This window comes from Pseudomonas duriflava, assembly GCF_007830155.1.
GTDB classification, from domain to species: Bacteria; Pseudomonadota; Gammaproteobacteria; order Pseudomonadales; family Pseudomonadaceae; genus Chryseomonas; species Chryseomonas duriflava.
The window spans coordinates 1-57671 of sequence record NZ_VLKY01000011.1 but is presented as its reverse complement, the minus strand read 5'-3'; the positions used below and the strand labels follow the sequence as shown (position 1 = coordinate 57671).

48 protein-coding genes and 4 pseudogenes (1 of these 52 running past the window's edge) are annotated in these 57671 nt (G+C 53.5%); 26 read left to right on the top strand and 26 right to left on the bottom strand.

The genetic code is table 11. The features are described 5' to 3' along the window. Positions 1-846, top strand: partial view of an extracellular catalytic domain type 1 short-chain-length polyhydroxyalkanoate depolymerase gene (locus IQ22_RS15935; protein ID WP_145143773.1) — the 3' portion only. 396 nt of this gene lie to the left of the window's left edge; 846 of the gene's 1242 nt are visible here — the last part of the coding sequence; its start codon lies beyond the left edge, outside the window; the stop codon is at positions 844-846. Between the two features lie 355 nt (positions 847-1201). Here IQ22_RS15935 and IQ22_RS15930 read toward each other — a convergent pair whose 3' ends face one another. Further along, positions 1202-2881 (bottom strand): Na+/H+ antiporter, encoded by a 1680-nt coding sequence (locus IQ22_RS15930; protein WP_145143771.1) that lies wholly within the window; start codon positions 2879-2881, stop codon positions 1202-1204. Positions 2882-3042: 161 nt separating this feature from the next. Between IQ22_RS15930 and IQ22_RS15925 the strand changes: the two genes are divergently transcribed. The 7 genes from IQ22_RS15925 (at position 3043) to IQ22_RS15900 (ending at position 9243) form a co-directional block, all read left to right on the top strand. Continuing rightward, complete coding sequence (locus tag IQ22_RS15925) at positions 3043-3273, top strand: hypothetical protein (RefSeq protein ID WP_145143769.1); 231 nt, start codon at positions 3043-3045, stop codon at positions 3271-3273. A 443-nt stretch (positions 3274-3716) separates the two neighbouring features. Beyond that, positions 3717-3980, top strand: coding sequence for a hypothetical protein (locus IQ22_RS15920; RefSeq protein WP_145143767.1), 264 nt, complete (start codon positions 3717-3719; stop codon positions 3978-3980). Between the two features lie 406 nt (positions 3981-4386). After that, positions 4387-5784, top strand: a complete 1398-nt coding sequence (hglS, locus tag IQ22_RS15915) for a 2-oxoadipate dioxygenase/decarboxylase HglS (RefSeq protein ID WP_145143765.1) — start codon at positions 4387-4389, stop codon at positions 5782-5784. A gap of 70 nt (positions 5785-5854) precedes the next feature. Then, positions 5855-6301 (top strand): methyl-accepting chemotaxis protein, encoded by a 447-nt coding sequence (locus tag IQ22_RS15910; protein ID WP_425298871.1) that lies wholly within the window; start codon positions 5855-5857, stop codon positions 6299-6301. 84 nt (positions 6302-6385) lie between these two features. Then, complete coding sequence (locus IQ22_RS24145; protein ID WP_208733652.1) at positions 6386-6523, top strand: hypothetical protein; 138 nt, start codon at positions 6386-6388, stop codon at positions 6521-6523. Between the two features lie 186 nt (positions 6524-6709). Then, positions 6710-7345, top strand: coding sequence for a 7-cyano-7-deazaguanine/7-aminomethyl-7-deazaguanine transporter (locus tag IQ22_RS15905; RefSeq protein WP_244309199.1), 636 nt, complete (start codon positions 6710-6712; stop codon positions 7343-7345). A gap of 275 nt (positions 7346-7620) precedes the next feature. Continuing rightward, on the top strand, positions 7621-9243 hold the full coding sequence (locus IQ22_RS15900; protein ID WP_145143763.1) for an OpgD/OpgG family glucan biosynthesis protein: 1623 nt from the start codon (positions 7621-7623) through the stop codon (positions 9241-9243). Positions 9244-9296: 53 nt separating this feature from the next. On the opposite strand, the gene IQ22_RS15895 is transcribed toward IQ22_RS15900, so the two are convergent. The 5 genes and pseudogenes from IQ22_RS15895 to exaC all read right to left on the bottom strand — a co-directional run bounded on the left by IQ22_RS15895 (position 9297) and on the right by exaC (position 17477). After that, a complete protein-coding gene (locus IQ22_RS15895; RefSeq protein ID WP_145143761.1) occupies positions 9297-13118 on the bottom strand; it encodes a PAS domain S-box protein in 3822 nt (1273 codons plus the stop codon). Between the two features lie 597 nt (positions 13119-13715). Further along, the gene (locus IQ22_RS24140; RefSeq protein WP_425298875.1) at positions 13716-14579 is read right to left on the bottom strand and encodes a methyl-accepting chemotaxis protein; all 864 of its coding nucleotides are present in this window, start codon (positions 14577-14579) and stop codon (positions 13716-13718) included. Beyond that, a pseudogene (locus tag IQ22_RS24135) lies at positions 14574-15356 on the bottom strand (MCP four helix bundle domain-containing protein); the annotation flags it as partial. The gene IQ22_RS24140 and the pseudogene IQ22_RS24135, both read right to left, overlap by 6 nt. A gap of 171 nt (positions 15357-15527) precedes the next feature. Further along, positions 15528-15628: pseudogene (locus IQ22_RS24130) on the bottom strand (zinc-dependent alcohol dehydrogenase); the annotation flags it as partial. A 328-nt stretch (positions 15629-15956) separates the two neighbouring features. Beyond that, entirely contained in the window at positions 15957-17477 is a 1521-nt protein-coding gene (exaC, locus tag IQ22_RS15885; protein ID WP_145143757.1) for an acetaldehyde dehydrogenase ExaC, read from the bottom strand. Between the two features lie 517 nt (positions 17478-17994). Between exaC and IQ22_RS15880 the strand changes: the two genes are divergently transcribed. Both IQ22_RS15880 and IQ22_RS15875 read left to right on the top strand, forming a co-directional pair. Continuing rightward, positions 17995-18519, top strand: a complete 525-nt coding sequence (locus IQ22_RS15880; protein ID WP_145143755.1) for an AAA-type ATPase lid domain-containing protein — start codon at positions 17995-17997, stop codon at positions 18517-18519. Between the two features lie 424 nt (positions 18520-18943). After that, entirely contained in the window at positions 18944-19138 is a 195-nt protein-coding gene (locus tag IQ22_RS15875) for a hypothetical protein (RefSeq protein ID WP_145143753.1), read from the top strand. Positions 19139-19989: 851 nt separating this feature from the next. Here IQ22_RS15875 and IQ22_RS15870 read toward each other — a convergent pair. Both IQ22_RS15870 and IQ22_RS15865 read right to left on the bottom strand, forming a co-directional pair. Beyond that, positions 19990-21609, bottom strand: a complete 1620-nt coding sequence (locus IQ22_RS15870; protein ID WP_145143751.1) for a hybrid sensor histidine kinase/response regulator — start codon at positions 21607-21609, stop codon at positions 19990-19992. Positions 21610-21639: 30 nt separating this feature from the next. After that, positions 21640-22284: an MEDS domain-containing protein gene (locus IQ22_RS15865; protein ID WP_145143749.1), complete on the bottom strand. Its 645-nt coding sequence runs from the start codon at positions 22282-22284 to the stop codon at positions 21640-21642. Between the two features lie 179 nt (positions 22285-22463). Here IQ22_RS15865 and IQ22_RS15860 point away from each other — a divergent pair, with 179 nt between their 5' ends. Continuing rightward, positions 22464-23426, top strand: coding sequence for a DMT family transporter (locus tag IQ22_RS15860; protein WP_145143747.1), 963 nt, complete (start codon positions 22464-22466; stop codon positions 23424-23426). Between the two features lie 260 nt (positions 23427-23686). Beyond that, complete coding sequence (locus tag IQ22_RS15855; RefSeq protein ID WP_158635443.1) at positions 23687-26239, top strand: bifunctional diguanylate cyclase/phosphodiesterase; 2553 nt, start codon at positions 23687-23689, stop codon at positions 26237-26239. A gap of 61 nt (positions 26240-26300) precedes the next feature. Here IQ22_RS15855 and IQ22_RS15850 read toward each other — a convergent pair whose 3' ends face one another. The 4 genes from IQ22_RS15850 to IQ22_RS15835 form a co-directional block, all read right to left on the bottom strand. Beyond that, positions 26301-29195 carry a response regulator gene (locus tag IQ22_RS15850; RefSeq protein WP_244309197.1) on the bottom strand — a complete coding sequence of 965 codons (2895 nt, stop codon included), beginning with the start codon at positions 29193-29195 and terminating at the stop codon, positions 26301-26303. Further along, complete coding sequence (locus IQ22_RS15845; protein ID WP_145143742.1) at positions 29168-30331, bottom strand: acyl-CoA dehydrogenase family protein; 1164 nt, start codon at positions 30329-30331, stop codon at positions 29168-29170. The genes IQ22_RS15850 and IQ22_RS15845 overlap by 28 nt, the downstream gene beginning before the upstream one ends. Before the next feature lie 123 nt (positions 30332-30454). Continuing rightward, the gene (locus tag IQ22_RS15840) at positions 30455-30829 is read right to left on the bottom strand and encodes a response regulator (protein WP_145143740.1); all 375 of its coding nucleotides are present in this window, start codon (positions 30827-30829) and stop codon (positions 30455-30457) included. Beyond that, the gene (locus IQ22_RS15835) at positions 30829-31860 is read right to left on the bottom strand and encodes a sensor histidine kinase (RefSeq protein WP_208733651.1); all 1032 of its coding nucleotides are present in this window, start codon (positions 31858-31860) and stop codon (positions 30829-30831) included. Before IQ22_RS15835 ends, IQ22_RS15840 begins: the two co-directional genes overlap by 1 nt. Before the next feature lie 514 nt (positions 31861-32374). On the opposite strand from IQ22_RS15835, the gene IQ22_RS23200 reads away from it, so the two are divergent. Further along, positions 32375-32548, top strand: coding sequence for a hypothetical protein (locus IQ22_RS23200; protein ID WP_158635442.1), 174 nt, complete (start codon positions 32375-32377; stop codon positions 32546-32548). A 132-nt stretch (positions 32549-32680) separates the two neighbouring features. Here the strand turns inward: IQ22_RS23200 and IQ22_RS24125 are convergent. The 5 genes and pseudogenes from IQ22_RS24125 to IQ22_RS15815 form a co-directional block, all read right to left on the bottom strand. Beyond that, positions 32681-33274: pseudogene (locus IQ22_RS24125) on the bottom strand (methyl-accepting chemotaxis protein); the annotation flags it as partial. Between the two features lie 264 nt (positions 33275-33538). Then, positions 33539-34612, bottom strand: a pseudogene (locus tag IQ22_RS24120) (methyl-accepting chemotaxis protein); the annotation flags it as partial. A gap of 353 nt (positions 34613-34965) precedes the next feature. Then, positions 34966-36420: an efflux transporter outer membrane subunit gene (locus IQ22_RS15825; protein WP_145143734.1), complete on the bottom strand. Its 1455-nt coding sequence runs from the start codon at positions 36418-36420 to the stop codon at positions 34966-34968. After that, entirely contained in the window at positions 36420-37451 is a 1032-nt protein-coding gene (locus IQ22_RS15820) for an HlyD family secretion protein (protein ID WP_145143732.1), read from the bottom strand. The genes IQ22_RS15825 and IQ22_RS15820 overlap by 1 nt, the downstream gene beginning before the upstream one ends. After that, positions 37448-38980 (bottom strand): MFS transporter, encoded by a 1533-nt coding sequence (locus IQ22_RS15815; RefSeq protein WP_145143730.1) that lies wholly within the window; start codon positions 38978-38980, stop codon positions 37448-37450. Before IQ22_RS15815 ends, IQ22_RS15820 begins: the two co-directional genes overlap by 4 nt. A 97-nt stretch (positions 38981-39077) precedes the next feature. Between IQ22_RS15815 and IQ22_RS15810 the strand changes: the two genes are divergently transcribed. After that, positions 39078-39836 (top strand): IclR family transcriptional regulator, encoded by a 759-nt coding sequence (locus tag IQ22_RS15810; protein WP_145143728.1) that lies wholly within the window; start codon positions 39078-39080, stop codon positions 39834-39836. 34 nt (positions 39837-39870) lie between these two features. On the opposite strand, the gene IQ22_RS15805 is transcribed toward IQ22_RS15810, so the two are convergent. The 5 genes from IQ22_RS15805 to IQ22_RS15785 all read right to left on the bottom strand — a co-directional run bounded on the left by IQ22_RS15805 (position 39871) and on the right by IQ22_RS15785 (position 43769). Next, positions 39871-40947, bottom strand: a complete 1077-nt coding sequence (locus IQ22_RS15805) for an alpha/beta fold hydrolase (protein WP_145143726.1) — start codon at positions 40945-40947, stop codon at positions 39871-39873. An 84-nt stretch (positions 40948-41031) separates the two neighbouring features. Then, entirely contained in the window at positions 41032-41346 is a 315-nt protein-coding gene (locus IQ22_RS15800) for a flagellar basal body-associated FliL family protein (RefSeq protein WP_145143724.1), read from the bottom strand. A gap of 87 nt (positions 41347-41433) precedes the next feature. Next, a complete protein-coding gene (locus tag IQ22_RS15795) occupies positions 41434-42243 on the bottom strand; it encodes a cytochrome c oxidase assembly protein (protein WP_208733650.1) in 810 nt (269 codons plus the stop codon). A 10-nt stretch (positions 42244-42253) separates the two neighbouring features. Next, a complete protein-coding gene (locus IQ22_RS15790; RefSeq protein ID WP_208733649.1) occupies positions 42254-42718 on the bottom strand; it encodes a DUF2243 domain-containing protein in 465 nt (154 codons plus the stop codon). A gap of 94 nt (positions 42719-42812) precedes the next feature. Further along, positions 42813-43769, bottom strand: a complete 957-nt coding sequence (locus IQ22_RS15785; protein ID WP_145143722.1) for a threonine dehydratase — start codon at positions 43767-43769, stop codon at positions 42813-42815. 84 nt (positions 43770-43853) lie between these two features. Between IQ22_RS15785 and IQ22_RS15780 the strand changes: the two genes are divergently transcribed. The 3 genes from IQ22_RS15780 (at position 43854) to IQ22_RS15770 (ending at position 47022) form a co-directional block, all read left to right on the top strand. Further along, positions 43854-45188 (top strand): aminotransferase-like domain-containing protein, encoded by a 1335-nt coding sequence (locus IQ22_RS15780; protein ID WP_145143720.1) that lies wholly within the window; start codon positions 43854-43856, stop codon positions 45186-45188. Positions 45189-45569: 381 nt separating this feature from the next. After that, positions 45570-46514, top strand: a complete 945-nt coding sequence (locus IQ22_RS15775) for an AEC family transporter (protein ID WP_145143718.1) — start codon at positions 45570-45572, stop codon at positions 46512-46514. A gap of 136 nt (positions 46515-46650) precedes the next feature. Further along, positions 46651-47022, top strand: coding sequence for an RcnB family protein (locus IQ22_RS15770; RefSeq protein WP_145143716.1), 372 nt, complete (start codon positions 46651-46653; stop codon positions 47020-47022). 116 nt (positions 47023-47138) lie between these two features. On the opposite strand, the gene IQ22_RS15765 is transcribed toward IQ22_RS15770, so the two are convergent. Together IQ22_RS15765 and IQ22_RS15760 are read right to left on the bottom strand one after the other, a co-directional pair. Beyond that, positions 47139-48110, bottom strand: coding sequence for a DNA replication terminus site-binding protein (locus IQ22_RS15765; protein ID WP_145143714.1), 972 nt, complete (start codon positions 48108-48110; stop codon positions 47139-47141). Positions 48111-48396: 286 nt separating this feature from the next. Further along, complete coding sequence (locus IQ22_RS15760) at positions 48397-48738, bottom strand: hypothetical protein (RefSeq protein ID WP_145143712.1); 342 nt, start codon at positions 48736-48738, stop codon at positions 48397-48399. A gap of 593 nt (positions 48739-49331) precedes the next feature. Here IQ22_RS15760 and IQ22_RS15755 point away from each other — a divergent pair. The 6 genes from IQ22_RS15755 to IQ22_RS15730 all read left to right on the top strand — a co-directional run bounded on the left by IQ22_RS15755 (position 49332) and on the right by IQ22_RS15730 (position 55272). Next, complete coding sequence (locus tag IQ22_RS15755; protein ID WP_145143710.1) at positions 49332-50231, top strand: AraC family transcriptional regulator; 900 nt, start codon at positions 49332-49334, stop codon at positions 50229-50231. A gap of 319 nt (positions 50232-50550) precedes the next feature. Next, complete coding sequence (locus tag IQ22_RS15750) at positions 50551-51372, top strand: NAD-dependent epimerase/dehydratase family protein (protein ID WP_145143708.1); 822 nt, start codon at positions 50551-50553, stop codon at positions 51370-51372. A 53-nt stretch (positions 51373-51425) separates the two neighbouring features. Continuing rightward, the gene (locus IQ22_RS15745) at positions 51426-52322 is read left to right on the top strand and encodes an SMP-30/gluconolactonase/LRE family protein (protein WP_145143706.1); all 897 of its coding nucleotides are present in this window, start codon (positions 51426-51428) and stop codon (positions 52320-52322) included. 64 nt (positions 52323-52386) lie between these two features. After that, positions 52387-53370, top strand: coding sequence for a TRAP transporter substrate-binding protein (locus IQ22_RS15740; RefSeq protein WP_145143704.1), 984 nt, complete (start codon positions 52387-52389; stop codon positions 53368-53370). Positions 53371-53458: 88 nt separating this feature from the next. Continuing rightward, positions 53459-53986, top strand: a complete 528-nt coding sequence (locus IQ22_RS15735) for a TRAP transporter small permease (RefSeq protein ID WP_145143702.1) — start codon at positions 53459-53461, stop codon at positions 53984-53986. Between the two features lie 2 nt (positions 53987-53988). Then, entirely contained in the window at positions 53989-55272 is a 1284-nt protein-coding gene (locus IQ22_RS15730) for a TRAP transporter large permease (protein WP_145143700.1), read from the top strand. Between the two features lie 434 nt (positions 55273-55706). On the opposite strand, the gene IQ22_RS15725 is transcribed toward IQ22_RS15730, so the two are convergent. Next, positions 55707-55937: a hypothetical protein gene (locus IQ22_RS15725; RefSeq protein ID WP_145143698.1), complete on the bottom strand. Its 231-nt coding sequence runs from the start codon at positions 55935-55937 to the stop codon at positions 55707-55709. A gap of 4 nt (positions 55938-55941) precedes the next feature. Here IQ22_RS15725 and IQ22_RS15720 point away from each other — a divergent pair, with 4 nt between their 5' ends. The 3 genes from IQ22_RS15720 to IQ22_RS23595 all read left to right on the top strand — a co-directional run bounded on the left by IQ22_RS15720 (position 55942) and on the right by IQ22_RS23595 (position 57163). Beyond that, a complete protein-coding gene (locus IQ22_RS15720) occupies positions 55942-56157 on the top strand; it encodes a hypothetical protein (RefSeq protein WP_145143696.1) in 216 nt (71 codons plus the stop codon). A gap of 229 nt (positions 56158-56386) precedes the next feature. Then, positions 56387-56671 (top strand): arginine deiminase-related protein, encoded by a 285-nt coding sequence (locus IQ22_RS23600; RefSeq protein ID WP_244309195.1) that lies wholly within the window; start codon positions 56387-56389, stop codon positions 56669-56671. Between the two features lie 81 nt (positions 56672-56752). Beyond that, positions 56753-57163 carry a hypothetical protein gene (locus IQ22_RS23595; protein ID WP_244309193.1) on the top strand — a complete coding sequence of 137 codons (411 nt, stop codon included), beginning with the start codon at positions 56753-56755 and terminating at the stop codon, positions 57161-57163. A 91-nt stretch (positions 57164-57254) separates the two neighbouring features. Here IQ22_RS23595 and IQ22_RS15710 read toward each other — a convergent pair. Then, on the bottom strand, positions 57255-57671 hold a 417-nt coding region (locus IQ22_RS15710), incomplete at its 5' end, for an IS630 family transposase (protein WP_145143694.1).

Here is a 57671-nt window from a genome sequence, read left to right as displayed (position 1 = left end):
AATCACGCCGGCACTCGGGAGTACAAGTTGTACATTCCTAGCACCTATATGGGAAAGCCATTACCCATGATTGTGATGTTGCACGGCTGTAAACAGAACCCAGATGATTTTGCCGCCGGTACACGCCTCAACGAACTGGCCGAGACGATGCCTTGTCTGGTGCTATACCCTGCTCAATCCAGCAATGCGAACGGCTCCCGGTGCTGGAACTGGTTCAACCCTTCTGACCAGCATTCGGGTCAGGGCGAACCGTCTTTGATTGCCGGAATGACCGAAAGCGTCGCTGCACAGTATTCGGTTGACATGCAACGCATCTATGTAGCCGGCCTGTCTGCGGGAGGCGCCATGGCAGCCATCATGGCCGTTACGTATCCGGACCTGTATTCAGCCGCGGCTATTCATTCCGGGCTTCCCTATGCGGCTGCTCGTGATCTGCCTTCAGCCTTTGCCGCCATGCAGCAAGGCGCAAAGTGTACCGATACCCACGTACCTTCCGAAGCGAGGCCTCTGCCGGTACCTGTTATCGTCTTTCATGGAGATCGGGACTCAACGGTCCATCCCAGCAACAGCGAACAGATTGTTCGTCAATTTTCGCCTGCAGGGTGCTCTATGAAAGGCAAGCTCCGGGCGAAAGTGGAACATGGCCAGACTCCAGATGGCCACGCCTTTACCCGAACGCTGTACCGACTTCCTGATAACGAGCGGGTACAAATGGAGCAATGGACCATACACGGCGCGACTCATGCTTGGTCCGGAGGTAGCACAAACGGCTCGTACACGGATCCGCGAGGCCCCAACGCGACAGCGGAAATGTTGCGCTTTTTTATGGCTCAAACAAACCACTAAAGCCTCGACGCTCAGGCCAAACACTCTTGGCAAGCTCGACAAAAACTTTAGTGCTGCCTTATCTTTCAGGAAACACAGATCTTTTAGGATGAAAGGTCTGTTCACTTTCCGGTCGTTTCCTCCATACGAGCCGAGTAAGACTGCTATCGACCCGCAGCCCGGAAGTACATTGTTCATACCAGCGTTCTGCAAGCATATTAGTTAGCAAACAGTTTGCTAAACGCTGCCAGCCTATTACCCAGCACTGGCTACAACAACCTAGCCACAAAACCGCGCAGTTTGCGTTTCTCGTGATAGTTAATGCCTACGCGGTGTGATCAAAGCCCCTCTTTTGAGGGGCTTCATCTTTCATAGGTTAGTGCGCCACATCGGCTATACGTGCATTGAGTGCTGCCTCAAGCAAATCCACTTCCCTAACGAGTTTTCTCAGGGTGCTGTCGTTAATGATGTGTTTGCTACGCATTTTATAGTACTCGCCGCGCTCGGCCTTGAGTGCCTCCAGGCGGGTCTCGCGTTCCAGTTCACGCCTTGCTGCCAGCACTGGCGTAGACAGCTCAGCATCGGTGAGTTCAAGCCGCTTGTGGTAGTAGTCCATCAGCTGCAAGGTAACATCGTTGAAAGCAATGATGATCTCCTCATCCCCTGCATGGTCGGCCAGCGTCTTGGCTTTCTCCTGGCGATACCTCTCGATCCGCCGGATTGCCGCTTCGGCGCCCTGAATACGCGCTTTGCGCTCCTCCTCGAATGCTTTCGAGTCCGGCGGTAATCGCAGGTTACGTAGCACCAGGGGTAATCCCACACTACCCGTTATCAACGTAAACAGGATGACCCCGGTGGCTAGAAAAATCAGCAGTTCGCGTGCCGGAAAGGGGGTCCCATCATTCATTAGTTCTGGCAGAGATAAGGCCGCAGCCAGCGTTACGGTTCCTCGGATGCCCGCCAGGGTGCCGGCCAGGATAACTTTCTTCGACACGGCCGGAGCGCTGGTACGGCGCCTAAGCAGACGTGGCATTCGAGTCGCCAACAGAATCCACATGAAACGCATGGTTAGAAGAGCTAAGGATATCAAGGCGACATAGCCCAACAGCCCCATGAACGCCCATCCGCCGCCGTTGCGTTCAGAAAGATGCAGCGCCCCATTGATGATCTGAGGTAACTGGAAGCCCAGTAGCAGAAATACCAAGGCATTAAGCGTGAACTCAAGCATGTCCCATACCGTGCGTGTCTGGATACGGCTACTGGTCTGATCCTGGCGCTTCAGATCCGTACGGTTAATCACCATACCGGCCGCAACGGCTGAAAGAATGCCCGACACATGGAAATGCTCGGCCACTAGATAAGCCGCGAACGGCAGCAAAATGATAAGCAGCACAATCTGGGTGGTCGACGCTTCCCCCAGATGACGCTCAATCAGACGTGTTCGAATGAAGTTGAACACTAGAGCCAAGGCCGCGCCTACCACCAAACCGCCAACGGCAATCACAAAGAAACTAAAGGTAGCGTCCATAAGCGAAAAAGCGCCCGTTAGGACAGCTGCGACGGCGAACTTTAACGCTACCAAGCCGGACGCATCGTTCATCAACGACTCGCCTTCCAGAATGTGCATTAGCCGGGGCGGCACGGGTAGTCGGCCAGAAATAGCCGATACAGCCACAGCATCGGTAGGTGACAGGATGGCCGTTAAGGCAAAACACACCGGCAGCGGGATTGAAGGAAACAACCCATGGATGAAATACCCAACGCCGACCACCGTCACAAGCACCAACCCGAGCGCCAGAGCCAGGATGGGGCCTCTCAGCATCATGAATTCGCGCTGCGGAAAGCGCCGGGCATCGGCGAACAGGAGCGGCGCAATGAACAGGAGCATAAAGAGCTCGGGCTCTAGCTCAACGTGTAGGCCACTAGCCGGCCAAGCCATCAAGGCACCGACCCCCACCTGCACCAGTGGTGTAGGTAGAGAAGGCAGAAAACGTGCAGCCACACCGGTAGCAGATGCCACCAGCAGCAATATCAGGACGAGGTAAACGGTATCCATGAAAAGCAGAAAGATCCTAGAAAAGATAAGGAACGCACAGCCTGGAGTTACAGGCTTGTCTTATTGAAAGGAAATTTTTAAAAAATGAAGGTCATATCCGTTGATCGAACGAGCGACATATGTGCTATTTACATATTAGTGTCCATACAAGGAGTGCTGTAATGGAATTCCAATGGCTGTTTCGCGAACTTCAGGTGGATCCCAATGATAATGACTGGGTCAAGGGTTGGGGCGTTTTCAGAAACAGCCCATGGCATTTTGTGGCCATGTTCAATTCAGAATCTGTCGCCGATTCGGAGGCGATCCGATTAGGCGGGGATTACATCGTATCGTGGGGTGCTCACAAGCTGGGCACTAATCAGTTCATCGTGACCGAGAAATTCGACTCCTGACCCACAGCTTACCCGCCTCCGATCGTTACACCGTACGTCGGAGGCAATTCCTTCCACGCCTGCCTGTGTCACTACGCCACGAGCTTGCCAAAAATTCCTCAAACCGCTCTACCTCTTGTCTTTCAAAACCTTGGAGAGATAGCACCTCTACTTTTGTCTAGAGGCTGCTACGGTCACAGCGGCGCCAGAGGGCCATAAAACCCGACGAACAACACTCTGGTTAACCTCTTGTTGATGGATAAAAAAAACCATTCGACGGTCACAGCACCGATGCCAGGAGGCTATCACTGCCAAGTTGCTTTTTTGCTTTCGTGTCGTACAGAGTGGCTCGAGTGCAAGGACTCATCTCAGGGATAGCTCACCATCATCTCGCAAAATGATGGGCGGTGGGTACGGCAGGAATTTCTGCCTAATGACAATAAAAGATCAAGTAAGGAATGCTGATGAGTATCACTTCTATAATTGCACTCGTCCTGCTCATCGTAGTAGGTATTCCCTCCTTCAAGATGCTCAAAGAAGTCCTAGAGAGAGCTCGTATGCTCGAAGAACAGCTGCTGGCTGTTAGTTCCAACTTAAACGGCGTTCAGCTTGAGCTCGAAGAGGTTAAGGAACAGTTGGCAGGTAGACATCAGGTGAACCGCATGCTGGACGAGCAAATGAGCAGCGAAGCGAATGATGGCGAAGCGTCCCATCGTCGAGCGGGCTAACCGCTTACCTGCTTATTGATTCCTTTTGACTGGCTCAAGCCCCTTATTGCGTTTAGCGAAATCAGGCTTGGGCTGACAGGGTCTAGCGTTTTGAATCATAAGTTCAGCCAGCCGACCCCAGAGCTAAACTGTGTTGGGCTCTGTCGAACATAGCGCCAGAAAGGCAACGCGTATGCCCTTTTGGCGCTACGCAGTGCTCTTTTGTATATGGACAGCGAAAAACCGCGCCCACCTTCCTCATTTCCTGTGGTGAACGCACCGCCTGCAAAGTCTGCAGGTTTTGTCAAAATTCCCTTAATGACTGACACCCTGAGTTTTTGTCATTTGTAAGCTCAACCGTCCCTCCGCAGAATGAACATTCAATGACAAGAAGACATCTGTCTTATCTGAAAGGAGACGGTTTGCGATGAGCCATCAGGCCTTTGTCGACTCTGACGAAATCCGTGCCCGCTTTTCTCGGGCCATGTCCGATATGTACAAGTCAGAAGTACCCCTTTATGGCACCTTATTAGAGCTGGTAGCCGAGGTGAACCGGAACGTAATGCACATGCAGCCTGACCTGACGGAGCGCCTGAGCCGGACGGGTGAAATTGAGCGGCTGGACATGGAGCGGCACGGGGCGATCCGGGTTGGCACACCGGAGGAGCTGGCTACTATCCGCCGTTTGTTCGCCGTGATGGGGATGCTACCGGTGGGATATTACGATCTTTCCGAAGCAGGCGTTCCAGTCCATTCAACAGCTTTCCGCGCTGTTCATGAGGCGTCCCTGCAAAGGGGTCCTTTCCGTGTCTTCACGTCCCTCCTCCGTCTCGAACTGATCGAGGATGTCGCGGTGCGTCAGAAAGCCGAGGCCATTCTGGCGAAGCGAACGATCTTCACACCACGAGCCCTAGCCCTGATCGAGCGCTTTGAAACGGTTGGGGGATTAACACCTGTCGAAGCGGATGAATTCATCCAGGAAGCCTTGGAAACCTTCCGCTGGCACAGCGAAGCCACTGTCAGTGCTGAGGTCTATCAACAACTGCACGACCAGCATCGGTTGATCGCTGATATCGTGGCGTTCAAGGGGCCACATATCAATCACTTAACGCCACGCACACTCGACATCGACGCAGTCCAGGCTGGCATGCCGCACTGGGGTATTACCCCCAAAGCGGTTATCGAGGGGCCTCCTCCGCGTAAATGTCCGGTACTGCTACGCCAGACCAGCTTCAAGGCATTGCAAGAAAGCATCGCCTTTATTGATGACCAGGGTGCCACAGTAACCGGTAGCCACACCGCACGTTTCGGTGAGATCGAGCAGCGCGGCGTGGCTCTCACACCCAAGGGTCGAGCGCTTTACGACACGCTTCTAAACGCGGCACGCGAACAACTAGGGGTCGCGCCTAATGAGGGGAATGCTGATTCTTATATGAAAAAGCTCAGCGCCTGCTTTGCAGATCTACCAGACGATTACGACGCCTTGCGCACTCAAGGCCTCGCCTATTTCCGCTATTTCGCTACCGAACAAGGTCTTGCTGCTCGAAAAGACGTCTCACGACCTCGCGAACTGGAAGCCTTAATCAAGGCGGGTCATATCCAATACGAACCCCTGGTATATGAAGACTTTCTTCCTGTCAGCGCGGCTGGCATTTTTCAGTCCAATTTGGGAGATACGGCGCAGGCTCACTACGCAGCCACATCTAGTCGTGAACAATTCCAGCAGGCTCTTGGCGCAACAGTGCTGGATGAGCTTGCGTTGTACGAGCAGACCCAGCAGCGCTCCCTGGCAGCGTGCGGTAAAACACTAGGCATTACCGTATAGAGCAACACTCCGTTTTTGCCGTTTTTCTGACTGGCCTGCTCAGGGCAGGCCAATCGTCGCCCGGTCGATTTTGTACCTTAATTGCTTTCAAGTTGACTCGGGCAAGCAATCGGTAGAAGGCGGCAAAGTCATTCAACAAACGCTGGAGAACATCAACCGGATTGCCAGCACCGTACAGAACTCAGCAGCTCAGATTTCCGAGCTGGGTCGCCATACGTCCCAAATCACTTCGATCGTGAATGTAATCAGCGAGATAGCCGAGCAGACCAACCTGTTGGCCTTGAACGCGGCCATCAAGGCGGCTCGAGCCGGCGATCAGGGCCGTGGTTTTGCCGTGGTAGCTGATGAAGTACGCCTGCTGGCACAGCGCACCGGCAAGTCCACTCAGGAAATCGCCAACGTGATCCAGAAGATCCAGACAAGCACGCAGGAGGCGGTCAGCAACATGAGTGTCGGCGTAGAGCAGGTCAATGAGGGGCTGGAACTGGCCAGCTCGGCCAATCAGGCCATTGAGTAGATTCGCCAGGGCTCGGATCGCATCATCCGTGTAGTCGATCAGATCTCTACCGCACTGCGTGAGCAGTCAGCCGCCAGCGATGACGTGGCCCGTACGGTCGAGCGCATCGCGCAGATGGCCGAAACAAACAGCCAGGCCATTAATGCTGCCTCGCGCAATGCCGGCGACATCAAACAGCTGGCGCAATCACTGGACAGTCAGGTTGCCCAGTTCCGCGTCTGAGTCTGACGCGGCAAAGCCCACCCGAAGCGGGGTAGGCTTTGCACGTACGCCTGCTTCGAAATAATGAAGATCCGATCAGATCGGCTGCGCCAGCCTGCCATTCAGTATTAGAATGCGCCCCGCTCGCGAAGAACGAGCCGTTGTAATGGGTTCCCTCACCCCATCCCTTACCAAAAAGGACTCTACATGCAAATGACGTCAAACGTCAGACGCTCGGCATTGGCCGGTCTGATCGGTTTCCACATCCTTATCATCATCGCCAGTAACTACCTGGTTCAATTGCCGCTGAGCCTATTCGGTTGGCATACCACTTGGGGGGCGTTCAGCTTCCCGTTCATTTTCCTGGCAACAGATCTAACTGTACGCCTGATGGGAAAGCAACCGGCACGCCAAGTTATCGCTCGGGTCATGATTCCTGCACTGGTGGTGTCTTATGTGTTTTCGGTGCTGTTTCAGGAAGGCGCTTTCCGGGGCATAGCTGCCTTGGCCGAACTTAATACATTTGTACTTCGTATCTCGTTTGCCAGCTTTCTGGCCTATGTGCTGGGGCAGCTGGTGGATATTCATGTTTTCGATCGGCTACGCCAGATGCGACAGTGGTGGGTTGCACCGGCAGCCTCGACTGTACTTGGTAATCTACTGGATACGTTTGCGTTCTTTTCGATTGCGTTCTGGCACAGCGATAACCCTTTCATGGCCGAACATTGGGTGGAAATCGCCAGTGTCGACTACGCCGTGAAGCTGGGTATCAGCCTGCTGCTGTTCCTGCCGCTTTACGGTGCACTGCTGAGTTTGATCGAGCGTGCACTGCTGCGTCGATAAAACCCATGGCGTTGTCTGCAACAGGCAGCGCCTCCCCATTATTAGGTTCTTCAAGGCCTATTGCCTGATAAGCAGCCTAGTTTGTGCGATACCTTACAGTTTCGGAAACATAATCGAACTGTTCCTGCACAGGCGTATCTTTTACCCTCAGCCGCTGCGCTGAAGGGCCGTGTACTGAACGCTATTTTGTCCGGCTCGCTCAGCCCGCTTCATGTGCCCGATGATTGCTGCGGCAACGTCGCGTACGGGTAGACATCATTGCCACAGGGTCACGCATGCAACGCAGAGATCTTTTGAAAGTATCACTGGCTTTCGCCGCCTATACCGGCCTTCCCGCTTCCACTCTCTTTGCCGCTCAAATGCCTCCAGGAAACGGCAAACAGGACGATGCAGAACCCTTCAGCTTTGATCGACTGAAAACGCAAGCTCGGCAAATGGCTGGTAGCGATTATGTAGACACGACGCAACAACTGCCTGCTACGCTCGCTTCGCTTACGCCGCAACAATTCAATGCTATCCAGTACGATGCAAAAGAATCACTGTGGCATGACCAGAAAGCTCAACTGGATGTGCAGTTCTTTCATGTCGGTATGGGTTTCAAACAGCCTGTGCGCATGTACCGGGTCGACCCCAAGAAAAAACTCGCCACGGAAATTCACTTCCGTCCCGAGATGTTCAAATACGAAGGAACAGGTGTTGATACGTCCCAGCTCCAGGGTGACCTCGGCTTTGCCGGTTTCAAGGTGTTCAAATCACCGGAGCTGACCAAGCATGACATCGTCTCGTTTCTGGGGGCGAGCTACTTCCGTGCGGTAGATGATACCAAGCAATACGGTCTCTCGGCCCGCGGGCTCGCCATCAATAACTACTCAGATACAGTGGAGGAGTTTCCCAACTTCACGAAGTTCTGGTTTGAGACGCCTGCCCCCAACAGCACCCGTTTCGTGGTGTATGCCCTGCTCGACTCACCCAGTGCAACGGGGGCCTATCGCTTCGATATCGACTGCCGTGCAAAACAAGTCATCATGGATATCGATGCCAACGTTTATGCCCGCAAGGAAATAAAACAGCTGGGTATTGCCCCGATGACAAGCATGTTTAGTTGTGGCACCCATGAGCGACGCATGTGCGATACGATCCACCCGCAAATCCATGACTCCGATCGACTCTCGATGTGGCGTGGTAATGGCGAATGGGTGTGCCGCCCGCTGAACAATCCGGCAACACTGCAATTTAACGCCTTTGCTGACAAGGACCCCAAGGGGTTCGGTCTGGTCCAGATGGACCATAATTTCGCTAGCTACCAGGACACGATCGACTGGTACAGCCGTCGCCCCAGCCTTTGGGTCGAACCGACCACGGCCTGGGGGGAAGGCTCAATCGATCTGCTGGAAATTCCCACTACCGGCGAAACCATGGATAACATCGTGGCTTGCTGGAACCCAAAACAGCCAATTACACCCGGCACGGCATTGAACTATGGCTACAAGCTCTACTGGAGCGCACTGCCTCCGGTTAGAACGCCCCTGGCGCAGGTACATGCTACCCGCTCCGGCATGGGTGGTTTTACCGAGGGCTGGGCACCCGGCGAGCATTATCCCAAAGTCTGGGCACGTCGCTTCGCCATCGACTTTGCCGGTGGCGGGCTCGATACCTTGCCCCAAGGTACCGGTATCGAGCCAGTCGTGACGGTTTCCAGCGGCGAACTAAAAGACTTCCACGTCCTCTGGATTCCAGACATCAAAGGCTATCGAGTCATCTTCGACTGGTATCCCACCAGCGAGAGCGTCGACCCGGTAGAAATGCGTCTATTTATTCGCACACAGGGGCGAATTTTGAGCGAAACCTGGCTGTATCAGTACTTTCCGCCTGCACCCGAGCGCCGTCGCTACCCTTGACCCTATGCATGACGGCAGTTCGGTCCTGAACTGCCGTCATGCTGGAAACATGGTCAGCAGGACTTCTTGCCGCGCTCGATCATAGTACGAACTCGAGTAGCCAAGACTTCAACGGGGAATGGCTTGGTAATCATTTCCATGCCCGGATCGAGAAAGCCACTAGCCAGCGTGGCATTTTCCGCATATCCCGTAATAAACAGTACTTTCAGCTCAGGGCGTTTCTCCCGAGCAAAGTCAGCGACCTGCCGACCATTCAGACCGGGTAGCCCTACATCCGTTACCAACAAGTCGATTGCCTGATCCGAAAGCAGCACTTCCAGCCCTTCGGGCCCGGTGGCCGCCTCTAGAGGACGATAGCCAAGATCTTTCAATACCTCGACAATTAGATCTCGAACGGCAGGTTCATCTTCGACCACCAGCACGGTTTCTCCCGTATCGGTGCGGTGCGCCTCCGTCAGAACGGCACCTTCTGCTTCTTCCTCGGCCTCACCCAGGAAGCGTGGCAAATACAGTTTGATCGTTGTGCCTTGACCTACTTCCGAATAAATCGTGGCGTGCCCTCTGGATTGACGGCTGAAGCCATACACCATTGAAAGCCCCATGCCGGTCCCCTGCCCCATCGGCTTGGTGGTAAAGAACGGATCGAAGGCTCGCTTGATTACGTCATGCGACATTCCTGCCCCAGTGTCGGTAACGGCGATGCAGATGTAATCCCCAGGCGTCACGCTACGGTTAAGCGTGGCATAGGCCTGATCGAGGCGGGTATTTCTGGTCTCGATGGTTAAACAGCCACCTTCTGGCATGGCGTCACGTGCGTTGATCGCCAGGTTCAAGATGGAGCTTTCCAACTGATGAGGGTCGCACAAGGTGACCCATACATTCGGGTCCGTCACAAATTCCATGCGGATCGACTCACCCAGCGTACGTCGCAGCAAGTCCTCCATCGAGACGATCAAACGATTGACATCGACCGACTTGGGATCAAGCGGTTGCCGACGTGCGAACGCCAGCAAGCGGTGCGTCAAGGCGGCTGCACGTTGGGCCGACGTCATGGCCACCTTGGCATAGCGCTCAAGCGTATCGGTACGTCCTTGGGTAATACGGGCCTGCATCATTTCCAGCGAGCCGATAATGCCGGTCAGCAAGTTATTGAAGTCATGTGCAATGCCACCTGTAAGCTGTCCTACCGCCTCCATTTTTTGGGCTTGCCGCAAGGCCTCTTCGGTTCGGCGAAGCGCCTCGGCCTGTTCTTTTTCAGCTGTAATATCTCGACCAACCGCATGCAAGAACTGATCGCTTGGTGCAGCCGCCCACGCAATCCAGCGATAGGAGCCATCTTTATGCCGATAGCGGTTCTCGAAACGCATCGACGGCATGCCCTGTGAGAGCCTCACGATTTCAGCTGATGTAATCTGCTTATCGTCTGGATGCACAAAGTTCATGCACGACTGTCCGATGATTTCGCTTTTGCTCCAGCCCAGCAGCATCGTCCAGGCAGGGTTTACAGCTGTGACTATGGTATCGAACCGGGCTACCAGCATGATATCGGTAGACAGTTTCCAGATCCGGTCTCTTTCCGCCGTCCGTTCAGCCACTTGCTGCTCAAGGGTCTCGTTTAGCGTCCGCAAGGCCTGGTCCGCTTCCAACCGCTTGAGCACTGCACCGGCCGAGCGTGCCAGGGCTTCAAGCGTGGCGATTTCCGAAGGCACCGGCGTATACTCGCGTGACCAGTAAGCACCAATAGCGGCAATACCTTCCTTTTCGCTAATCAATGGCACCATGACCAGACTGCGAACGGAGGTGGGGTAGTACAACTCACGATCAATCCTTGAGTCATTCAATATATCGGCAATGATTGCCGTTTGCCGATTGATCATGGCCCAGCCAGAAATACATGCCTCAAGAGGAAAGCGCTTGCCTTTCCACAACGGTTTCGACGCGATCTCAGTGGCATAAAAACACTCATCGTTTTCCCGCAATACGATCGAAACGCCATCGGCGCCCGAAATCTCTCGTGTCGCATTGCCGATTATGCTCATTAGCGCTTCGAGCGACTGAGCCGAAGGCAGCTTTTCAATCGCCTCGGAGAGTAGGCGCAAACGCATGTTATGCATCTGGACCTGCTCTTCGGCACGCTTGCGTTCAGCCAACTCATACTGGGCAGCCTGGAAAAGCCGGGCATTGTCGATAGCGATGGCTGCCTGGCCGGCGATACCTGTCAGTAATTGCTCATGTTCCTCAGTGAACACGCCAACACGTTCATGTCCGAACAGCAGTCCGCCTAGCACCTCACCTGATCGAGAGATAACTGGAATAGCCAGATAACTGCGCACCGGCAGATGCTCTTTAGGCATTCCGTGGTGCGTATCACTCTTTCCATACCGAGGGTCCTGAGTAATATCATCAGAACGTACTACCCCTTCGCCCTTGAAGGTAGGGCTAAATACCGCCGTGTTGCGCGGCATGGGAAACTTCGCAAAGGCTTCCTTGGGTACTCCCGAGAGCGCATAAAGCATATAGCTCTCGCCCTGCTCGTTGATGACGTTATAAAAAAACGCACCTAGCTGGGCACCAATCAGCGCCACGGCAGCATCCGTCGCCTCTTGCACCAATTTTTCCAGATCAAGTTCCGCCGCCAGACGCGCACCGATGCGGTTGATAATTTCGAGGCGACGGGTTTCCTGACGCAGTGCTTCCTGCGCAGCCTGGTAGCCGGAGAGGTCAGTATGCACTCCCACCCACTCTCGCACGCTGCCATCCCCATTCACTACCGGGAGCGCCTGGGTCGAAATCAAGTGCCATTGGCCGTCCTGTCCCAGGATACGGCACTCCTGTGTATACCGCTTTCGTTCGGCAACTGCCTCCATCCAGTTCTGCATGACCATGGGCAGGTCTTCCGGATGGAAAGCCTTGACCCAGCCGAATCCTTTGGCATCTTCAAAAGACTGCCCAGTCAAGGACGTCCAGCCAGGGCTATCCTCGACAACCTCCCCACGAGCATTGGCTGTCCATAAAATGCCCTGTACTGCCTGGATTGCCATTCTGAAGCGCTGTTCACTGGCCCTTAAGGCCTCGGACGTTTGATACAGCTCGGTAATGTCTCGGGAAATGGCCAGCAGCCAGCCTGGCTTGCCATCCGGACCCTGGATAGACGTTACCTGAACATCCCACCACCGAGCTTCACCGGTAAAGGTAGGCGCAAAACCGGTGAAACGCCCTATACCACCGGCCTGGGCCGTCTTGATAGCACTCAGCACCTCGGCATGATCCTGGCCGCTCCAGAAATCCGGCCAGTTGCAATTGAGAACCCGGTTGAAATCCACTATTCCCATCAGACGCTGGCCAGCTTCGCTCATGTACCTCAACCGTGCGCTCGGGTCGAGGATCTTGATGCATTCATTGCTGCTCTCGATAACCCGAAGCAGGAAGCCAGCATTGTCCCGCTCAGAAATCCATTTTTCCTCGCTCCGATCCTGCAAGATCATAATCAAGCCGGTAGCTTCTCCAGTCGAGCCGTTGAGCGGTATGAGCTCACCTCGCCCCCAAAACGTCTCGCCGCCCTTACGCAGATACCATTGGGCATGCTGTGTACGGCCTTGCTCCAGGGCTATTTGACGTTGAGTCGCCGGGCAACCTTGCGCCAGATCTTCAGAACTGAACAAGACCTCTACCGGCCCGCCCATGATCTCAGCTGCCGACCATCCCAGGATCCTTTGTGCACCCTCACTCCAGCAGGTAATACGGCCTTCTAGATCCGTACAGATCACCGCGTAATCAGTCGCTTGCGCCAGTAATGCAGAAAGCAGGGCTGTTTCCTCGGCGCGGTTGATCAGCCGCTCAGGTGAGGAAGGTAGGAAATCAGAGGAATGTTCCATGCAAAAACTTTTTACACTCAGAAAGGGATCAGTTTTTTATGAGCCTCAGGCACTGCTTCTTGCCTGGCTAGGCATCGCCATTTCAGCCTGCTTATGCGAGAGCAGACAGCATTAATAGAGATATCGGTAGCCATGAAGAGAACCTGAACTCCTGCGGTACGGCTGAAACGGACGAAAACTATGACGTTGGAGCCTGTCTGAATGTAGAGAGGATTATCAGAGTTACTGCTTGATAGCAGACCTGTTGCCGTTTTGCCAGACTGCTGCCGTATAAAGTCTTTAGAGCTGTAACGCTTGGCAACCGTAACGGCATCTCTGGCAGAGTATTAATCTGTCAGAACGATAACCGCAACGTTTGTACGTCACGTATATGGAAACTTTATGCGCGCTAGTTAACGTGAGGCAGAACGGATAGGCAGCCTACGGCAAGGCCAACTTGGACTGGCAAGATACGGAAAATTCGAACATGGCGTTACGCCAGAAGGGAATGTGCTGGCAATGGCATTCCCGTGGCGTCAGTCAGCCGAGCCCACAGCCACAGATTGGGGCTCAGCTCTTTTAACCTAAGAAAGTAACTAGTCGCTGACAAGACAACCGTTATAGCCTGAATCGGGCAACCGTCTGGTTCAGGGAAACCGCCAAGCGAGACAGATCCTGACTGGCGGCGTTTGTTTGATTCGCTCCGGCTGAAGTCTGCGTGGACAGATCCTGAATATTAACCAAGTTCCGATCAACTTCACGAGCTACCTGAGCCTGCTGTTCTGCGGCGCTGGCGATAACTAAGTTACGCTCGTTGATCCCCGTCACGGCAACTGTAATACGCTCTAGCGCTTGATCCGCGGCTTGGGCCAACTGTTGGGTATTTTCCGCCAGCGACCGGCTATTACCCATCGTCCGTACTGCCTGATCGGTCGTATTCTGGACAGTGCCGATCATAGTTTCGATTTCACCTGTCGACGTCTGCGTACGGTGAGCCAGAGCACGAACTTCATCGGCAACGACAGCGAAGCCACGCCCCTGCTCTCCCGCCCGGGCCGCCTCGATCGCCGCATTAAGGGCCAGCAGATTGGTTTGCTCGGCAATGCCCCGGATAACATCCACGACCTGACCAATATTGCGCACCTGTTCGGACAAAGCCTGCACAGTCTCGGAAGAGGTGTTCAACTCTTGAGCCATAGTATCGATGGCATTAACCGCTTTACCTACTTGCAGACGCCCCGTTTGTGCCTCCTTGCTGGTTACGTGCGAAGCCTCAGAGGTAGAAGCGGCATTACGTGAAATTTCCTCAACAGCCGATGTCATTTCTGTAACTGCCGTTGCCGCCTGCTGAATTTCACCGTTCTGCTGCGTCAGGCTGCGAGAGCCTTCGTCAGTTACCGCATTAAGCTCTTCTGCAGCAGACGCTAACTGATCGGAAGCGCTGGCAATCTCCTGGATAGTCTTTTTAAGGTTGTCTTGCATTCCGCTCAAGGCTTGTAACAATTGCCCTGTCTCGTCACGCCCATGACTATCGATTCGAACACTTAAATCGCCCTGGGCGATACGCTGGGTACTAACGACCGCACGAGCGATCGGACGGGTAATCGAAAGGGTAATAAGCACACCCAACACAATCGCCATAACAAAGGCGATGAACATGCCGCTGTAAAGCATCAAACTAACGGAGCGTTTAAGTGCTTTGGCCTGCTGAGCCCCTTCATCTGCCTGTTGCTTGTTGGATTCTACAATAGCGTCTTGGTGTGTCATGAGTCGACGATAGTAATCGTTGACATCCCCCTTGACGAGGCTACGTGCCGTATCGAAATCCCCCTGATCTAACGCCATCAGTACACGCTCGATATGCGATTGAAAAACAGGCCAATCCTTTTCCATCCTGTCGCCCGCGGCGCGCTCATCATCCCGTGACGGTGTTGAGCGATAGGTCGCGAACGCTTTCTCTGCCGCAGCCCGGTTAGCCTCTAAAGACTGTAACGCTTGGTCACGCTCCTGTACCGAGGCGCCTGATTCCGTTAAAGCAAGCAGCTTATAGGCATCACGGTGTTGAGCAATGGTCTTGGCTTTTGTCTCGTAAGCATTCGCTACCGATACGATATTGTTAGTAAAAACCAACTCCAGACTGTTCGATAACTGGGTGATTGCTCGAATGCCTAATAACCCTATTACAAGGCTAATACAGGCAAAAAGAATAAAAGCACCTAGAAGTTTGGTAGCTAATTTGGCATTAATGAACCAGGCCATAAGGGTACTTCCTAAACAGTTATATCGTCAGGTAGGCTCGCATTGATCAATTCGAGCGGAGCGTTTCAGACCAAACGGCATGATCACGATGGCGCATGGCTTACGTCAGGAAATCGGCAGCTTTTGAAAAAACTGTAAACAGACATGTTTCTATTGCTTGCCCAGCCACAGCGCACCTAAACCAACGATGTTCCCTTTCTCATGACCAGAAATAAAAGGCGGTTGGGTTTGACCGGCCAGTCGCCCTCTGCCGCAGGCAAATCAGTGCGACAACGCAGGAAGCTGCACTATGGGCTAAAATTTGTTTCGGGACGTAACACGGAAACATCGACTTTCTAAGTTTTCAGCAGTTTATTAAACTCACGAAACCAATGGCTTCATTGTCATGTATTCAGGACGATGAAGTGGTGATACTGGCAAACGCCGGTCAAACGCTCCTACGCTCCTACGCTCCTACGCTCCACGATAGCAAGCTTGAAGCACATGGCACGCCAAAATAACGACCTAACTCAAGGAAAGCCCTGTTTGTTGGACACACACCAATCGGCAATCAGTATTGCGTCTTAGAGGGCGGTAGCCTTCTACCGCCCCTGAATGACGTTAGAAAAATCCCAACGGGTTGGTGTCGTAGCTGATCAGCAGGTTCTTGGTCTGCTGGTAATGATCCAGCATCATCTTGTGAGTCTCGCGGCCAATACCGGATTTCTTGTAGCCGCCAAAGGCAGCATGAGCGGGATACAAGTGATAGCAGTTAGTCCAGACGCGACCGGCCTTGATACCACGGCCCATGCGATAGGCGCGATTGATATCACGCGTCCAGACACCTGCTCCTAGCCCAAACTCAGTATCGTTAGCGATGGCCAGCGCTTCGGCTTCATCTCGGAAGGTCGTAACGCCAATGACCGGGCCGAAGATTTCTTCCTGAAAGACCCGCATCTTATTATGCCCTTTGAGAAGGGTCGGCTGGATGTAATACCCGCTCGCCAAGTCCCCCTGCAAGGATTCGACGGCACCGCCTGTGAGGAACTCGGCCCCCTCGCTACGTGCAATTTCCAGGTAGGACACGATCTTGTCGAACTGTTGTTGTGACGCCTGAGCACCAATCATGGTCTCGGTGTCCAGTGGATCGCCCCGCTTGATCTGAGTGACCTTTTTCATGACCTCGGCTATGAATGGTTCGTAAATCGACTCCTGCACTAGAGCGCGGGAGGGGCAGGTGCAAACTTCACCCTGGTTGAAGAAACCCAAAACCAGCCCTTCTGCGGCCTTTTCAATAAAGCTCAGCTCGGCCTGCATGATGTCTTCAAAGTAGATATTAGGTGACTTGCCCCCCAGTTCTACTGTACTGGGAATAATGTTTACCGCAGCGCACTTCAGGATGTGCGAGCCCACGGGGGTCGAACCGGTAAAGGCAATCTTGGCGATACGGGTACTGGTAGCCAGCGCCTCGCCCGCTTCCTTGCCAAAGCCCTGAACAATATTGAGTACGCCTGGGGGCAGCAGGTCACCGATTATCTCGGCAAGCAGCGTAATGGACAGCGGGGTCTGTTCAGCGGGCTTGAGCACCACACAGTTGCCTGCTGCCAGAGCCGGTGCCAATTTCCAGGCCGCCATCAACAGAGGGAAGTTCCACGGAATGATCTGGCCGACCACCCCCAATGGCTCATGGAAATGATAGGCCGCCGTGTGCTGGTCGATTTCAGCAGCCGTACCCTCTTGAGCACGAATACAGCCTGCAAAATAACGGAAATGGTCAGCCGCCAGTGGTACATCGGCCGCCAGGGTCTCGCGAACCGCCTTTCCATTATCCCAGGTTTCAGCAACAGCAAGCTTTTCAAGATTCTGCTCGATGCGGTCGGCAATCTTGAGCAGGATCAGAGAGCGCGCCTGAACAGACGTTTTGCCCCACGCATCGGCAGCAGCGTGAGCGGCATCCAGCGCTTTATCGATGTCTTCGGCCGTAGAACGAGGAAACTCGCCAATTACAGAGCCGTTGACCGGCGAGGTGTTGGTGAAATACTGACCTTTGACGGGCGAAACAAATTCGCCACCAATGTAGTTGCCATAACGGGACTGCAGGCTGACAAGAGCATCCTGGCTGCCAGGTTGTGCGTAACGCATGGTGGTTCTCCCAATGTTGTGCTTGTTATGGAGTCTGTAATGCTGCAAAGGAATGAGCAAAGCTCAGGCCAGCTTCAACAGAAACCTAGTCTAGAGCGGCTGCGCCCAACCAAGCCGGAGATCATGCATGGGACGTTGTACCATGACCGAGACAGGGCCTGGTGACAGGTTGTACCAGCATTGGCACAACCTGCTTTTCCATTTGCAATCGGTCTTTACCTAGTGAAGCATAGACGGTGCTTCAGGTGTCGCAGCGTCACGGCAGTTCCAATCGAACCCCTTTACGCAGAGAACAATAAGAATGACCGCCCTCGCCATGAGTCGTCACACCCGCCAGGTTCTAACCGTAGGACAAGGAACCGACCGTACGACCGACCATCGCTCGTTCCTGGCGCCGCTGCCTCGAACAACACCATCTTGATCCCACTAAGCCAGGCAGCCCTGTTGTCTTGGAGCAGCCCCGCATCCTCGAACAGCGTGAACGGCTGCAGCGCGTGCTGGATGTTGCCTATGCGAAATGAATCGTCTGCTCATCAGAGCAACCCATCGAGACCTGGAGGCACGCATAATCGAAGGAACACTCAGGGAAGGCCTGTATTATCGCCTCAATGGCCCAATTGCTCAGCTGCCTGCCTTACGCGAGCGCAGCGATAAAAACGTCTTACTGGAACATCTGCTGACCCAGGAAACCCAAGGCCCGCCGTTGAATTTGGAAAATCGGGCGCGGCAGGCACTGCTGCATTACGCCTGGCCAGGTAACGTACGGCAACTATGCAACGTTTTGCAGACATTGATGGCACTTGGTGGAAACGGCTTGACCCTGTTCGATGACCTACCTCACAAAATACGTAATAGAACTCCAGCGCTGGCCTCTTCCACTAAAGCTTTGCTTGGCAATGCGGAAAAAGCTGCCCTGCTCGATGTGCTGGAGAGAGAACATTGGCATATATCACGCACGGTTCGTTGTCTGGGAATCAGCCGCAATATGTTGTATCGAAAATTACGCAAACACGATATTCCGCCTCCTGCTGAGCGCTTCTGAGTAAATCCTGATTGAAAACTTATCTATAAGGAATATGCAGGAGTGGAATCTTTGCTCAATGCTGGCAGTCCCTATTTAAACTGAACAGACCTAGCACAGGGAGGCTGATATGGTAGGCGTCCTCTGTTATTGAGCACAGCGTTACTGCTTTTGCGCTCTGCTTATTAAGCAGCGTCTTGCACACTGCATTTCGAACCCGTATGGCTCTTAACCTGACCAAGTGAACCGGTCGAAAAATGTAAGCCGTTACGTTACCTCTCTCGCGTATCGCTCGTAACATTTTCAGCCTGATTACATTTGAAGTCTTTGCTCCACTAGTGCTTTAGCCATTAACGATGACTTATCGGACAGGCTGAGCATGCAGCGTATTTATAGAGAGAGCCACTCGGGAAGAACCAATTAGACAAATGCGAGGAAAATGTTAATGCCAGAAAAAGTTGTTTCCAGCGCAAACGGGTATTACCTGTTCGAATGCTCAAGCGATAACTCACCTGATGCCCCGCCCTATTACGAGGCACGAATGGGCACTAAATCCGTAAAACGTTTCGATGATAGAAGCGAAGCCGAGAAATTCATCCAATACGCTTATGCACGGGATGAAGACAACTACACTCGTTAAGCCATACGGGGAAAGAATACCCACCGGCTTTTCCAACACAGAAGTGAGGACTTGGCACTCTGTAATCCGTTAATGGATTGTTTTCAAGATGCTCCCAAGTCTTGACCCCCTATCGCCCACCATTCTTGAGGAAAATGCTTCTTCAGTCTGCCTCGACCACTCGGTCTGCTCACGTTCAGGGCATGGGTGCTACTGACGTCCTTTGTAACCGCACGGTAACACCCATAAACCATACAAAAGTGTTACCCCTTATAGAAAGCCGGGTTTATCCGTAACAAAATTCTCATGTTATCATTTCAAAAAATCGCTACAAACACAGTAACTCATTGAAAATAAATGAATTTTAAAAATTGGCACAGCTTCTGCTTTCTTTATGGCACAACAAAAATAAGAAACACAAAAAACATAATAAAAATAAGACGTAACGGCTCCAGCATAATAAGAACAAGCAGGCGGAGGCGAAGCTAACTGATCATTTTGGTAAGAGTTGCAAACAATCCCTTGGATTAGACCGGACAGAGAAGAATAAAACTGCCTTAAGGCAGCACCCGTACCGGATCATTACAACTCAGCATCAAAGTAATCCGTTTGCTATTGGTTCCAGCTAGGAACCTTCCCGGCGGTCGGTATACGACCGGGACGGGCCAGACAAGAAAAACAACAGGCCTGGTATAACAATAAAAACAAAGCACGTACCACCTTAAGGGGAGCCTCGGCTCCCTTAGTGCTTTATGGTCTATTAAAAATACAGCCTGTCTACTCTTCCCTTTGATAGCACTTTAGAGTAGGGGAAAAGATAGGATTTAAAGACTCACCTTCTTAAATTCTCCTAATAAGCGTCTAGACATCCGTCAGGCTACAGGCTTGGTTATGGCTTCATTCAATGCCCTAAAGGCAACAGGTTTGACCAGATGTACGTCGAAACCTGCATCTCTGGATTTTTTCATATCCGCCGCCTGCCCATAGCCAGTAAGCGCCACCAGTCGCAACGTTCCCGCCGGAAATGCTTCGCGCAATCTGGCTGCAAGGGTATAGCCGTCTACTACAGGCAACCCAATATCCAAGATAACCACGTCAGGTTTGAATATTGTGGCAAGGTCTAACACTTTGAGCGGATCGCTTGTGGTTTCTACAGAATGACCGCTTTGCTGTAGATACGCCGCCGTGCTTTCGAGCGCATCAAGATTGTCATCGACGATCAGAACGCGAACAGCTTTGCCAGGCGTTTCCGAGTGATCCTGAATGCTTACAGGCGCGAGGGAGGTTGCCGGATTCAGGAGCGGTAATCTGACCGTGAATTCAGATCCACATCCGATACCGTCGCTATGGGCAGTCACAGTGCCGCCGTGCAAGCCCACGAAACTTTTTACAAGTGCCAAGCCAATTCCCAGTCCGCCTTTGGCACGATCAATAGTCGCTGCGCCCTGCTCGAACATGTTAAATAGCAATGGCAGTAAATGCGGGCTTATACCGGTGCCATTATCACGAACCGTGACCTCGGCATACGTATCTGCAACGTGCATTGACACCGTAACGTACCCGCCGACATCCGTGTACTTCGCAGCGTTTGTCAAAAGATTTGTAAAGACCTGCGCCAGTCGTATAGCGTCTCCCTGTATCCAGATGTCTTGCTCAGGAAAATCCGTGGCAAGCTGGTGCTGTCGCTCCTGCATCAGCGTGCTGGTATCCTCAATCGCACGAAGCAAAACATCCTTTAGCTTGACCGGCTCTTTTTTAAGTTCGATCTTGCCGCGCGTAATACGCGTCACATCCAAAAGATCATCCACCAGGCGAGACAAATGATTGGCTTGCCGTTCAATGATGACATGCTCACGCGATAAAGCCTCCTTGCTTCTGAGCTTGAGTAGCTCTATAGCCATAACGATAGGGGCTAAAGGGTTACGCAACTCATGACCCAACATGGCCAGGAACTCATCCTTGGCGCGACTGGCCTGCTCACGCTCATGGTTTGCCCGTGCCGCCTGGACACCCGTAGCGGCCAAGGATGCTGCAGCCCGTAGGAAAGCTAGTTGCGTCACCTGAGGAAATGCCGGGTCGCATGAACCAAACCAGATTTTTCCACCACAACTTCCATACCCTAGGCTCAGATAGATAATGCGCATATGGCGCAAAGGCGTCATAGCTTCGCTCACCCGGCCATCCGGTACGCGCTGACCAGACCACGTCTCGGCGGCGGCCCGCCAAGGATCTAGCACCTGCTCCGGTAGGTAATTTCCCTCTACGCGAACCAGACAGAAATCGGGGCGCTCCGGCAGCACGGCCTGCGCCAGGCAAAACCGAACCGGCACGATACGCTCTACGGCCTCGATCATGAGCCTAAGCACGGTTTCACCGTCCCGCCCGCTCCATAAGGCTGGCAAGGCGAGCAGCCCCATGAGGTCTCGAATACTTTTTTCTGCCGTGGCGGTATCTACCGAGACAGCCATGGGACTTATAGGAGAATCGCTCATCTCGCTTCCCTATTGAAAGGAAGCTTGAACTCATACGGCATGTGTTGAGCTACCCGCTGAGTTGTCCTGGCGATGCTTGAGCTCTTCGAGCATTTCCGAAGCAGGCGTATAGAAAGGATTTTCCTGTACGACCCCATTGATGAGCGTTAACGGATGGGTCCGCAATAGGTCCATCATCATGGAGCCAGACAGCTTAGCAATGTCATAGACACAAATGGCAGGCTGTCGATTATACGAAAGTACCTCGTTCACCTCAGCTTCATACGCCAGGATATCTTTGGCCTTGGAGGCGTCATTGAAGACCCAGTCCATATTACCCATGATCCGTACGCGGGTATAACCGTCCTTCTTAGCAGCTTCATTGGTCTGCGCCAAAGTAGTGAGCATGCGGTCCTTGTTAAAGGTACCGCATTCATCCAGATAGGTGCCGCCCCATGAATGAAGCTCCAACTGGCCGCATGCCTCGCAGGCATGCGTATCGATGCCAGCCTTGCTCAGTCGCTCACGATGATCGTCGAAGGTGGCTGGGTTAATGATATGAATGGTTTTCTCGCCCTGTTCAATAGCTTCCTTGAAAAACGGAATCAGGACGTCGTACTCCTGCTCGCGGCTGTCAAAAAAAGCACAAACATGGAAGTACTCGAGGGGCGTGCCAGCTAATGACAACTCGTTCATGGTTACAGTCCTTCAAATTAGAGAAATCTTACCGTAGTAGGCCACAAGGAATCTGACCAATATCCGGCATTTTACATAGTCAGCTAATTTTGTAAGAAACCAACCGATTTTCGCAGGCTCTGATTTAACGCTTTATAGCGCCCATGCCTTAAAACTGTGTGCCACTGGAGCCCGTTGCCATGGTTTTGTCTCCTGCCTCTTGGATCTTTGGCGTTGCGTCTGCTTTTTTCGCTACCGCGTGCTGGGCCTTGAACTTTGTGACGCCTTATGTAACAGGAGCTTATAGCGCCTATGACTTTATTTTGCTGAGGTTCCTGTTTTCCGGTGCGCTCGGGCTGTTGCTTCTCGCTTCATTCAGACAACGTCTGGCCAACCTGAACAGGAGAGATATTCTCCTGGCATTTACCTTGGGCACGATCGGCTATACAGGCTATTTCAGCTGCATCATGGCCGGTGTCATGTTTGCCGGGCCAGTTATTACCCCAGCATTCGTCGGTCTTGTTCCCATCCTGCTGGCCTTGCTGGGTAATGCCCGAAAGAGAGCGTTACCCTGGAAAAAGCTGGCGATCCCGCTGTGCTTGGTAGCAGGCGGCTTGTCACTCGCCAATCTGAGCGTTTTTTCATCCCTGACCCTGGCTAGTAGCTCTTTGACAACAGGCGTAGCTTTCTCCCTTGGCGCCGTGGCCTTGTGGTTGTTGTTTAGCGTATTTAACCAAAATGCTCTCGAGCGCAAGCCCGACATACATCTTGGCACCTGGACGGCTCTCATGATGGTAGGGGCCTGTATAAGCTTGCTGCTGCTTTTTCCATTCGGCTTGCTACATGGAGTGTTCAAGCTATTTTCACTCGGAATGGACTGGCACAGCGCCGGCTCCCTGTACGCCTGGGCCTTTTCCGTAGCGACTCTTTCGTCCCTGGCAGGTGCATGGGCCTGGAATATTGCATCGCACCGATTACCTATGGTGGTAACCGGCCAGCTGATTTCCCTGGAAACACTCTTCGCTACAGCCTTTGGGTTAATCGCCGAGGGTCGTTTACCAACAGTTCAAGAAGCCTGCGCTCTTCTCATGTTACTGAGCGGAGCCGCCATAGCGGTTAAAATCGCGTCGAGTACACAACGGAGCAGTACGGCTAGACTGTGATATCAAAGGAAGGTCCTTTGATGATGTTACTCCGTCTATTGCTGTTGTGACAGCGCATGCTTTAACAGCCTCCCAAACGCGCCACGCTGGGCGCTGTTGTGTTTGAATTAATCACGAAACAAAACCTCCCTTTGTCCAGACCTCCAGACCATCGGTCAGTCCTGCCATAAACGACACTTCAGAGTGCTGCGCTTATGCCGATAGGCCATCATAGCTGGCTTTCTGCCTTTCGTTTGCGCATCCTTCATCGAGTACGTCGCATGTCTGAGCTGCAACAACATCTAAGGGATGTATCGACAACGCCTACCGGCCATACCGAATTGGCGCGCCGCTCCGCAGGTGTCATCGGGCTTTTAGTACTATGTATTTTTCTAGGCGCCAGCCTGATATTGGCTCGTATTGCCTTTACACTTAATCAGGACGAGCTCAACCGCAGCCAGACGCTAGTGCAAAAGGTATTCGACGCTCGGCTCGAAACCGTCAGCAGCACCCTCCTAAACTTTGCCTATTGGGACGAAGCCTTCGAATACACAAAGGATCACATCGACCTGAGCTGGATAGCTCGCCAAGAGAGCATGGGCCGCACTCTGTTGGCGCAATATGCTCTTAATGGTGTCCTGATCATTGATCCTCAAGATCAAACGCGTTTTGCCTATATAAAAGGTCAGTTGACTATTGATAGGCCCCAAACGTGGCTTGAAGGCGATCTGAACGGCCTAATACACAAAGCGCGGGCGATGTCGTTTGAGCAACAAACAGCTCAGGCTTATTTCACCGTCGAAGGTAAGCCGGCCATTGTATGGGCGGCCGCAATAAGACCGCTCTCGTATCCCTTGGATGTGCCTGCCGAGCGATTATCAGTAATAGTCTTTGTCGACGCCCTAGGGGAAAACTCTTTGAGCCAAATGGCAAAGACCTTTGGGCTGAACAATCTCCGACACGATACCTCCAATACTGACGTTGGACTCGATCTGTCGACCGAGCCCAGAATCCGATTGACGTGGGATGTCACACGGCCTGGTGATGCGCTCCTCATGGTTATGTTTCCCATGCTGGTTCTGAGCATCTTTATATTTTCGTTCATTACCTGGCATTTGTTACGTCGCTCAATCAAGGCAGCTAGGCAGATCGATCTGAGCCATGAAGCCATGCTTAAGAGCGAGGCGCGTTTTAGGGACGTGGCTGAAGCGTCTTCCGACTGGATATGGGAAACCAATGCCCACCTGACAGTAAACTATCTTTCCGATCGCTTTGGTACGACGACTGGTCTGAACGTGAATGAGTGCCTGGGAAAATCACTTCAGGAACTACTTTTGTTTGACCAGAATGAGTTTATGGCCCTGGCCCACTCCAGCCTACGTCACAACAAGCCCATCCCCTGCCGCCATACTGACGTTAATGGACGTGAGCGAATAGGCAACCTCCTCGTACGTCGCATAGATACCCAAGGCGTCGTGAGCGGCTATCGCGGAACAGTAAGTGATATTACCGACGATATCGAGGCCAAGGCCTATATCCTTCATCTCTCACAGCATGACGCAGTAACCGGCTTACCCAACCGCACGCATGCCTATGAGATTTTGCAGGAAAAACTGGCGCACGATCTGACCGAACATACCGGCTTCGCCCTGCTCTACGTAGATATCAGTGGGTTCCAACAGGTCAATGACGCGCTGGGTCACAGCGCGGGGGACCGTATTCTCAGCAAGGTAGGTCAGCGTCTGCGGCAAATCGTAGGGCCTGACAGTTTCGTTGCTCGTCTTGGCGGCGATGAGTTTGTCATCCTGACTGCCCCTCTTTCCTCTACAGCACTATCAACCCTATGTGAAACGCTGCTAGATGCGTTTGAGCAGCCTATTACAGCCAGTGAACAGGAGCTTCGTCTAGGCCTTTGCATTGGTGTCGCCCAAGCCCCCGTAGACAGTAACGACTCCCAAGAGCTTTTACGCTTAGCCGATATTGCTCTCCATGAGGCCAAAGCAAATGGCCGACGCACATGGCGGCTGTACAACGCCGAGATGAAAAAGCGTATTCAGGAGCGCCGCCAATTGGAGCAGGACCTGAAACAGGCACTTCGAAATGATGAGTTGCGCCTGGTCTTTCAACCGCGTTTCGATATTGCCAGCTCACAGCTCATCGGGGCTGAAGCTCTGGTACGGTGGGAGCACCCTGAAAGAGGCATGCTGAGCCCAGCAGTATTCATTCCTATGGCCGAAGAAACCGGCTTAATCGTTGAGCTAAGCGATTGGGTCATGCATCACGCCTGTCTGGAAGCCAATCGGTGGGATGCCTCTGTATTTGTCTCGGTCAACCTGTCATGTATCGAATTCAAACGCAGCGATCTTGTCGATCGCATCCGCCAGGTACTGGCTCGTACAGGATTGTCGCCATCACGGCTGGAGCTTGAAATTACCGAAAGCGTCATGATTGACAATGCTGAAGGCGCACGGGAATTCATGATCGAGCTCAAGCGGCTGGGAGTAAAACTTTCAATGGATGATTTCGGTACGGGCTATTCTTCATTGAGCTATTTGAGCCAGTACCCCTTCGACGGCATCAAGATCGATCGCAGCTTTGTCATGAATCTTGCCGATCCGACGGCCAATAACCAGGCGATTGTCAAAGCAATCGTAGCCTTGGGACAGTCCCTTTCGATGCGAGTGACGGCCGAAGGCGTCGAAACCCAGGAGCAGCTTGACGCCTTAGCTACACTGGACTGCGATCAGGCTCAGGGCTATTTCCTGGGGCGGCCAATGCCTCCTGAACATTTGAGAGAGCAAATAGCGGCTCTGTCTTGGCCGGCTGCTCATTAGCCGTACAGAAAAAGCTCTCATCAGAACACCAGCCACCGTGAATGAGCGGCGGCTAAAGTGCCTATTCTTCAGACACCTCCAGGACAGCCTTCAATTGTTGAAGATTGAAAGGCTTGGCCAAGGACTTGGACGGCACATCAGTAGCAATATCGCCTTCACCAGACATGAAAATCACCCTCATACCTGAATGCTGTCGTGTCGCTTGTCGGGCAAAATCGATACCTGACATACCTGGCAAATTCACGTCAGTTAGCAGAATATCGAACCTCACTTGTTCCAATACATGAAGCGCCTCTTCTGCCTTACAGAAACCCTGCGCACTGTAGCCCAGTAGCTCGACCAACTCACAGGTCATGGAAAGAATATCGGGTTGATCTTCCAGCACCAGCACTTGGGAGGCGTTAGCTTTTTCAACAGGCAACGCCGCTACAAAACCGTCAGTTCCTGGTAAAGACTTCCGGTCAGTCAGTAACTGACGAACCTTACGCGCCAAATCCTGTAGGCGGTATGGCTTACTCAACAGCTCGACACCCGGATCGAGTCTTCCTCCATGCACAATGGCATTCTGGGTATAGCCTGACGTGAATAAAACGGCAATGTTTGGAAGCAGTTGTTTAGCTTGTCGAGCAAGATCGGGGCTTCGCAGAGCACCCGGCATCACCACATCTGTAAACAGCAGATCGATAGGCATGCCGCTTTGCAAAATACTCAGAGCGCTTTGTGCATCATTAGCGCGCAGGACTTTATAGCCTAAGCCCACTAGCAACTCGATTACCGTTGCCTGAACGGCTAAGTCATCCTCGACTACCAGAATTGTTTCATTACCGCCTACTACATTGTCATCATTGATTTGGACCGGAAGCGTCTCCGCTTCATGGGTACGGGGCAGGTAGAGTTTGATGGTGGTCCCACATCCCAGCTCGCTGTAAATGCGAATATGGCCACTACTCTGCTTGACGAAGCCGTAGGCCATGCTAAGTCCCAAGCCTGTTCCCTCTCCTTCAGGCTTAGTCGTGAAAAAGGGTTCGAATGCCCGCTCCAGGGTCTCAGCTGACATGCCGGAGCCAGTATCAGAGACTGCCAACAAGACATACTGCCCAGGCGCGATATCTGTTTGCGACCGGACATAATGATCGTCCAACATGGCATTACTGAGTTCAAGCGTGAGCTTACCGCCCGCCTTCATCGCATCCCGCGCGTTGATTGCTAAATTGAGTATTACGTTTTCCAACTGGTTCGGGTCCACCATGGTGGTCCATAGCCCCCCAGCGATCACCGTCTCGATTTCAATCGTTTCGCCCAAGGCGCGCCGCAGTAGATCGTCCATGCTACGCAGCAGGCGACTGAGATTAATAGCAATTGGCTTGAGCGGCTGCCGGCGGGCAAAGGCCAACAGTTGCGATGACAGACGTGCCCCACGAACAACTGCGGCGGCAACGTTTTCCAGCTTTGCCATGCCGCTTGCACTGTGCGAGAGCTCAGGCCTTAAGAGTTCAAGATTGCCTTCGATGATTTGCAGGACATTGTTGAAATCATGAGCAACACCGCCTGTCAGCTTGCCAATGGCCTCCATTTTTTGGGAATGATGCAAGGCCTGTTGACTGCGCTCGAGTTCTTGAGTGCGTTCTTCAACCAGCGTCTGAAGGTTCTCTCTCGAGCGCCGAAGCTCTTCTTGAGCCAACGTTTGTGCAGTGACGTCATGCCCTTGAAAAAAAATACCCGATACGACCCCACCTTCATCCAGAACAGGCTGAAATATGAAATCGATATACCGAATTTCGGCAGGCTGGTCCGGCACAGGTTGGACATAGATTTTGACGCCTTGTCCGATATAAGGGCGCTTGGTTGAATAGACTCGATCCAGCCACTCAGTAAGCGCGCTGTCTTTGATTGATGGAAATACTTCCTGGGCACGCCGACCAATAAGGTTTTGACGCCCAACCAATTGATAGAACGCCCGGTTCGCTATCTCGACTTGATGATGCATGCCTTTTGTTATGGCAACAAAGCCTGGCGCCTGTTCGAACAAGCGATACAGGTGTTGACGCTCCAGGCTGATCGCCCGCCCGAATGCTTCCTGGGCACGCTGTTCAGCCACACGCGCCGACATATCACGAATCGTCAGTGAAGTACCTACCAATGCGCCAGAGTCATCCTTAACGCCTGACAGCATGATCTCCAAAGCAAGCTCAACATTCTTCAGCAGACAAGGCCGCTCGACGATCCGTACCCTAGCACCCGCCGCTATTTCAGCCAGACTCTGTTCCAACTCGGATGCCCAAAAGGGCAGCTCTCGTACGCTCTGCCCGATAACGCTTTTGGCTTTGACGCCAAAGAGCTCCTCCGCTCCAGCGCTCCAATACAAGACGTCCAGACGGGTATCGATACCGACGAGAGCTTCCTGCGCTGAATTGATAAAGGCCGCCAAGTAATGATCAGCCGCTTGCAGCCGCTGATATTCAAGGCCATCTACCGTACGCATCGCCATAAGACGATCATTGGCACGGTTTAGCGTGGTACGCCATTTGACTCGCTGCCGTGTATTGGTCGCAGCCTGACGAATCTGTTTTGGAAGCGCCTCGGTATTCCACGCGACAATTGACCAGTGTGCTCCCAGCATAGGAGCCAAGCCCAACTCTCGATGAAACGCCTCGACCCGCTCAGGTGCCTTGACGAAAATAAGTGCACATTGAGTCCATTGAGACCGTATTGCCTTGCCGAGCGTAACGGGTTTTTCCACCGACGGCATGAACACAATAACGGCGGGTTCATCCTGTCCATCCAACAATACGCCCAGCTGTTTTTCCGTATGAAGGTGCACCTGTACGCCATGCGACTCCAGTGCGGACTTAAGAGCACCCGCCTCGGGACTGTCTATGACATCGTGTGAATCAATTAGAAAAACCGTCTGGAAAATCACAGGCATACTCAGAGCAAGGGAAGACCGAGCAGGCATCTGCCTGTCCATAATTTTAAAAGATCGGTAGTAGGCGACATGACATGGCTGGCCCTGGCATCACGCAGCATCTGGGCTACCCGACTATTTTCACGATAAGCCGCCCCGCCACATAATGTCATCGCCTCGTTGGCCAGCATAACGGCTGTCTCTCCCGCATCGGCTTTACAGGCCAGGATAAAAGGCAAGGCATCCGGGTCGCCTCTGTCGCCACGACGAGCCGCTTCACGAACCAGAGAGCGCGTCTTTTCCAAGGCGATCCACATGCTGGCATAGCGCGTCTGGAGTGTTTCTATTTCTCTGAGCGTCTCGCCCGAATGCTCATAGTGTCGTGCCCGCAGTTGCTCGCCTGCTGCATCCAGGGCTGCCTGGGCGATACCGAGATAAGTACCTGCCATGGCCATTAAGAAGAAAGGCGCTACTACTTCAAATACATACCAGACCTGATCGCCTGGCTCCCCTAAAAGATTGCTCATCGGGACCTGAACGCCATCCAGTTTCAAGGCACATGAGGAGTTGCCGCGCATCCCAAAACCGTTCCAGGGAGCCTGCCACTGCAAGCCTTCCGCCTGGCCGTCTACGATCAGGCAATTGAAATCGCCTGATTCGCTTTCTTCACCACTAGCAACGGTAGATAGCACATAAGAATCAGCTTGCCCGCCATTGGTAACGAATTGCTTAACGCCCGTAACGGTAAAGAACTGACCATTCATGTCGATGCGAGTGGCCGGCACGTAAAAATGAGCCCCTGAGCCACTCTCGGATAAGGCAAGTGTTGTCAAATGCTTGCCTGCCGCAATGGCCTGCAAGTAATGCTCCTGCTGGTAAGGTGTCGCCTTGGCGGCAATAACGGCCGTTCCTACGCAGTGCATGCCAAAACACAGCGCTGATGAGGGGCATGCCTTGCTAATCGCCTCGGTCATGACGGCCAGGGCTAAAAGCCCTTGGCCATGCCCTCCTTGAGCGACAGGAACTTGCAACCCCATAAGTCCGGCTTCAGCTAACGCCTTCATTGAATGAGCTGGCCACAGCGCTTCTTGATCGACACGGCTAGCCAGAGGGGCAATATGATGCTCGATCACATTGTCTACGGTGGCCTTGAGCGCTACTAGCTTAGGGGAAAAATCAAGATCCATAAGGGGGTCTCATGCCTAAATCGCTATAAAATAGCCATCACGACAGCATAAAATAGTTACCGTCTTGCGGCCCATCGTTATGGGTATACATCAAAATGCAGCGCTAACTTTTAAGGGTACAACTCAATGCGCAAACAGCGCACTTGTATTCAGTTGCATTACTTGTTTGATTAGCTGATCAGGATGATAGGGCTTTTGTAATGTAGGTATACCCTGATAGGCGGAACTAAGCCCTAGGGCACCATATCCCGTTGCAAACAGGAATGGGATGCCCCGTTCGCGAAGAATGTCGGCAATAGGATAGCTATTACCTTCTCCGAGATTAACATCTAGTACGGCAAGATGAACATCCGCTTCTCTTGCCAAACTCAAGCCTGCCTCAAGGCGCATGGCAACGATGACGTCATAGCCTGAATCAACAAGGATATCTTCTACTAACATAGCAACCAGGCTTTCGTCTTCGACGACCAAAACACGTTGAGCGCGAGCGTTTGGCATTATGTGTCCCTGCCTACCTCATTCAATGCAGGCAAATACTGCCCCAGATGAAACTGATCTGTAAAAGAGGGCAAACGCACGTCGACCATACAAACCAGCCCAGCCTGTTTAAAGCTCATATTCACTTCGGCATTGAACTCCATAGCAAATTGTCGCCTGATAAGACGGCTGCCAAATCCTGCATATTGAGGGGGACTAACCTTGGGGCCGTTTACTTCCACCCACTCAAAATGAAGCTGGGCGTCTTCGATACTCCACGTGATGTCAACGCGCCCATCGGAAACACTAAGAGAACCATGCTTGGACGCATTGACGGCTAATTCGTGCAATACCATTGCCAGGGTGACGGTAAATTTCGTGGTAAGCCGCTGGTCAGGTCCTTTTAGCGTGAAGCGAGGCCGCCCAAAAGGCTCAATGGTACTTTCAATGAGCAAAAGAAGACTTGCGCTCTCCCAATTTTCGTCAGTCAGAATTGTGTGTGCTCTAGACAAGGCAAGCAGCCGAGAATTGAACACCTCTAGCGGCTCCCTATCACTTAACGTGCGGAACGACTGCGCGGCAATCGATTGCACGGTAGCAAGGGTATTCTTGACCCGATGGTTGAGCTCGTTGATTAGAAGCCGTTGTCGCTCTTGAGCAGCCTTTTCTTCACGGATGTCACGGACTTCAATAATCGTTCCGATAACTTGAGCTTCTTTGTCCCGAATAGGACTTGCCGTAAACGCCACGGGATAAAGGCTGCCATCTTTATGAACGAAGACCTCCTCTCCCTGTTCCCGGTCGTTGGTAGGAAAGGCCCGGTCGATTGGGCATTCCTCCAAGGGAAAATGACTTCCATCAGGCCGTTTGTGATGGATAACGTCATGCAAGGGGCAGTCACGGGCAAGTACTTCAGACAGGGTAAAGCCCGTCAGCTCTTCTGCTGCGCGGTTCATATAGGCGCAATGTTGCCGCTCGTCCATTAGAAAGATCGCAACTGTTGCGTTACTTAGTACGGCCTGTAATTGACGTTCGCTTTCAAGGAGCGACATAACCTTACCTGACTCAGCCCTGTAAAACCGATATGACCTGACGTCTATTATCGACCTGGATAAACAACTGCGCCCATGATAAGCCATTTCAGTGGGTGATCTGACAAAGAGATAGCGTCAACTATGCAGAACGCCAATGGCAGCATTTATAGGATTCCCTCACACAAGGGGCGGAGCTTCTCCAGCACTATTGCACCAACCTCCGGGTTGCCATTGAGCGGGAGCCACTAGAGTAATGAGAGCAGTCTTATTAGAATGCGCGCCCCGAATCGAGATCATCGGGTTCGGTCGTATATTTTCAGGAATGAACAGCCAAGGGGCAAGCGCTCGAGACATACATATTCGGCGCTTGAAGTCCGTGCTGTTCGTTTACACGTCAGGACAGGATTCGTGTTTGGCCTTAACCCGCCGGACCGGTCCTGTCATCCGTGAATACTGCCATAGCGTCTTTTGGGCCTTCTCTCTGATGAGAAGCGGGATAGCTATTGGCTAAATCAAATTTTGAAGAGGATGCATGATGGACATTACCCAGTTCGATACCCTTATCCAATTGCTTGAAAGCATCCCCCTGCATAGCCTGACCGAGTCACAGCTTGACCGCCTGCATGCCGCTACCGATGTTTGCTTCTGTGAAATCGAAGAAGAATGGGACAATCGGGAAAAGACTCCGAGCAGTTTAGCCAGCTGAGCCCTGCCGACTCGCTCTACCGCACCATTGCCCCACCGAATCGTTTGACGAGGCGCCCCTGTCTAGGGACGCCTTAGACCTCCTGACCCATTCTTTTACGCCACGCCCTACGAGCGCGCCTCGCTGCTACAGCTACACCTTGAACTGACTAACCAGGCGACGCTGCTGCTCGGCCAGCTGGGTTAATTGCGCGCTTGCTTGAGAGGCTTCATCCGCACCGGCAGCTACCTCGCAAGCCACCATCCCAATGGTAGTCACGTTTCGGTTGATATCTTCAGCTACGGCACTTTGCTCTTCGGCGGCGCTGGCAATCTGTGTGTTCATTTCCGTAATTACAGACACCGCTTTGGTAATAGCTACAAGGGCGGCGGCAGCTTCGGCGGAGTGCTTAACAGTCACCTCGGTCTTCGCCTGGCTATCCTGCATGATTTTGACTACGTCATGCGTGCCGCCTTGCAATTGCTGGATCATGCTCTGGATTTCCTGCGTGGCTTGCTGAGTCTTTTGTGCCAAGTTGCGCACCTCATCTGCCACCACTGCAAATCCTCGTCCTTGTTCTCCGGCACGCGCCGCTTCGATAGCCGCGTTAAGAGCCAACAGGTTTGTCTGCTCAGCGATACCGCGGATACTGGTCAGGATTTTCGTAATGTTATCGCTGTTCTGGGCCAGACTTTCGACGCTTACCACTGCGCGATTAATTTCCTGAGCCAGAGCCATAATGGCATTGCTGGAGTTCTGTACGATTGTTCGTCCCTGACTTGCTGACTCATCCGCATGGTTAGCCGCCTGGGCCGCCTGGCTTGCGCTACGGGCCACTTCTTGTGCGGTAGCAGACATCTCCTGAATAGCAGTTGCCACTTGGTCGATCTCGTGCTGCTGCTTTTGTACGCCTTGGTTAGTCCGTATAGCAATATCTGCCGTATGTTCCGATGAGTTGCTGACGCTTTTTACGGAAACCACAACCTCACTGATCATGCCTTGCAGCTTGGCCAGAAACTGATTGAACCCTTTTGCAATAGCACCCAACTCATCGGTTCGATCTACCTTCAGGCGGCGTGTAAGATCGCCCTCCCCCCGGGCAATATCGTCCAGCATGCCGACCATTTGCTTGAGCGGACGTGCGATACCCATACTTACGAACCACAGTAGACCCAGCCCTAACGCGGCAATCAACAGACCCACCAATGCCATGCCCATGACACTGGTGTCATGCTGCGCCTTGAGCGCGTTCTGCAGCTTTACGGCGTCACTGAGGACCACTTGCAAGGGTAGTTGAATCGTTAGCATCCAGCGCGCAGCTGTGTCGCCCACCTTAAATGGCATGATCAGATCAATCAGCCCTTTTTGCACGTTTACGGAATAGACCGGTTCGTTACTGGTCGACTTTGCCAACGTTTGCAATTCGCTATTAGCGATATGCTGACTAGCCATTTCCCCCAACTTGGAAACATCGGGCGTGAACGCTACGAGGCGCCCATTACCCGCCACCAGGGCCATCTGGCCGGCTCCCTGATAAAGAGACTGGTTGGTTTTAGTAAGCATGTCCTGAATGAAATTGACTGAAAGGTCAGCGCCGGCAATACCCTGGAACGTTCCATTCAACAAAATAGGCGCGGTAAACGAGGCAAGCATGACGGGCTTACCGCCTACATCCCAGATATAGGGATCAACGACACACGGCCGCTTTTGCTCCTTGGCGCATAAGTAGTATTCACCCTCACGTATCCCTGACTCGGAGCGCTTCTCACTTTCCATCTGCACGATGATATCTTGGCCCAGGGAGCCGTCCTGGTTACGGTACCAATAAGGTAAAAAGCGGCCTACGCTGTCATGCCCCTTCTGGCCGATATACTGTGAGTCATCGCTGGCAAAAGCATTTGGCTCCCAGCCTATGTAAGCACCTATCAATTCGGGGTACCGCACCATTACGTCGCGTACAATCCTGTCCTGATCCGCTCGGGTCAAGGTAATGCCATCGGTAGATCCGGCCCCAGCCTGAGCACTGAGGCTGGCCAGATACCTGGCTGTATTGATAGGGCTTTCCAGGTCTCGCTGGATACGCATAACACTTGATTGTGCCAAGGCTGTAAGCCGCGCCTGAATGAGCTGTTCAAGGAGCTCTTGTGTGCCTTGCGTCGTGCTCGCCTGCGTGCGGGCACCCGAAACAAGTGCATAGCTGACCAATGCGAAGACAACCGCCAGAATGCATGCCCCGGCGTATGTCATAACGGAAAACTGAATGGATTTGAATTTCATAGCCCCTCCTATGGCAATAGAGCCTTACTGGGGCTATCGGCCAACAGGTGGTTACCTGAAAAACATTATTTGTAACCGCCGGGCCTGAAATGTAACGCTACATTGCTCAACAGCAGCGAGTCGCGCTGCCGAGCGGCTTGTATAGCGTCTGGCTCAGGCAGTCAACGTGGTATAGAGGCGGCCTGACTGGCTAGGTTACTTTTCGGCTCTGGCCATCCACCTGCCAAGGCCTTGTAAACCACTACCAGATCGGTCGAAACACGTGTCGCGCTGTCAACTAGTGCACTCTGGGTCTGGATCAGCTCACGCTGCACATTCAGCACGTTGATGAAATCAATCGCGCCTTCCTTATAGCGGGCCCGCGCGGTTTCCAGGGCGGCTTTGTTTTGCGCAACAGCTCGCATTAGCGCCTCATGATGACGCTGTTCAGCCGCGTAATTGACAAGGGCATCCTCAACTTCATGCCAAGCGGCCAATACGGTGCGGCGGTAATCAAGGGCAGCTTCCTGTTGCTGACGCTCACGCAGCTCCAAAGTACCTGACAAGCGCCCGCCCTGAAAAATCGGCAGATACAGGCTGGGGCCCAATGACCACTGACGGGCGCTCCATAACCCCAGGTTTGATCCTTCCAGCGCCTGGAAGCCCGCACTACCACCCAGGCTGAGCCGCGGGTAAAAATCGGCTTTGGCTATGCCAACAGTTGCCGTAGCACGATGCAAGGCCGCTTCGGCACGCTGGATATCCGGACGGCGACGAGCCAGCTCCGAAGGAATACCGACCGGCACGGTGCTAGGCGGTGCTGGAATGTCGCGCGGCACCGCCAGTGTCTGCCGCAGTGCATTGGGCGCTTGCCCGAGCAGATAGCTCAAGGCATTGATCAGGCGCACCTCCTCTGCCTCAAGCAAGGGCAGCCGTGCTTCGAGCGTCGCCACTTGAGCAGCCGCATTGGCTGTATCCAACTGGGTAGTTACGCCGTTTTCGAAGCGGGTCTGCGTGAGTTGCTGGCTCTGCCGGGCAATATCGAGGTTTTGCCGGGTCACGTCCAGGGTAGCTTGCACACCACGCAGCCGCAGGTAGTTGGTAGCCGTTTCGGCTGCAATACTCAGGGCTACAGCATTTCGGTCGGCCTCGCTCAAGGCAGCACCGGCATTGGCCGCCTCAAGACTATGACGAACGCGCCCCCAGAGATCCAGTTCCCACGAGGCGCTTACTCCATACTGCCAGAGATCAAACGCTGATTTACCTTCATGTCCAGAAGGATCGTTCAACCCCTGCTGACTATTGCGCTCCCGCTGATAGCTGCCGTTAGCCGCCAGCGCGGGCCGTGTATCGGCACCGGCTATCTTTATCAGAGAGCGGCTCTGCTCGAGACGGCTATCCGCCAAGGCCAGGTCCAGATTCGAAGCCGCTGCCTGCTGCACTAGGGATGTCAGCAACGGATCGTTGAATTGTGTCCACCAGGCCGATTCAAACGGGCGGTTTACGGTAACGCTATTAACATCTACTGTCGGGGCCTGCCATGTAGGTGGAAGGACCGCATCAGGCGTATGAAACTTGGGACCTACAGTACAACCAGCCAGGGCAGCCACTGTAGCAATCAGCAAACAACGACGCATCAGCGCTTTTCCTCCTGGGTGTCCACACTCGCCACGACTGACAACCCTACGCGCAAAGAGTCCATAGCCGGCTGGCCAGGCTCAAATACAATTTTCACAGGCACACGTTGCGCTACTTTGGTGAAGTTGCCCGTTGCGTTATCCGGTGCAATAGGTGAAAAGGCCAGCCCCGTCGCTGGCGCCAGGCTGTCGATACGGCCATGCAGAACGTGGTCCGGGAAGGTATCGACCCGCACCTCGACTGACTGATTGGCTGCCATCCTTGCCAGTTGCGTCTCGCGAAAGTTCGCGACGACATAGGCTTCATGCACCGGTACGATGGCCAACAATGGCTTGCCTTGTGCTACATAGGCACCCAATCTTACCGAGCGCTGGGCAATAACACCGTCTCGGGGCGCCACAATCTGCGTATACGACTGATTCAAATCTGCCTGTGCCAGCGCAGCCTCGGCTTTTGCCACGCTGGCAGCGGCTACATCGCGTTGTGCCTTGAGCACCGCCAGATGCTTTTCAGCCGCCATCCGCGCCGCCGCATCACGGTCCGTCGCAGCCTGCCATTGCAGTAATTCAGCTTCAGCTTTCTGGCGCTCTTCCACTGTTCCCGCCCCGGCCTTGGACAGGTTGCGGTAACGAGTGGCATTGGCCTGGGCGAATGCCAGCGAGGCGGCAGTCGCACGCATAGTGGCGGAAGCCTGGGCAATGATAGCGGCTTGCCGATCAATCTCAGCATTTAGGTTAGCAACCTCTGCACGAGCCGCCTTCACAGCTGCACTGGCCGACGCTTGGGCGGCAACAAAATCGCGATCGTCGATACGGGCCAAAAGCTGCCCAGCCTTCACCGGCTGGTTGTCTTCTACCAGCACCTCAGCAACGATACCGGCCACTTTGGGTGCAACCAGTACCGAGTCGGCTGTAATGTAGGCATCATCGGTAGTCTGGGTAGCATCGTTCTGTACAACATGGACGCAAGCATACAGTGCGCCGAGAACAACGGCGGCACCAACCAGGGAAAAGGCTGTTTTATGACTCATGGCGTTACCGGAGGTTGAGGAGGAAAGGCCCGCACGGGCAAGATCAGTAGCACAACTAGCATCAGACCACACACACCGATCAAAGCCAGGTAGGCGTCACTGAACGACAGGACGAAAGCCTGTTCACGAATACGCTGCCCCAAGTGAGCTACCGTATCGTCGTTCAGTAAGGGCGCTAGCTGTGGTTGCGCCGAACCCAGTCGGTCGAGCAGGACATTGGAATGGATGTGTTCCCGTACAGTGAGGAAATGCTCCAATAACGCGGTGCCAATGACTGAGAACAGTCCCCGAATCGTATTAACCGTAGCGGAGGCAAAGGGACCTTCCATGGGGTGCACTACTCCCGTCGCAGCCATCAGCAGCGGCACTACGATCATGGGCTGCCCAAGGGTCTGTAATATCTGCAAGTGATAGAAATCATCACGGATCCAGTCACTGGTCAGCTGCGACCCTCCCAGGCAGGCGAGCGTTATCAGGCAAAGGCCGCAAGCAATCACCCAGCGCGAATCTACCCACTTGCGGTTGATGATAGTGGCTACCAGGGGTGCCAGGACCAGTTGCGGCAGTGCAATCCACAGGGCTACCGGCATTGTCTCAAGAGGGCGGTAACCATGGATATGCGTTAGATAAGCCGAGGGAATGGCTACCCCCGACATGCCTACAATCAGAAACAGGGCCAGCGTAATGTTACCAAAGGCAAAGTTCCGCCGCCCTAGGAGCTGAAGCTTGACGAGGGGCAACGGATGAAACCACTCGTTGATCAGAAACAACGGGAACAGGATGGCGACCCCGGCCAGCAAGGTACAGATCAAGGGTGATTCAAGCCAGTCCAGCCGCTCCCCCTGCAGAAGAGCAATCACTAGCATTGTCACGCTACCACAGCCAAATAACGCACCCAGCCAGTCCGCTTGCCGGAAGCGCTCTAGGCGAAGCGGATCCTGGGGAATGCCGTAGGCGATACAGCCCGCTGCAACCAGGCAGGCCGGGACCACTTGCCAGAACACCAGACGCCAATCAAGGCCATTGGTCCAGAGAGCAGCCAAGGGTATAGCCAGGTTGGGGCCAAACGTTGCAGTCAGGGCATAAGCTGACAAGCCATAGAGCTTGATATGCCAGGGCAAAAAGCGCAGCGCTGCCGTCATCAGAAGCGGCGGCAGTGCTCCGCCTGCCAGTCCTTGCAATACGCGCAGTAAGAGCAGCGTGTCCAGGTTTGGCGCTAGTGGGCACAGCAGACCTAAAAAGCCGAACGCCAGCGTCGCACCGAGGGCAAAGCGCCGTAGCGAGAACGTCATGGCCAGCCAGGGGGAAACAAGCATCGCCGAGACTTCGGCCGCCACATACAATGCGCTGATCCACGTCCCTTCGTCATAGCCGATGCCGAAAACTCCGCGCACATCGGCCAAGGCAATATCGGTCACACGGTCATTGAGGCCTGAAGTCAGCGCAGCGATTAAAACGCCAATCAAACCAATAGCAAGGCGCCAGCCGAAGGGGGCGGGAACGGGCGCCGATGGCGCAGTAGAAGACATAACGTTTCCAATAACAGAACGGCTTGACCAGCAAACCTATTGAACACCACCAAATTACGATACAGTGTATCGAAGAGTGATACACAGGACAATATTCATGACAACGGTTGACTTAGATCGAGGTGGTATCCAGGTTATTTCGAGAGCGGCTGCTATTCTTCGCTGCCTGGAGAACGAGCCCGCAGGATTGAGTCTGGGCGCTATTGCCAAACGTATCGATTTACCTCGCTCTACCGTACAACGGTTGGTCGATGCCCTCGCTCTAGAACAGCTTTTGGAAGTGCATGGTGCAGGCGGTGTTCGTCTAGGCCCTGCCCTCATCCGTTTGGCTTCGCGTAGCCATGGCGATATCACCCAGCGGGCCAAGCCATTTCTGGAAGCCTTATCGACCCGTACGGGAGAGACGGCCATTCTGGTACATGCTCATGGCGCTGAATTGATGGCGTTACACGTGGCGATTTCCAATCAGGAGCTACGTGTGGCACCTGTACCTGGCAACTTCCTGGCAATCCATGCCACTTCAGGCGGAAAAATCCTGCTGGCGGGCATGAGTGACAGAGCGGTCACCCAACTGCTCAATGAACCTCTGCGGAGCCTGACGCCTAACACTCATACCGCCCTGCTGCCTCTATTGGAAGAGCTTCGGCAGGTGCGGCAGGAAGGCTTCGCCTATGACCGGGAAGAACACATGATCGGCGTTCGGGCAATTGCAACGGGGATCGAAACTCCTCATGGGCACTATGCTATTTCCCTAGCTGGCCCTGCGTTCCGCATCGTCGCAGCCCAGGATGAGCTGCGAGCTGCACTCGACGAATGCCGTAATGCCTTGGCCGATGCACTACGGAGCCAAGGCTAATACAGCGGTATTCATTAACAAAAATGAGGTTCGCTTATCCCAATTCTGCCCCTTCAACGATAAGAGGGTTACCCTGTTGCTTACGAACCTGCTCAACCACCTCGCTAATAGCTTGGGCAACCAGGACGGGATGGTCCTCCGGGTTAAAATGTCGGCCGCCGGGGATAACAGTCAACGGGGCATTGAGCTCTTCTGCTAGTCGTTGCCCCGAGGCCAAAGGTATTGAATCCGCTTCGCCCCATACTACTTGCTTCGGCCCCGGAATGGTTGCTAGCCGGCCTGCCAGGGATACTGTATCCCCTACCTCCAGATGACGAAGCTGATGTGCGAAGAGCTTGGGGCCCATCTCACGGTCATAAGGTTTCCAGTGCAACGCTGCCGACTCTTCACGTCGCGCATCGTTGTCATGCCCAAGATTATAAATACCGGAAAGGAACAGTGGTTTGAGCCAAGCTGGCTTGAGCCCCTCGATCCGAGCAGCCTGACTACGAGCCAGACGGACTGAAGGCACTGGCCAGTTATCATAGGCAACACTGTCGACCAGTACGAGGCCAAGACTGAGCTCAGGATGTTTAACCAGTAGCTGTTGAATCACCCCGCCGCCCAAGTCATGCCCCACGAAAACAGCTTTGGCGATTCCCAGATGTTGTAGCCAATCATATAGGTAGTCCGCCTGACGGGCTGGCGAAATATCGCGTTCCAGGCCCTGATCCATGGACCAGCCAAACCCAACCTGCTCCCAGGCCAGACAGCGAACCCCACCGCGGTCTATATGCGGGATGACATAACGCCATAACCGCGGCTGGGTAGGCACTCCGTGGATCAGGATGACAGGGATAGAATCCGGACCAGTATCGCCGTGAGCCTCCCAACGCATAACGATACCGCCTATGTCAGCGCTTTCTACTCGCTCCGGTGCCGCTTCGTCAGTGGTGTCGTTTTGGGTGTCATTAACGCTGGGTTTGAGTAATGCACTGCCCAGACCCAGCGCAGCGCCTGCCGACATGGCAAGACGAAGAGGATGACTCCTCGGAAGCGCCAAAGCACATGCAGCAGCAACACTGCCAAGGATCAACCCCTTCTTGTCAAAATTGAAGGATGACGTATTCATAAAAGGCCTCCTGAAAACCTGTTCAGATGTGGCCCCCTATTCAAGGTCAGGGTTCCCCTCTTTCGACGCGCAGTGACGAAGGGATCAGACGCCGGGTTCTTTTCCGTACTTCTTCACGTACTGCTTGCGCATTTCCCGACATGATTCACCGATCGAAAAGCGCTCGGCCTCGCTGGTGTCCGGCGCGCTGGCACGCTGCTCGCAAGCCTGGATGGTACGCTGTTCATTGGCCTGGACTTCCGGTGAGGGACCGCGGGTAAACAGGTAGATCAAGCCGCCAAGTATGGCAAAGATAAAGATAACGGCGCCCAGCATCAGCCCTAGGCAACCTTTTTTGCTAGGTGGCGGCTCAGGCTCGTCTGTATGTAAATGAATAGTGGATGCGCTTTTATTGCTCACGACGAGACCTCTTGCTATGGAACGGTGAATCTAGCATTTATCGTACACCTTCATCACGTCTGGACATGATGGAAACATCCTCCTGAATCAATGGGTTGACAAACTTTTCATCAGTGCCGGCAAAGGCATATGAGTATTTTTGCGCCGACGCCTGAACCAGAGTGAACAAAAGGCAACGATTAATAGCGCCTCAGCCATATCGCCACCGTAGTACATCCACTGGGCTGCACGTTGCAGCTCGATGCTTTCAAGGCCGAGGCCACGGGGATAAGAAAATCCGTACATCAGTTTGGCCAGTGCGGCATGTGCAGCCGTAGCCAGAAACAGTACGACCAATCGCGTGCACAACGAAGGTCGATGCAGGGCGGGATCCGGCCCGGCAATCGACCAGGTAAACAGATATCCCGATACCAGGAAATGCAGATGCAACCATGTATGGAGCCAGGGGCTGTTCTGGCTTGCAGCATATAGGGGCGTAAGATACAGCAGGTACATTCCCCCCATATCCAGGACTGCAGCGGTCAGCGGATGTGTGAGCCGACGCGGTAAGGGTCTACCTAGAAAAGTGACCAGCCCTCGCGCCTGGGCAGAAGGCAATGTCTTGAGTAACAGCGTTCCAGGCGCACCGAATACCAGTCCGAGCGGTGCAAACATCCCCAGCAGCAGATGTTGAAGCATGTGCCCACGTAGATCGGCATGAGCAAAAGTCGATACCGGGGGAAGCAATGCTACAAGCACCAGGACGATCCCACCGGCAAAACTCGAGACTCGCCATGGGCTCCATGAGCGCCCTTGAGCCTGCAAGTGTAAATAGGCAGATAGATATAAAATCCAGCCCACTAAGGTAGCACTGACAAGCAGCCATGGAACGTGCCCAGGCATCTCTAGATAAATCATCGCCGGCGCCTTATGAGCTTACATAGATACGCCGAGCGTTACGCAGCAGTAAGATGCCAATCAACAAAAGTATGCCTCCTGCCAGATTCCACATTACGTCGTACACGAGCAGGTTATCAACGTAACGAACCTGATGCAGCCGGAGGACCTTGTGATCGATAATCCCATCGAATAGCTGAAACCCACCCATTCCCAAAAAGAAACCTGCCTGCCCATAAGGTTTCGCAAAAGCCTTGTGTTCACGCAGTTCAGCCAGCATGAAAAAACCCAGAATCAACAGGATCAGCTCGGCCGAGTGCAGGACGCCATCTGACAGCAAGGCAAACACTCCTGTACCCCTGTCCACGAAATGGTGCCAGGCCAACAACTGGTGAAAGATGATTTCATCAATGGCCGCCATAAAGCCGATGCCAATCAATACAGTGGCGGTCAAAGAGCGCCGAGTCATTAATACTGAAGAGATTCCGGTAGCCATGAAGTGTCCTCGCAAGTCACCTTCTCCCTGCCGCACGCTGCAGGTTCTACTCTTCAGACGTAGAGCACTCGTGAACGTTCGAAGCGATTTTGATTCATGGCTCAGCCAGGATGCTCGCAGCTTGATCCCGGTCAATATTGGCACCACTCAGAATCACCGCCACCTGGCGCCCCTGCTGCTGGGCACGCTCCTTCAGCAGAGCCGCTAGAGCAGCGGCGCCTGCGCCTTCCGCCAAGTTATGGGTATCCTCATACAGGGCCTTTATGCCCCGGCAGACTTCTTCATCGGTTACTCGGACTATACGCGCAGCTCCTTGCCGAACCACGGCCAGGGGCTCTGCTTCAGGAATGCGACAGGCCATGCCATCTGCCAGGGTCTGCGCTGTAGAGGTAGTAACGATACAACCTTGCTCGAAGCTTTGTGCAAAGGCATCTGCTGTGGACGAAACCACGCCTACGATTTCGGTCTTGAGCCCTAGAAGATCACGGGCCTGAATCAATCCGCATATTCCTGATCCCATTCCGATCGGTACATAAACCGTATCCAGCCCATGTACTGCCTCGAATAGCTCCAAAGCATAGGTGGCTACGCCCCGGACGAGGTCGGTATGAAAGGCGGGCACCTGATAATACCCCTTGGACTGAGCCAACGCTGCCGCATGCTCACGCGCCTCGTCAAAGTCTCGCCCGCATTCAATAACCGTAGCGCCCAAGGCGCGCATAGCCGCATTCTTTTCACGAGAATTACCCTTCGGCACGACAATCCATAGCCCTACTCCAACGGCTCGGCAAGCATAGGCAAGACTTTGCCCATGATTGCCCCGCGTTGCCGTGACCAAGCCGGTCAAATGCGAGTAGCGACGCAACAGCGCCTCAACGTACACCAAGCCGCCTCGCACTTTGAATGCGCCTGTCGGCGTATGGTTTTCATGCTTGACCCACACCGTTGCACCTATCCGCGCAGATAAAAGCGGCCATGCATACTGAGGTGTAGGGGGCATGGCGGCATACACAGTGCGTGCGGCGTCCTGCAAAGAAGACAAATCAAACATGAGCAGATCTCCAGGGCTGATTGACCCCAGCATACTTATCACTCATTGTATGGCTCTATTCTTTTATTGCATGGCAGGCAATAAATGTGGACACCTGTACTCACGCCCTCCTCTCAGCCTCGCTATTTGGCTTTGGTAGATGCTATTGCTGCAGCTATTGAATCTGGCGAGTTGAAGGTTGGTGATCGACTGCCACCGCAACGGCGACTGGCTTGGCATCTCGGACTCAACCCCAGCACAACCATGCAGGCTTACCGCGAAGCGGCACGCCGACATCTCGTTTCAGGTGAAGTCGGTCGCGGCACTTATGTACTGGCAGGCAGCAAGGAGGCCACGCTGTTTCGCCTGAAAGCCCCTTCTCCCAGCCTGCCCTGTATCGATCTGTCTACACATGTTCCGGCACTGGACCCCTATAACCGGGACCTGGAGGATGCACTTTCTACATTAGCCGGTACGGTTCATGGATTTGCCCATCAGGGATACCTTATGCCGGACAGGTTGACGCAAGGTTGCATTGCAGGTGCCAATTGGTTGGCTTTGCGCGGGATGAGCTACTCACCGAACCAGCTCATGTTATGTGCCGGCGCACAACAAGGCGTGTTCGCGGCCTTACTCGCTTTGTGCAAGCCGGGCGAGCCGGTACTGGCTGAGCACCTGACCGCACCAGGCATCAAGGCAGCTGCCCGGCAGTTACGTCTACCGCTGCATGGCATACCACTGGATGCACAAGGTCCTGTTCCCGATGCCTTGGATCGTCTCGTTCGCGCTACAGGGGCACGGGTCGTCGTTCTCATCCCGACCCTGCAGAACCCAACGGGTCTCTCCATGACGGCGGAGCGTCGGCACCTTCTTGCAGAGATCGTGCACCGTCACGCGCTCTGGATCATCGAAGACGATGTATATGGTGCCCTTTCCAATGAACCGCCCTTAGCGCAGGTCCTTCCTAAACGCACGCTCATGATCACGAGCCTTTCCAAGACCGTAGCCCCGGGCTTGAGGATCGGCTTTTTAGCGGGTCCGCACTCACTTCTGGAACGAATAGACCCTGAAGGGCAAGCTACCCATTGGGCGATCTCTCCACTTTGCCTAGAGATTGCCCAGCGCTGGATTCAAGACGGCACAGCCAGTCGACGTCTCGCCTGGCAGCAAGAGGAAGTGGGTCAGCGTTGGCGGTTGGCAAGAAGGCTGCTGGGTACTCATTGGGTTACCTCAGCACAGCCTAGTCCACATCTGTGGATGACCGGGACCGGTCAAGGTTTAGCGGAGCGTTGCCGAGCCGCTGGAGTAGAAGGTGTGGGTGCATCGACCTTTGCCGTTACGTCTACAACAATCGATGCCGTACGTTTCAGTCTTTCAGCTGCCCCGGATCGCGTCGTGCTCAAACAGGCACTTGAACGTATTGCCTCAGCAATAAGTTAACTCGCTTGCTCAGCACAGCGTCTCTGTCTAGGCGCATAGTTTAAAAGCAGGACAAGGCCGACACTTATGCCTGAGCAGTCAGACTGATCAAGAAGATACTCAAAAAGAATAGCCCCCAGAACAGCTCTGTCATTCCTTCGCCTGATACTTTGCGCTTGTTGATGGTTGCCATGAAGACCTCTCCTTGTTAACAGCCGCTATGACTTTCAGGCTCTTATTAAGTTCGTCGAGTCAGTCACAAAACTTTAAGTTCATAGACCGGAGGCTGCCTTGCAATACCGAACGGTACTCTAGCATTTGCCAGGCGTTTATCGATCCGGCGGTTGGACTCTGCCTGATGAACTGCCATGATGCCTGGATCGCCTTTACGGAACGGACCTCGTGCTTCAGATTCTTTCCATCACAGCGCCAATATTCATTTTGATCGGGCTGGGCTTTCTGTCTTCCCGCTCGGGTCTTCTGACACGAGAACAAGTGCGTGGCCTAGGGAGTTTTGTCATTACCTTCGCCATGCCTGCCTTGATTATCAAAGCCTTATCACAAAGTCCCATCGATCACGTATTCAACTTTTATTACCTGGTTGCTTACGCTGGTGGGTCCTTACTTGTCTTTTGGGGCGGTTTTTTTTATGCCCGTCATGTACGTAAGGAGGCACTTGACAGTAGTGCTATCACAGCCATGGGCATGTCAGTTTCCAACAGTGGTTTCATCGGCTATCCCATTGCGGCGCTGGTCATTGGGCCTCCAGCAGCCGTGGCCCTGGCCTTGAACATGCTGGTAGAGAATCTCATCATGATTCCCATGGCTCTAGCCATAGCCGAGGCCAGTCGCCACCGTGAAGGCGGTGTCTTACGCATGCTCTTCGAAACAGCCAAACGTTTGAGTAAGAGCCCTATCATTATTGGCCTCGTCATTGGACTGCTATTGTCCAGCCTTAACATCCAATTACCTACAGCACTCTTTACCGTTGTCGATATGCTGGCCCATGCCTCGGCACCTGTTGCGCTGTTCGTTATTGGCGCTTCGCTCTATGGTCTCAAGGCAAAAGGCATGATCAAGGACGTAGGGCAAACGTCCTTTGCCAAGCTACTCCTACACCCATTGGCAGTGTTTGGCCTGCTCCTGCTGATGCCAGCCGTAGATCCTATCCTCAAGCTGGCGGCTGTTCTCTTGGCCAGCGCTCCGATGATGAGTGTCTACCCTATTCTGGGACAGCGCTTCGGCTTTGAAGGCCGCTGCGCCGCTACGCTTATGGTGGCCACGCTCGCGTCATTCTTTACTATCAGCCTGTTACTCGGCTTGCTGGATGTCGAGTTAAGGTCGTAAAAGCTGCTTTGCCAGTGCCAAATCGGCGCTGGCAAGCAAAACCCGTCTCGCTCCCGACATGAAAGATTACGATCACAAGGGAAATTACCAAGCCTGCGGTGGTCAAAACCAATAAGTCTGATCGTTGGAGGAAGACATGAATATCAAAGCATTGACTGCATGCTTGCTACTGGGTACATCCCTGGCGAGTACAGGCGTATTTGCACAGGACGCGGCAGGAAAGTATCAACCGTCGAATGATAAATATCAGGACTCGGTTATCTCTAAAGACAAGAATCAGAAAGGAGATCTCTCGGTCATTGATCCTACTGACGGTAATGTCTATGAAATTGGCAGCGAAGCTCCTGATAAATATCAGCGTGATGTGTACCGGATCAAAGATCCCAAGGCCCATGGCCTAAAGGAACCGGAAGAAGACCAGCAATGGGTCAAGATCGGGCGTGACTACGTACTGCTCAAAACAACATCGAGCGCTATCGTCGAGATTGTGAAAGGTAAGGATGAATAATAAGCCTGCCGTATGTGGCCATAATGCATTCTTTTGATGACATGGACACATAACACCCGAACAGCATATTAGTTGTTCGGGTCTTTCAGGAGCCCTTCCCCCGCTCTTATCTGCATTTACCTTTGACGCTGACCATACGTGGAAATCACCGAGGTTCGCGGTAACGTCTCCACAGCCGTAGCAACCGAAGCATTTCTGCGCTTGCGATCCGTGGTCTTCAAGTACAACCCCAACCGTGGAATGATCTCTTGGCGAGGAACCTTGTCGGAGCGCTCGGCCTGTGCCTGTTCTGCATCAAACGCCTCGAGGGGATCAACTTTAGGCCATGGCTGTTTTTCATCGAGCGACACGAAGATCGGTAGATTAGCGTGAGGCATGGCGTCGTAGCGTGAGCTTTTTGAAAAATAAAGCATGACTCGTGGATGCGGGGCAATCGGTCGATAACGATGTAATTCAGCCTTGCTATCCAGAAAACCGAGCGCCTTCAGCTCCATTCGCAGGCCGCGCTCCTTATCCATGTCCGCCTTGGCCACCGCCTCCGCCAGCTGAAGCTCGACCTTTTCGATGACGTCCTTTACCGGAATGCTTTCGGGCGCCGCCGTCTTGCCAGCCCAGGTAAACAGAATACGCCGAGGAACCCCTTCGAAGACTTGGATATGCCGTTCGATCTGCTTGATAACAAGAGGTAATTTCAATGCCGTACGGGCATGTTTGCCTTTGGAAAGCGATTTCAGGTTCATTGACCTCGCGTCCTCGGCCAGTACGTGGAGAAACCGATCCCTGGCAGCATTGGCTTCGCGAGCCGCCTCTAGGACTGAGCCGGATACTCCAATCCAGCCAGGCAAGCGCATGACTGTACTAGGGTGCTGCCCTTCCTCTTGCTCAAACTGCAAAATGGCCTTTTTGGTGGCTTCAATGGCAGGCTCACCAACCAGCTCATGGGGCGTGATTTGGGTCAACCCTTTTGCCTCTCGATTAATAGGCAAGAGCCATACCTGTGCATGCACGACAGCCGAAGGCCAGAGACTGTTAAAGGTACGCTGCGCCTCCAGCATTTCCTGCCAAGCATCGCGAAGATCAGAGATCATGAATAACCTCGCTCGGGTAATACCATAGCTGAATAGCTATTCGTTATAGACTTTAATATGAGACAAGGCTACTTCTTTAGAAGAATTTTATACGAACAGCATCGACAGACTACCCATCCCGACCTTTTATGGCATATGCCTTTTAGCTTTTCGGGAGTATGGCATTCAATTACACAACACTCGCAATGGGATGGTATTACAAAATTTTATTAAAGAAATATTTTTTAGTTAAGAAACGCGCCGCTAAAGCGTTTACCTTATTTAGGCGAGGCTGGCAGCACTATGACTACTCTATTAAAGCAGCCGACCCCATACATTTGCCCTCTTGTAGTGCCTCATTCGAAAAGGAAAGAAAGTCCATACGCAAGGCCAGTCCTTTGTGGAGAGCCTGATTCAGAATGGGTGAACACTGTTGCTCGAAATGTACCTGCATGGCCTCTGGTTGAGTCCATAAAGCCCGGACCTCCCAAGTGAGCTCTTTCTGCCCTGCTGGTTTCATACTAAAAACCAAGCACCCTTCTGGTCTTTGCGCCAAGCCAGGTAGCTCTGCCAGCAAACGCTCTAATGCCGTTGAGCGTCCTACACGCGCCTGGATAACGATCAGCGTAGTCAGTATAGGATTTGACATAAGGCCTCCTCAGACGGAACGATTGGCAAATCTACCGGACCCTTATGAATAAGGGCTTGCTCTATAAGGGCACCTTGCGGCATTGGCAGCCCAGCGATAACAGCGCCAACGCCACTACTGCTCCCCGTAATGGCAATTACTTTGTCTTCATTACCTCTCATATGAAGCCCTCTGCAATTGATCCAAAGCCATGCTGCTTCAGTTACAAAGGTTATGAGCAAACCACTTTCTTCCGTTAGACGAATCCTGTCGGGTTCTTGCCTAATCCTGCCAGCAACTATGTAGTCTGAAACATAGGTATTAGAAGCAGAGCAAAAAGGACATTACTACGCAGATCCGCCGCAGCTAGTCTTTTAAGCACAGCCACAACACTTCTGCAGGATTAGGCAATCATTTAGCAGGATCGCTTTACCGTCGCATGTTTGCCTATATCTAATTTACTGTCCTGAGTTGCATGTTGGCTGAGTAGTGCCTTTAGTTCGTACAGTAGTGCTATGACCTGTCATAACAAGGCAACGAATTCAGGCAATAACGGATCATGAACCTCCTCGGCTTGTGTAGAGGATGCTATAACCCCTGTCAGGAACGTAACGATGCAGAAAGATACCGTTGCCCAGCGGGCCGAGCTTGCTACGCTAGCCCAGCGCCTCGCCTCTGAACCCGGTACGCACACGACGCCGGTTAATGCCTTGAGCTTGATCCGTGCCAATCACCCGACGCCACCCCATCATGCCGTAGCACAACCCAGCTTTTGCATTATCGCTCAAGGCAGTAAGCAAACCTTGTTGGGCAGTGAACGCTACGTTTACGATCCACTGCACTACCTAGTCATTTCGGCGGCTCTTCCACTGATAGGCAACGTGATCGAAGCAACGCCCGAAAAGCCTTATTTATGCTTGCGTATAGAAATAGATCCTGTAGAAATCTCTCATCTCATTGCAGACATGGGCATGCCTGACACACCGGCGACCTCTGTTGATCGGGGGCTCTATGTAGAGTGTATCGATGACGACCTGCTTGATGCCGTTATCAGGCTGACACGCCTGCTGGAAGCGCCTCGGGATATTCCCATACTGGCTCCTCTGATTTACCGGGAAGTTCTCTATCGCCTGTTACGTGGGCCGCAAGGGCATCGCTTGTACGAAACGGCATTGACGAACAGCCAAACTCACCGAGTGAATCAAGCCATCGACTGGCTGAACCAGCACTACCGCGAGCCGTTTCGCATCGAAACGCTGGCGCAGCAGGTTAACTTGAGCATTTCCACGCTACATCACCGATTTAAAGCTGTGACAGCGATGAGCCCGTTGCAGTATCAAAAACAACTTCGTCTACAAGAGGCGAAACGTCTCATCTGGACCGAAGGACTCGATGCGGCTACAGCAGCCTACCGTGTAGGCTATGAAAGCCCTTCGCAATTCAGTCGCGAATATAGCCGCCTGTTTGGTGTGCCACCGATGAAAGACTTGGCCCGCTTGCGAATATCGGCATAGATACAAGACCTTTGGCGTATGGGCCCATGCCTGCTAGCAACTATTAGACTTTGATCTATACCGCTGGGCTGAGCTGTCAAGAATATCCTGCATGTAGAGATATGCCCGTGCCCTGCAAGGACAGGCTGCGCAAAACCAGCCCGCATGAGCTGCGCAGAAAGTATCTATATGGACCAGAATATTTACTAACCACTCTGTATGAAAAGGCTCAAGCATGCAGGTGGTGATTGACAGAAAGAGGGCTGGCTGTTAAAAATCCCATATCAGTCATACGATGTCTTATGACCTTATAAAAATACTAATAACCGGGAAACTTCATATGTCGGCACACCCTGCAGAATCCCAGCGTCTGAATCGCATTCTTCTTACCGGAGCCGCAGGCGGCCTGGGTAAGGTTCTTCGCGAAACGCTGCGTCCTTATGCTGAAGTCCTTCGGCTCTCGGATATCTCTTTCATGGATCCGGCCTCAGGCCCTCAGGAAGAAGTCGTACCTTGTAACCTGGCTGATAAAGCAGCCGTTATTGCATTGGCCCAAGGTGTCGATGCCATCGTCCATTTAGGTGGCGTGTCGGTCGAGCGGCCGTTCGAAGAAATTCTTGAAGCCAATATCAAAGGCGTGTTCCACATTTACGAAGCAGCGCGTATTCATGGCATCAAGCGGGTCGTCTTTGCCAGCTCCAATCATGTCATTGGCTTCTACAAGCAGAGCGAGCGTATCGATGCTACCGCAGCACGCCGCCCCGATAGTTACTATGGCTTGTCCAAATCATACGGCGAAGACGTTGCCAGCTTTTATTTTGACCGCTACGGCATCGAAACCGTCAGCATCCGAATCGGTTCCTCATTCCCCGAGCCGCAAAACCGCCGCATGATGTCAACGTGGCTCAGTTATCGGGACCTGACCAATCTGGTAGCCCGCTCCCTCTTCACGCCGGAAGTTCGTCATACCATTGTGTATGGAGTATCCAATAACCGTGATGTCTGGTGGGATAATCATCTGGCGGCCCATCTAGGCTGGGAACCGCAGGACAGTTCGGAAATTTTCCGCGATAAAGTCGAAGCCCAGCCAATGCCAGCGCCAGATGATCCTGCTGCTGTCTATCAGGGCGGTGCGTTTGTTGCTGCGGGACCGTTTGACTGATCAGACCTTGCCCTTCGCTTCATCCAGTCTATGCAGACTACGAGAACAAGACCATGCAAGCTGAACTGATTGTTGATGCCCGTAACGGCACCGGGGAAAGCCCGGTATGGAATAGCCAGGAACAAGCCCTGTATTGGGTCGATATCCCGGCTCGCACGCTCAACCGCTGGACGGCTGCTGACGGTAGCGTTCAGTCCTGGGTTGCACCGGAGATGATTGCCTGTATTGCTCGCTGCGCCAATCCAGCTGATGGATGGATTGCCGGCCTCGAAAATGGAATCTTCAGGGTAAAACCTACTGAAGACCATACTCTCGATGCAGTGCGTCTCACTGAAACGCGCCATGACAGCACAAACATGCGCTTCAATGACGGTCGCTGCGACCGTCAGGGCCGCTTCTGGGCCGGTACGATGCTAATGGACATGGGCGCTGCCGCACGGGTCGGCAAGCTTTATCGCTACCCTGCTTCGGACGGGTTGGCTTCGAAAGCGGTTTTCGATGACTTCATCGTGCCTAACGGGCTGGCCTTCAGCCCCGATGGTCGCACGATGTATCTCTCAGACTCGCATCCCAGCGCACAACTCATCTGGTCGTTCGATTACGACACGGACAGCGGTACACCTTCTAACCGTCGCGTATTCGTCGATATGAATGCCTATCCTGGTCGGCCGGATGGTGCGGCAGTGGATGAAGACGGTTGCTACTGGATCTGTGGTAACGATGCTGGCCTGATTCATCGTTTCACACCTGACGGCCGCCTGGATCGCTCGCTGGAGGTACCCGTCAAGAAACCAGCCATGTGCGCGTTTGGCGGAGCGACCCTGGATACGTTGTTTGTAACATCAATACGCCCGGGCGGGGTCGATCTGTCCGATCAGCCGCTTGCCGGTGGCGTATTCGCCCTAAGACCTGGCATAAAAGGTCTGGAAGAGCCCGTGTTCAAGGGATAAGGCAAAATGCCTGTCAATGCTGTACTCCTCATAACAAAGACAACATGCGACAAGGAGTTTCCTCATGAATTTCAAGCGTAACCTGTTAGCCGCTGCATGCTGTGCCCTATTGACCCCTGTGGTCGCACTGGCCGATATCACGCTCAAGTCCTCCGATGTACACCCGGCGGGCTACCCTACCGTTGTGGCAGTGGAGAACATGGGCAAAAAGCTCAAAGAGGCCACTGACGGAGAGCTTAGCATCCGTATGTTTCCGGGTGGCGTACTGGGTAGTGAAAAGGAAGTTGTTGAACAAGTACAGGTCGGTGCCATTCAGATGGCCCGTATTTCCATCGGCTCGGTAGGTCCGGTAGTACCGGAGGTCAACGTCTTTAACTTACCGTTCGTCTTCCGTGACGAAGCGCATATGCGCAAGGTGATCGACGGACCAGTGGGTCAGGAGCTGTTAGATACCGTGACCAAGTCCAACTTCAACCTGGTCGCACTGGGCTGGATGGACGGCGGTACTCGTCACCTGTATACCAAAAAGCCGGTTCGCCAGATCGGTGATCTCAAAGGCATGAAAGTTCGTGTAATTGGTAACCCGATCTTTGTCGATACCCTGAATGCCATGGGCGGCAGCGGTATTGCCATGGCGACGGGTGAGATTTATAGCGCCTTGCAAACTGGAGTAATCGACGGCGCTGAAAATAACCCGCCTACCATGGTGACGCAGAACCACTATCAAGTTGCCAAGTACTATACCCAGACCGGTCACCTGATCCTCCCGGAAATGCTGGTTATGTCCAAAGCGACCTGGGGCAAGCTCACCCCCGAACAGCAGGAACTGGTCAAAAAGACTGCACGCGAAGCTCAACTGGAAGAACGTGAGCTGTGGGACAAATACAACGCTGACAGCATTGCAAAACTGAAAGCGGGCGGTGTGGAGTTCATTGAAGTGGATCGCAAACCATTCTATGAAGCAACCGCTCCGGTTCGGGAAAAGTATAGCCAGCAGTATGGCCCGCAGTTTACTGCGCTCGTCCAGCGCGTCGAAGCAGTGCAATAAGGTCACGAAGGCAACAAAAACAATAACCTGGCACGCCCTGCCCGTCCGACGATAGCTCTCGGCGGGTTCGCGGCGCATGGAGCTTCCTATGAAATCTGCTCTTCTGCGCGTCAACGATATGATCTACACCCTCTGTATCTGGGTAGCAGGGCTGTCGATCCTGACGATTTCGCTCATCATTCCCTGGGGCATCTTTACCCGTTACGTCCTGGGTACCGGCTCTTCCTGGCCTGAACCTATTGCGGTTCTGCTTATGTCAGTTTTCACTTTCATTGGCGCAGCTCCAAGCTACCGGGCGGGAGCTCACATGGCTGTAGCCATGTTTACTGACCGCCTACCACCCATGCTTAAAAGATACGACGCCATCCTAGTCAACCTGCTTATGGCAGCCGTCACTCTGTTCATGACGATCTGGGGTATCAAGCTATGCATGGCAACTTGGTATCAATACACTAGCGAATTGTCCTGGCTGCGAGTTGGCGTGGCCTATTCGCCAATCCCTATCGGGGGCGCCCTCACCCTGTGGTTCGTGTTGGAAAAAATCTGGTGCGGCGAACAGTGCCACCGCCGTGTCGTTCAATACGATGTTGTTGAACAAGCTGAAGGAGCTGCCTGAATATGGACGCCTTTATTCTGCTCGGCAGTTTCATGCTGCTTATCCTGATCGGGATGCCAGTCGCTTATGCTCTGGGTTTGGCCGCGTTAATTGGCGCCTGGTGGATCGACATCCCCTTCGACGCCATGATGATCCAGATCGCCGGCGGTATTAACAAGTTCTCGCTTCTTGCCATCCCGTTCTTCGTTCTGGCGGGGGCAATCATGGCGGAAGGCGGCATGTCACGGCGTCTCGTAGAATGCGCCAACGTGCTGGTCGGTTTTATCCGGGGCGGCTTGTCCTTGGTAAATATCCTGGCCTCAACCTTCTTTGGCGCCATTTCCGGCTCATCCCTGGCTGACACCGCCTCTGTAGGGTCGGTCCTGATTCCGGAGATGGAAAAGAAAGGCTATCCCCGTGACTATGCTACGGCCGTGACGGTCAGCGGCTCGGTCCAGGCATTGCTGACGCCTCCCAGCCATAACTCTGTGCTGTATTCGCTTGCTGCGGGCGGTACGGTATCCATCGGCTCACTGTTCATCGCTGGTATCGGCCCAGGCCTTCTCCTCAGCGCTATCATGATGCTGATGTGTTTGTTCTTTGCCAAAAGGCGCAGCTACCCTAAAGGCGAAGTAATTCCCTTGCGAAAGGCGTTGAAAATTTGCGTCGAAGCCATTTGGGGAATGATGACCATGGTCATCATTCTGGGCGGCATCCTATCGGGCGTGTTTACGGCTACCGAATCCGCCGCCGTTGCCGTGCTTTGGGCTTTCTTCGTCACGATGTTCATCTACCGCGACTATAAGTGGAGCGAGTTGCCCAAGCTGATGCACCGTACGGTCAGAACCGTCTCGATCGTAATGATCTTGATCGCTTTTGCAGCCAGCTTTGGCTACATCATGACGTTGATGCAGATTCCGGCGCAGATTACCGCAGCCTTCATGACCATCTCGGACAACCGTTATGTGATCCTGATGTGCATCAACGCCATGCTGCTCGTACTGGGCACGGTAATGGACATGGCACCGCTTATTCTGATCCTTACACCGATCCTGCTGCCTGTCGTCACATCCATTGGTGTGGATCCGGTGCACTTCGGTATGATCATGCTGGTCAATCTGGGGATCGGCCTGATTACGCCCCCAGTCGGCGGTGTGCTGTTCGTTGGTGCCGCGGTCGGAAAGGTTACTATCGAGCAGACCGTTAAGGCCCTGCTGCCATTCTACGTAGCGTTGTTTGCTGCTCTGATGGCAGTTACTTACGTTCCCGCTATTTCCCTGTTCCTGCCAAGCCTGGTCGGTCAATAAACAGCTGATCTTCCCGGCCTTCCGTAACATCGGAAGGCCGGGAGAAAACCCCAGCTTGGCCCGCTTCAGTCCCTTTCTTCCCTCTCTGACCCCAAAGCCCTTTCGCTCGAATACCGTTTTGCCGTGTAGCGCTCCAGGCGGAGTCCGTTATATCGCCTTACAGTTAGACTGCCCAGCGGCGTGTGCCCGGCTTTATCCTGAAACCTCCTTTCGACCGCCCATACCGAACGCTTATCAGTGAATGCCCCGAGGAGACGACCGGCTCGTGACATCCGCACTAAATAAACGTACTGTCGCCACGCTTAAAACGGGCTTGCCTCGCTCCCTTTATTCGTGTCGTCACAATAAGGCCGTCGAGACGGTGCAAGACCGTGAAAGGTCAACCACAGCTTAAGAATCAGCAGATCGGCTAGGTTGCATTACACATGGCTTAGTCAGGCGTAATCATGGCTATCCGTGCTGGCTGTTGCCGGTGCGGTGGCGATGTGAAAGCGTCTCACCCGGAACGCGCCCTGGGCCGCTTCGGGATTTGCAGCACCTCGGCGTCCTGACGTGGAGCAAAGCTGTTCGTCTTGGTAGATGAAGCTGCCCGGTGTTTGTAACCATACCAAAGCGCGAGTCACTGAGTCTGGAAACAAACAACGATCATATATGGAAAGGTTCATCACTATGGCTCTACACGCTTCCGACCTGTCTGCCCAGCAAGAGATCGACTCGTTGCTGGATCACTTGCAGGCGGCCAACGAGATGATTGAGGAGGCACTCAGCCTGATCGTCCAGGTTCAGCGTGGCGAAAAGAGTCCCGAGGCACTAAAGCCTCTGCGCGATGCTTTCAGCATGGCGCTCAGCCTCAACCCGTCTCAAGCAGCGTTTGCCCGGCACTAATAAAGCTTCGTCTCTAGCAAACCACCCGTCAGTCTTTTACGGTCCGGCTGACGGATGCTTGTCTGTGATCTAGACCCACTTCTTCTCCAGTCTCACTCTCTACTGACCATGTGCGGCAGTAGATGCGTCATTGCCCTATCCGAAACGGACATCCTGAGCGTGGACCGCTGCCAAGTTCTGCTTTTCCTGGCATCGTGTAGCCCACTAAAAACACAACAAGGAATAGCGCATGACAACGACGTCGGTTTCCCTGGCCCTGGTTCGCCCTCCGGTCTCCCGCCTGGCCGAAGGGGTCGTAGATAATATCGAGCGGCAACCTGTGGATGTAGCATTGGCCGAACGCCAATGGAACAAATATGTCGCCGCCTTGCGCGAAGCAGGCTGGCCTGTGCAAGTTGTGGAAGCCTCTGAAAGACACCCTGATTCGGTATTCATTGAAGATACTGTGGTTCTGTATCGCGGGCTGGCCGTCATTACCAATCTGGGGCATCCATCCCGCCAAGGTGAAAGCTAGGCCATTGCACGTCTTCTGGCTGAGCGGGGCCATCCACTGGCATACATCCAGGGGGCAGGAACACTGGATGGTGGCGATGTCTTGAAGGTTGGCGATACCATTTACGTTGGGCGATCGGCTCGTACCAACAGTGAAGGTATACGACAGCTACGGACCTTGTTACGTCCATTAGGCGCACGGGTAATTGCAGTCCCGGTCACCACCGTTCTGCATTTGAAAACTGCCGTAACGGCCCTGCCGGATGGCACCGTGATCGGCTATCTACCACATGTAGCAGAACCAGGGCTGTTTCCGCATTTCATGGCTGTCCCCGAGCCTTCCGGTGCACATGTGATCATTTTGGATGACAACAGCGTACTAATGGCCGCCAGCGCACCCCAAACCCGGACACTTATCGAAAGCCTGGGGTATCGCGTGGTTACGGTCGACATCAGCGAATTTGAAAAACTGGAAGGTTGTGTGACCTGTCTTTCCATTCGCATTCGTGGCTGAGCGAGCAAGCAATTCGGTTCTACTATAAGCCTTCCACTCCATAGACTCCCTCCCAGCAGCTACTAGTGTGGTGAATCATAAGTACGTTTAATTAGCTCCTGCGAAAAGCCCGTGCTGCCCGACCTACCGAAGCCAGGATTTCACCAGCGCTCCTACTCCAGCGGAAGGGCCTCGGGTTCTGATTGTAAGTAGCCAGGTAATAGTTAATGGACTGCTCAAGATCGCTTACGCTGGTATGTGATTGCCGCTTGATCCATCTCTGGCTAAGGGTCGAGAAAAAGTGCTCTACCAGGTTTAGCCAGGAAGCTGAGGTTGGGGTGAAATGCACCTGATAACGAGGGTGTGCAGCTAGCCAGGCCTTTACCTGATCGGTCTTATGTACCGCATAGTTGTCCATGATCAAGTGAACCGGTAAGTCAGTACAGATCTCTTCATCAATAGCCTTCAAGAACTCCACAAACTCAGCGCTACGATGACGACGCTTGAGACGCCCGATCACTTCGCCTGT

What these genes read in the sequence shown, in the direction of transcription:
- hglS (WP_145143765.1), top strand. Translation starts at nt 4,387, where the DNA reads ATGAGCCATCAGGCCTTTGTCGACTCTGACGAAATCCGTGCCCGCTTT.
- IQ22_RS15825 (WP_145143734.1), bottom strand. Translation starts at nt 36,420, where the DNA reads ATGCGTCGTTGTTTGCTGATTGCTACAGTGGCTGCCCTGGCTGGTTGT.
- IQ22_RS15900 (WP_145143763.1), top strand. Translation starts at nt 7,621, where the DNA reads ATGCAACGCAGAGATCTTTTGAAAGTATCACTGGCTTTCGCCGCCTAT.
- IQ22_RS15720 (WP_145143696.1), top strand. Translation starts at nt 55,942, where the DNA reads ATGGCTCTACACGCTTCCGACCTGTCTGCCCAGCAAGAGATCGACTCG.
- IQ22_RS15840 (WP_145143740.1), bottom strand. Translation starts at nt 30,829, where the DNA reads ATGCCAAACGCTCGCGCTCAACGTGTTTTGGTCGTCGAAGACGAAAGC.
- IQ22_RS15780 (WP_145143720.1), top strand. Translation starts at nt 43,854, where the DNA reads ATGTGGACACCTGTACTCACGCCCTCCTCTCAGCCTCGCTATTTGGCT.
- IQ22_RS15770 (WP_145143716.1), top strand. Translation starts at nt 46,651, where the DNA reads ATGAATATCAAAGCATTGACTGCATGCTTGCTACTGGGTACATCCCTG.
- IQ22_RS15895 (WP_145143761.1), bottom strand. Translation starts at nt 13,118, where the DNA reads ATGGAACATTCCTCTGATTTCCTACCTTCCTCACCTGAGCGGCTGATC.
- IQ22_RS24140 (WP_425298875.1), bottom strand. Translation starts at nt 14,579, where the DNA reads ATGCAAGACAACCTTAAAAAGACTATCCAGGAGATTGCCAGCGCTTCC.
- IQ22_RS15905 (WP_244309199.1), top strand. Translation starts at nt 6,710, where the DNA reads ATGCAAATGACGTCAAACGTCAGACGCTCGGCATTGGCCGGTCTGATC.
- IQ22_RS15730 (WP_145143700.1), top strand. Translation starts at nt 53,989, where the DNA reads ATGGACGCCTTTATTCTGCTCGGCAGTTTCATGCTGCTTATCCTGATC.
- IQ22_RS15930 (WP_145143771.1), bottom strand. Translation starts at nt 2,881, where the DNA reads ATGGATACCGTTTACCTCGTCCTGATATTGCTGCTGGTGGCATCTGCT.
- IQ22_RS15805 (WP_145143726.1), bottom strand. Translation starts at nt 40,947, where the DNA reads ATGAATACGTCATCCTTCAATTTTGACAAGAAGGGGTTGATCCTTGGC.
- IQ22_RS15745 (WP_145143706.1), top strand. Translation starts at nt 51,426, where the DNA reads ATGCAAGCTGAACTGATTGTTGATGCCCGTAACGGCACCGGGGAAAGC.
- IQ22_RS15875 (WP_145143753.1), top strand. Translation starts at nt 18,944, where the DNA reads ATGCCAGAAAAAGTTGTTTCCAGCGCAAACGGGTATTACCTGTTCGAA.
- IQ22_RS15750 (WP_145143708.1), top strand. Translation starts at nt 50,551, where the DNA reads ATGTCGGCACACCCTGCAGAATCCCAGCGTCTGAATCGCATTCTTCTT.
- IQ22_RS15785 (WP_145143722.1), bottom strand. Translation starts at nt 43,769, where the DNA reads ATGTTTGATTTGTCTTCTTTGCAGGACGCCGCACGCACTGTGTATGCC.
- exaC (WP_145143757.1), bottom strand. Translation starts at nt 17,477, where the DNA reads ATGCGTTACGCACAACCTGGCAGCCAGGATGCTCTTGTCAGCCTGCAG.
- IQ22_RS15855 (WP_158635443.1), top strand. Translation starts at nt 23,687, where the DNA reads ATGTCTGAGCTGCAACAACATCTAAGGGATGTATCGACAACGCCTACC.
- IQ22_RS15740 (WP_145143704.1), top strand. Translation starts at nt 52,387, where the DNA reads ATGAATTTCAAGCGTAACCTGTTAGCCGCTGCATGCTGTGCCCTATTG.
- IQ22_RS15755 (WP_145143710.1), top strand. Translation starts at nt 49,332, where the DNA reads ATGCAGAAAGATACCGTTGCCCAGCGGGCCGAGCTTGCTACGCTAGCC.
- IQ22_RS15870 (WP_145143751.1), bottom strand. Translation starts at nt 21,609, where the DNA reads ATGAGCGATTCTCCTATAAGTCCCATGGCTGTCTCGGTAGATACCGCC.
- IQ22_RS15860 (WP_145143747.1), top strand. Translation starts at nt 22,464, where the DNA reads ATGGTTTTGTCTCCTGCCTCTTGGATCTTTGGCGTTGCGTCTGCTTTT.
- IQ22_RS15845 (WP_145143742.1), bottom strand. Translation starts at nt 30,331, where the DNA reads ATGGATCTTGATTTTTCCCCTAAGCTAGTAGCGCTCAAGGCCACCGTA.
- IQ22_RS15810 (WP_145143728.1), top strand. Translation starts at nt 39,078, where the DNA reads ATGACAACGGTTGACTTAGATCGAGGTGGTATCCAGGTTATTTCGAGA.
- IQ22_RS15790 (WP_208733649.1), bottom strand. Translation starts at nt 42,718, where the DNA reads ATGGCTACCGGAATCTCTTCAGTATTAATGACTCGGCGCTCTTTGACC.
- IQ22_RS15760 (WP_145143712.1), bottom strand. Translation starts at nt 48,738, where the DNA reads ATGTCAAATCCTATACTGACTACGCTGATCGTTATCCAGGCGCGTGTA.
- IQ22_RS15795 (WP_208733650.1), bottom strand. Translation starts at nt 42,243, where the DNA reads ATGATTTATCTAGAGATGCCTGGGCACGTTCCATGGCTGCTTGTCAGT.
- IQ22_RS15850 (WP_244309197.1), bottom strand. Translation starts at nt 29,195, where the DNA reads ATGCCTGCTCGGTCTTCCCTTGCTCTGAGTATGCCTGTGATTTTCCAG.
- IQ22_RS15765 (WP_145143714.1), bottom strand. Translation starts at nt 48,110, where the DNA reads ATGATCTCTGATCTTCGCGATGCTTGGCAGGAAATGCTGGAGGCGCAG.
- IQ22_RS15815 (WP_145143730.1), bottom strand. Translation starts at nt 38,980, where the DNA reads ATGTCTTCTACTGCGCCATCGGCGCCCGTTCCCGCCCCCTTCGGCTGG.
- IQ22_RS15920 (WP_145143767.1), top strand. Translation starts at nt 3,717, where the DNA reads ATGAGTATCACTTCTATAATTGCACTCGTCCTGCTCATCGTAGTAGGT.
- IQ22_RS15865 (WP_145143749.1), bottom strand. Translation starts at nt 22,284, where the DNA reads ATGAACGAGTTGTCATTAGCTGGCACGCCCCTCGAGTACTTCCATGTT.
- IQ22_RS15820 (WP_145143732.1), bottom strand. Translation starts at nt 37,451, where the DNA reads ATGAGTCATAAAACAGCCTTTTCCCTGGTTGGTGCCGCCGTTGTTCTC.
- IQ22_RS23600 (WP_244309195.1), top strand. Translation starts at nt 56,387, where the DNA reads ATGACAACGACGTCGGTTTCCCTGGCCCTGGTTCGCCCTCCGGTCTCC.
- IQ22_RS15835 (WP_208733651.1), bottom strand. Translation starts at nt 31,860, where the DNA reads ATGTCGCTCCTTGAAAGCGAACGTCAATTACAGGCCGTACTAAGTAAC.
- IQ22_RS15880 (WP_145143755.1), top strand. Translation starts at nt 17,995, where the DNA reads ATGAATCGTCTGCTCATCAGAGCAACCCATCGAGACCTGGAGGCACGC.
- IQ22_RS15735 (WP_145143702.1), top strand. Translation starts at nt 53,459, where the DNA reads ATGAAATCTGCTCTTCTGCGCGTCAACGATATGATCTACACCCTCTGT.
- IQ22_RS15925 (WP_145143769.1), top strand. Translation starts at nt 3,043, where the DNA reads ATGGAATTCCAATGGCTGTTTCGCGAACTTCAGGTGGATCCCAATGAT.
- IQ22_RS23200 (WP_158635442.1), top strand. Translation starts at nt 32,375, where the DNA reads ATGATGGACATTACCCAGTTCGATACCCTTATCCAATTGCTTGAAAGC.
- IQ22_RS15725 (WP_145143698.1), bottom strand. Translation starts at nt 55,937, where the DNA reads ATGAACCTTTCCATATATGATCGTTGTTTGTTTCCAGACTCAGTGACT.